50 protein-coding genes, 1 tRNA gene and 3 rRNA genes (2 of these 54 running past the window's edge) are annotated in these 57,671 nt (G+C 68.7%); 13 read left to right on the top strand and 41 right to left on the bottom strand.

All coding sequences use genetic code 11. The features are described 5' to 3' along the window. Positions 1-192 carry the 3' end of an ABC transporter permease gene (locus tag E4K62_RS06625; protein ID WP_205805891.1) on the top strand. It extends 1,467 nt beyond the left edge of the window, so only the last 192 of its 1,659 coding nucleotides appear in the window; the start codon falls outside the window, past its left edge; it ends in the stop codon at positions 190-192. A 20-nt stretch (positions 193-212) separates the two neighbouring features. On the opposite strand, the gene E4K62_RS06620 is transcribed toward E4K62_RS06625, so the two are convergent. The 5 genes from E4K62_RS06620 to E4K62_RS06600 all read right to left on the bottom strand — a co-directional run bounded on the left by E4K62_RS06620 (position 213) and on the right by E4K62_RS06600 (position 6,481). Beyond that, entirely contained in the window at positions 213-1,397 is a 1,185-nt protein-coding gene (locus E4K62_RS06620; RefSeq protein ID WP_167747750.1) for a glycoside hydrolase 5 family protein, read from the bottom strand. Continuing rightward, a complete protein-coding gene (locus E4K62_RS06615) occupies positions 1,387-3,441 on the bottom strand; it encodes a beta-galactosidase (protein WP_135065172.1) in 2,055 nt (684 codons plus the stop codon). The genes E4K62_RS06620 and E4K62_RS06615 overlap by 11 nt, the downstream gene beginning before the upstream one ends. 3 nt (positions 3,442-3,444) lie before the next feature. Beyond that, positions 3,445-4,284: a carbohydrate ABC transporter permease gene (locus E4K62_RS06610; RefSeq protein ID WP_135065169.1), complete on the bottom strand. Its 840-nt coding sequence runs from the start codon at positions 4,282-4,284 to the stop codon at positions 3,445-3,447. Next, positions 4,284-5,120 carry a carbohydrate ABC transporter permease gene (locus tag E4K62_RS06605; protein WP_135065166.1) on the bottom strand — a complete coding sequence of 279 codons (837 nt, stop codon included), beginning with the start codon at positions 5,118-5,120 and terminating at the stop codon, positions 4,284-4,286. The genes E4K62_RS06610 and E4K62_RS06605 overlap by 1 nt, the downstream gene beginning before the upstream one ends. A gap of 77 nt (positions 5,121-5,197) precedes the next feature. Beyond that, entirely contained in the window at positions 5,198-6,481 is a 1,284-nt protein-coding gene (locus E4K62_RS06600; RefSeq protein ID WP_167747749.1) for an ABC transporter substrate-binding protein, read from the bottom strand. 248 nt (positions 6,482-6,729) lie between these two features. On the opposite strand from E4K62_RS06600, the gene E4K62_RS06595 reads away from it, so the two are divergent. After that, complete coding sequence (locus tag E4K62_RS06595; protein ID WP_167747748.1) at positions 6,730-7,665, top strand: acetylxylan esterase; 936 nt, start codon at positions 6,730-6,732, stop codon at positions 7,663-7,665. Positions 7,666-7,687: 22 nt separating this feature from the next. On the opposite strand, the gene E4K62_RS06590 is transcribed toward E4K62_RS06595, so the two are convergent. Further along, positions 7,688-8,725: a LacI family DNA-binding transcriptional regulator gene (locus tag E4K62_RS06590; RefSeq protein WP_135065157.1), complete on the bottom strand. Its 1,038-nt coding sequence runs from the start codon at positions 8,723-8,725 to the stop codon at positions 7,688-7,690. Between the two features lie 20 nt (positions 8,726-8,745). Next, on the bottom strand, positions 8,746-9,777 hold the full coding sequence (locus E4K62_RS06585) for a LacI family DNA-binding transcriptional regulator (protein ID WP_135065154.1): 1,032 nt from the start codon (positions 9,775-9,777) through the stop codon (positions 8,746-8,748). A gap of 106 nt (positions 9,778-9,883) precedes the next feature. Between E4K62_RS06585 and E4K62_RS06580 the strand changes: the two genes are divergently transcribed. Then, a complete protein-coding gene (locus E4K62_RS06580; RefSeq protein WP_167747747.1) occupies positions 9,884-10,609 on the top strand; it encodes a helix-turn-helix domain-containing protein in 726 nt (241 codons plus the stop codon). Beyond that, positions 10,548-12,965 carry an FAD-dependent oxidoreductase gene (locus E4K62_RS06575; RefSeq protein WP_240742842.1) on the top strand — a complete coding sequence of 806 codons (2,418 nt, stop codon included), beginning with the start codon at positions 10,548-10,550 and terminating at the stop codon, positions 12,963-12,965. The genes E4K62_RS06580 and E4K62_RS06575 overlap by 62 nt, the downstream gene beginning before the upstream one ends. Positions 12,966-13,033: 68 nt before the next feature. Here the strand turns inward: E4K62_RS06575 and E4K62_RS06570 are convergent, their stop codons facing one another. After that, a complete protein-coding gene (locus E4K62_RS06570; protein ID WP_135065149.1) occupies positions 13,034-15,340 on the bottom strand; it encodes an Ig-like domain repeat protein in 2,307 nt (768 codons plus the stop codon). A gap of 238 nt (positions 15,341-15,578) precedes the next feature. Further along, positions 15,579-16,250 carry an SDR family oxidoreductase gene (locus tag E4K62_RS06565; RefSeq protein WP_135065146.1) on the bottom strand — a complete coding sequence of 224 codons (672 nt, stop codon included), beginning with the start codon at positions 16,248-16,250 and terminating at the stop codon, positions 15,579-15,581. A gap of 92 nt (positions 16,251-16,342) precedes the next feature. On the opposite strand from E4K62_RS06565, the gene E4K62_RS06560 reads away from it, so the two are divergent. Beyond that, positions 16,343-17,275, top strand: coding sequence for an AraC family transcriptional regulator (locus E4K62_RS06560; protein ID WP_135065143.1), 933 nt, complete (start codon positions 16,343-16,345; stop codon positions 17,273-17,275). 145 nt (positions 17,276-17,420) lie between these two features. Here the strand turns inward: E4K62_RS06560 and E4K62_RS06555 are convergent, their stop codons facing one another. Genes E4K62_RS06555 through E4K62_RS06545 form a run of 3 tightly spaced genes read right to left on the bottom strand, consistent with a single transcriptional unit; the run spans position 17,421 to position 18,457 of the window. Then, the gene (locus E4K62_RS06555; RefSeq protein ID WP_135065140.1) at positions 17,421-17,783 is read right to left on the bottom strand and encodes a toxin-antitoxin system YwqK family antitoxin; all 363 of its coding nucleotides are present in this window, start codon (positions 17,781-17,783) and stop codon (positions 17,421-17,423) included. Next, on the bottom strand, positions 17,780-18,169 hold the full coding sequence (locus E4K62_RS06550; RefSeq protein WP_135065137.1) for a VOC family protein: 390 nt from the start codon (positions 18,167-18,169) through the stop codon (positions 17,780-17,782). Before E4K62_RS06550 ends, E4K62_RS06555 begins: the two co-directional genes overlap by 4 nt. A 6-nt stretch (positions 18,170-18,175) precedes the next feature. Continuing rightward, positions 18,176-18,457 (bottom strand): metalloregulator ArsR/SmtB family transcription factor, encoded by a 282-nt coding sequence (locus tag E4K62_RS06545; protein ID WP_135065134.1) that lies wholly within the window; start codon positions 18,455-18,457, stop codon positions 18,176-18,178. 621 nt (positions 18,458-19,078) lie between these two features. Here E4K62_RS06545 and E4K62_RS06535 point away from each other — a divergent pair. Next, entirely contained in the window at positions 19,079-19,306 is a 228-nt protein-coding gene (locus tag E4K62_RS06535) for a DUF2283 domain-containing protein (protein ID WP_135065131.1), read from the top strand. Between the two features lie 474 nt (positions 19,307-19,780). Here the strand turns inward: E4K62_RS06535 and E4K62_RS06530 are convergent, their stop codons facing one another. Beyond that, the gene (locus tag E4K62_RS06530) at positions 19,781-20,821 is read right to left on the bottom strand and encodes a carbon-nitrogen hydrolase family protein (RefSeq protein ID WP_135065128.1); all 1,041 of its coding nucleotides are present in this window, start codon (positions 20,819-20,821) and stop codon (positions 19,781-19,783) included. Between the two features lie 89 nt (positions 20,822-20,910). On the opposite strand from E4K62_RS06530, the gene E4K62_RS06525 reads away from it, so the two are divergent. The 3 genes from E4K62_RS06525 to E4K62_RS06515 all read left to right on the top strand — a co-directional run bounded on the left by E4K62_RS06525 (position 20,911) and on the right by E4K62_RS06515 (position 23,153). Further along, positions 20,911-21,852, top strand: coding sequence for an AraC-like ligand-binding domain-containing protein (locus tag E4K62_RS06525; RefSeq protein ID WP_135065125.1), 942 nt, complete (start codon positions 20,911-20,913; stop codon positions 21,850-21,852). Positions 21,853-22,036: 184 nt separating this feature from the next. Further along, positions 22,037-22,621, top strand: a complete 585-nt coding sequence (locus E4K62_RS06520; protein WP_135065122.1) for a hypothetical protein — start codon at positions 22,037-22,039, stop codon at positions 22,619-22,621. Further along, a complete protein-coding gene (locus E4K62_RS06515; RefSeq protein ID WP_240742841.1) occupies positions 22,614-23,153 on the top strand; it encodes an RNA polymerase sigma factor in 540 nt (179 codons plus the stop codon). The genes E4K62_RS06520 and E4K62_RS06515 overlap by 8 nt, the downstream gene beginning before the upstream one ends. Positions 23,154-23,610: 457 nt before the next feature. On the opposite strand, the gene E4K62_RS06510 is transcribed toward E4K62_RS06515, so the two are convergent. After that, a tRNA-Pro gene (locus E4K62_RS06510) sits at positions 23,611-23,684 on the bottom strand. Between the two features lie 160 nt (positions 23,685-23,844). Here E4K62_RS06510 and E4K62_RS06505 point away from each other — a divergent pair. Both E4K62_RS06505 and E4K62_RS06500 read left to right on the top strand, forming a co-directional pair. Next, positions 23,845-25,296: an HNH endonuclease gene (locus E4K62_RS06505; RefSeq protein ID WP_135065119.1), complete on the top strand. Its 1,452-nt coding sequence runs from the start codon at positions 23,845-23,847 to the stop codon at positions 25,294-25,296. 44 nt (positions 25,297-25,340) lie between these two features. After that, positions 25,341-25,922, top strand: a complete 582-nt coding sequence (locus E4K62_RS06500; protein WP_135065116.1) for a GNAT family N-acetyltransferase — start codon at positions 25,341-25,343, stop codon at positions 25,920-25,922. On the opposite strand, the gene E4K62_RS06495 is transcribed toward E4K62_RS06500, so the two are convergent. Then, positions 25,906-27,081 carry a low temperature requirement protein A gene (locus E4K62_RS06495; protein WP_187270361.1) on the bottom strand — a complete coding sequence of 392 codons (1,176 nt, stop codon included), beginning with the start codon at positions 27,079-27,081 and terminating at the stop codon, positions 25,906-25,908. The genes E4K62_RS06500 and E4K62_RS06495 overlap by 17 nt on opposite strands. Positions 27,082-27,131: 50 nt before the next feature. Between E4K62_RS06495 and E4K62_RS06490 the strand changes: the two genes are divergently transcribed. Next, a complete protein-coding gene (locus tag E4K62_RS06490) occupies positions 27,132-27,812 on the top strand; it encodes a lysoplasmalogenase family protein (protein WP_240742840.1) in 681 nt (226 codons plus the stop codon). Beyond that, positions 27,809-28,177 carry an RNA-binding S4 domain-containing protein gene (locus tag E4K62_RS06485; protein ID WP_240742839.1) on the top strand — a complete coding sequence of 123 codons (369 nt, stop codon included), beginning with the start codon at positions 27,809-27,811 and terminating at the stop codon, positions 28,175-28,177. Before E4K62_RS06490 ends, E4K62_RS06485 begins: the two co-directional genes overlap by 4 nt. A gap of 3 nt (positions 28,178-28,180) precedes the next feature. Here the strand turns inward: E4K62_RS06485 and E4K62_RS06480 are convergent, their stop codons facing one another. From E4K62_RS06480 to argH, 26 genes are all read right to left on the bottom strand, one after another. Next, on the bottom strand, positions 28,181-29,086 hold the full coding sequence (locus E4K62_RS06480) for an NUDIX domain-containing protein (protein WP_135065110.1): 906 nt from the start codon (positions 29,084-29,086) through the stop codon (positions 28,181-28,183). A 30-nt stretch (positions 29,087-29,116) separates the two neighbouring features. After that, a complete protein-coding gene (gene der / locus E4K62_RS06475) occupies positions 29,117-30,589 on the bottom strand; it encodes a ribosome biogenesis GTPase Der (RefSeq protein WP_374108111.1) in 1,473 nt (490 codons plus the stop codon). A 43-nt stretch (positions 30,590-30,632) separates the two neighbouring features. Continuing rightward, positions 30,633-31,352 (bottom strand): (d)CMP kinase, encoded by a 720-nt coding sequence (gene cmk, locus E4K62_RS06470; RefSeq protein WP_205805889.1) that lies wholly within the window; start codon positions 31,350-31,352, stop codon positions 30,633-30,635. Next, the gene (locus E4K62_RS06465; RefSeq protein WP_135065100.1) at positions 31,345-32,475 is read right to left on the bottom strand and encodes a prephenate dehydrogenase; all 1,131 of its coding nucleotides are present in this window, start codon (positions 32,473-32,475) and stop codon (positions 31,345-31,347) included. Before E4K62_RS06465 ends, cmk begins: the two co-directional genes overlap by 8 nt. Beyond that, on the bottom strand, positions 32,472-33,239 hold the full coding sequence (locus tag E4K62_RS06460; protein WP_135065097.1) for a pseudouridine synthase: 768 nt from the start codon (positions 33,237-33,239) through the stop codon (positions 32,472-32,474). Before E4K62_RS06460 ends, E4K62_RS06465 begins: the two co-directional genes overlap by 4 nt. Next, positions 33,236-33,817, bottom strand: coding sequence for an SMC-Scp complex subunit ScpB (scpB, locus tag E4K62_RS06455; protein ID WP_135065094.1), 582 nt, complete (start codon positions 33,815-33,817; stop codon positions 33,236-33,238). Before scpB ends, E4K62_RS06460 begins: the two co-directional genes overlap by 4 nt. After that, positions 33,807-34,613 carry a segregation and condensation protein A gene (locus tag E4K62_RS06450; RefSeq protein ID WP_240742838.1) on the bottom strand — a complete coding sequence of 269 codons (807 nt, stop codon included), beginning with the start codon at positions 34,611-34,613 and terminating at the stop codon, positions 33,807-33,809. Before E4K62_RS06450 ends, scpB begins: the two co-directional genes overlap by 11 nt. Further along, entirely contained in the window at positions 34,597-35,511 is a 915-nt protein-coding gene (locus tag E4K62_RS06445; protein ID WP_135065088.1) for a ParA family protein, read from the bottom strand. Before E4K62_RS06445 ends, E4K62_RS06450 begins: the two co-directional genes overlap by 17 nt. A gap of 61 nt (positions 35,512-35,572) precedes the next feature. Continuing rightward, positions 35,573-36,496 (bottom strand): site-specific tyrosine recombinase XerD, encoded by a 924-nt coding sequence (gene xerD / locus E4K62_RS06440; protein ID WP_135065085.1) that lies wholly within the window; start codon positions 36,494-36,496, stop codon positions 35,573-35,575. 1 nt (position 36,497) lies between these two features. Then, the gene (locus E4K62_RS06435; protein WP_135065082.1) at positions 36,498-37,091 is read right to left on the bottom strand and encodes an NUDIX domain-containing protein; all 594 of its coding nucleotides are present in this window, start codon (positions 37,089-37,091) and stop codon (positions 36,498-36,500) included. 1 nt (position 37,092) lies between these two features. Further along, on the bottom strand, positions 37,093-38,781 hold the full coding sequence (locus E4K62_RS06430) for a CTP synthase (protein ID WP_135071016.1): 1,689 nt from the start codon (positions 38,779-38,781) through the stop codon (positions 37,093-37,095). A gap of 94 nt (positions 38,782-38,875) precedes the next feature. Then, positions 38,876-41,701 (bottom strand): DUF2207 domain-containing protein, encoded by a 2,826-nt coding sequence (locus tag E4K62_RS06425; protein WP_135065079.1) that lies wholly within the window; start codon positions 41,699-41,701, stop codon positions 38,876-38,878. Continuing rightward, entirely contained in the window at positions 41,698-43,389 is a 1,692-nt protein-coding gene (recN, locus tag E4K62_RS06420) for a DNA repair protein RecN (RefSeq protein ID WP_135065076.1), read from the bottom strand. The genes E4K62_RS06425 and recN overlap by 4 nt, the downstream gene beginning before the upstream one ends. Further along, a complete protein-coding gene (locus tag E4K62_RS06415) occupies positions 43,386-44,306 on the bottom strand; it encodes an NAD kinase (protein WP_135065073.1) in 921 nt (306 codons plus the stop codon). The genes recN and E4K62_RS06415 overlap by 4 nt, the downstream gene beginning before the upstream one ends. Then, positions 44,303-45,103, bottom strand: a complete 801-nt coding sequence (locus E4K62_RS06410) for a TlyA family RNA methyltransferase (protein ID WP_135065070.1) — start codon at positions 45,101-45,103, stop codon at positions 44,303-44,305. Before E4K62_RS06410 ends, E4K62_RS06415 begins: the two co-directional genes overlap by 4 nt. Then, positions 45,100-45,273: a hypothetical protein gene (locus tag E4K62_RS18660; RefSeq protein WP_167747746.1), complete on the bottom strand. Its 174-nt coding sequence runs from the start codon at positions 45,271-45,273 to the stop codon at positions 45,100-45,102. Before E4K62_RS18660 ends, E4K62_RS06410 begins: the two co-directional genes overlap by 4 nt. Before the next feature lie 17 nt (positions 45,274-45,290). After that, positions 45,291-46,331 carry an HAD-IIA family hydrolase gene (locus E4K62_RS06405; RefSeq protein WP_135065067.1) on the bottom strand — a complete coding sequence of 347 codons (1,041 nt, stop codon included), beginning with the start codon at positions 46,329-46,331 and terminating at the stop codon, positions 45,291-45,293. Further along, positions 46,328-47,062, bottom strand: a complete 735-nt coding sequence (locus E4K62_RS06400; RefSeq protein WP_240742837.1) for a tetratricopeptide repeat protein — start codon at positions 47,060-47,062, stop codon at positions 46,328-46,330. Before E4K62_RS06400 ends, E4K62_RS06405 begins: the two co-directional genes overlap by 4 nt. 562 nt (positions 47,063-47,624) lie before the next feature. Then, positions 47,625-47,741, bottom strand: a 5S ribosomal RNA gene (gene rrf / locus E4K62_RS06395). 105 nt (positions 47,742-47,846) lie between these two features. Beyond that, positions 47,847-50,953 (bottom strand): 23S ribosomal RNA (locus tag E4K62_RS06390). Between the two features lie 411 nt (positions 50,954-51,364). Continuing rightward, positions 51,365-52,887: ribosomal RNA gene (locus tag E4K62_RS06385) — 16S ribosomal RNA — on the bottom strand. The 16S, 23S and 5S rRNA genes sit together here, the layout of an rRNA operon. Before the next feature lie 534 nt (positions 52,888-53,421). Beyond that, positions 53,422-54,222 (bottom strand): DUF4184 family protein, encoded by an 801-nt coding sequence (locus E4K62_RS06380; protein ID WP_135065063.1) that lies wholly within the window; start codon positions 54,220-54,222, stop codon positions 53,422-53,424. A gap of 9 nt (positions 54,223-54,231) precedes the next feature. After that, positions 54,232-55,545: a tyrosine--tRNA ligase gene (tyrS, locus tag E4K62_RS06375; protein ID WP_135065060.1), complete on the bottom strand. Its 1,314-nt coding sequence runs from the start codon at positions 55,543-55,545 to the stop codon at positions 54,232-54,234. Positions 55,546-55,550: 5 nt separating this feature from the next. Continuing rightward, on the bottom strand, positions 55,551-56,255 hold the full coding sequence (locus E4K62_RS06370) for a hypothetical protein (protein WP_135065057.1): 705 nt from the start codon (positions 56,253-56,255) through the stop codon (positions 55,551-55,553). After that, complete coding sequence (locus E4K62_RS06365) at positions 56,252-56,902, bottom strand: SatD family protein (RefSeq protein ID WP_135065054.1); 651 nt, start codon at positions 56,900-56,902, stop codon at positions 56,252-56,254. Before E4K62_RS06365 ends, E4K62_RS06370 begins: the two co-directional genes overlap by 4 nt. Before the next feature lie 47 nt (positions 56,903-56,949). Continuing rightward, positions 56,950-57,671, bottom strand: the 3' portion of a protein-coding gene (argH, locus tag E4K62_RS06360) for an argininosuccinate lyase (RefSeq protein ID WP_135065051.1). It continues 709 nt past the right edge of the window; 722 of the gene's 1,431 nt are visible here — the last part of the coding sequence; its start codon lies beyond the right edge, outside the window; its stop codon occupies positions 56,950-56,952.

Below are 57,671 nucleotides of genomic sequence, written 5' to 3'. Positions count from 1 at the left end.
ATCGACACGTTCTTCGGCGTCCTCCTAAACCTCCCCGACGCACTCAGGGCGCTGTCGCCGTTCTGGTGGATCCGCGAGTATCCCGCGACGCCGCTCAACCCGGCGCACCTGATCGGCCTGGGAACGGCAGCGCTTGCACTGATCGTGGTCGCCGTCGCGGGCTTCCGCCGACGTGACCTCTCCGCGGGCTGAGTGAAACGCGGGCGACCCGGTCAAACCTGCGAGACCCGGCTCGACCGGACGATCGCGGTCTTCTCGCACACGATGACGGGATCCTCGCCGCGAGCAACGAGATCGAAATAGCCGTCCGCGAAGGCGAGGTCCGGCACCTGACCCTCCGGCAGCACGAGCTCCGGCCGGGGACGGGCGAAGTCGCCTGGGTCGCGCGCCGCACCGCGGCGATGCGCCGCGATCACCTCCGCGAGCGCGGCGCCCACGGGCTTGACCTGATTGTCCACGGTCAGCAGGCCGAGGTCGTACTCGAGCTCGTCGAAGCCCGTGAGTGAACGGTCGATGTCGTGGGAGCACCACCAGGTGACACCCCACGGCTTCGCGATCAGGGCGTTCCGCAGCAGCGCGGCCGCGAATTCGGGCAGCGCGTCGTCCGGAACCCACTCCGTGGAGACGCCGATCTCCTGCAACCACACCGGCCGGCCGACCGGCCGACCGTACGCCCGGCCCAGTTCGATCAGGTACCGGGCAAGGTGGAGCGTCCCCGTGCCGTCCCTGCCATAGCGTTCGAGCGCACCCGTGAAGTAGACCCACGAATGGATGCTCGTCACCGCACCCGCTTCCCCGAGGTGCTCACGGCTGAACGGCGCGTCATCGCGCAGCCACGGCATATGGTCGACGCCGATCGTGTGCAGTCCGCCCGGCATCACACGCTCGGAGTGCTCAAGCAGCATGTTTGCCCACGCGTCGCCCTCGCTCCGCGTCACATCGTTCCCGCGGTACGACGCGAGCGCGTTGGGCTCGTTGCCGATGTCGATCCCGAGGACGTTCCGGTGGCCCTCGACTGCGCCGGCCACCGCCGTGATCAAGCGCCGCTCAGCGTCGAGCGCCTCGGGGTCGGTGAACAGATTCGTCGACTCGCGCTGCCACAGTGGACGGAAGAAGGTGCCGGACATCCACCCGTTGAGCACGCAGATGACGACATCGAGACCGCACTCGGCGGCCATCTCCACGACTTCGGTCAATCGCGTGAGCATCGTGGGGCTCACGAATGTGCGGTTGGGCTGGAAGTACGTCCACAGGCACTGCAGTCGGATGTGGTCGAGCCCGAGCCCGGCGATCGCCTCCAGGTCGCGCCGGATCGAGGCGGCGTCCCAGTCGATCCAGCCGTACAGCCAGGCCTTCGAGGGCGTGTAGTTGGCTCCGAACCGGCAGTCAACCGACATGTCGTTCTCCTTCGTGCCCGTCATCCGCGGCGAGGGCGATGATGCGGACGTCCCGGGGCGCGACGCGGATTCGGCCGTCCGCCGGATCGGTGACATGAGCGGAGGTGACGTCGACCGTGCGCTCAAGGTCGCCGTGATTGAGGAGGAACAGGTATCGCCCACGACGGACCGCCTCGATTCCAGGCGGCAGGTCGGGCAGCGTCGGGCCGATCCCGGCATCGGCCGCGAGCCGGCCGGCCGTGGCGATCAGCGACGCCTCATCCAGTGAGGCAGCGAGGTACGTCGCGCGTCCCGCGCCGTGTGCGCGACTCGTGATGACCGGGGCGGCCTCGAGATCGCCGCCGATGAACGTCGCGACGGCTTCCGCTCGCGGTTCGAGGTCGAGGAGCTGCACGTGTTCCGCGAAGCGCGCGTAGGCCAGTTCGCCCTCACCGTCACGGCGCACGAGCCGGCCGGGGTGAGGCGAGCCGACCGCCGCGGAGATCCGGGCCGCACCCGGAGCGGGGGACGGGATCTCAGCGAGCGGCCAGTGCTCGAGCACCCGGACCCCGAAGAGTTCGCTGAGCGGTCCCGGGTACCCGCTCAGATGCACGCCGAGGGTGTCATCGACCACACCCGTGAGATGGGTGCCGACCACATGACCGCCCGCCGCGACGAACGCGGAGATGCGCTGCGCCGTCGACTCGGAGACGAGGAAGTGGCTCGGGAGCACCAGGAGACGATAGGTGTCGAGGTCCGAGTCGACCGAGACGAAGTCGGTGGCGATGCCGAGTTCGAAGAACGCCGCGTGCCATCGGCGCAGCTCGCCGTCCGGTGCGTCGGCGTCCGGGCCGTGCACCTCGCGCCGGGCCCACAGGCTGTTCCAGTCCAGCATGATGGCCACGCCGGCATCCACGCGGTCGCGGACTGCGGTCTCGATCGTCGCGAGATCGCCGCCGAGCCCGACGACCTCGGCCCAGCGCCGCCCGACCGGCCCCGCGTGGCCGACCATGCCCGAGTGGAACGTCTCGGCGCCACGAATCGAGGCCCGCCACTGGAACTGGCAGATGCCCTGAGCGCCGCGCGCGACCGCCTGCATCGACCACAGCCGGAACTGCCCCGGGCGTTTGGGCGTGTTGACGTCTCGCCACTGCACCGCGCCGACGGCCTGTTCGAGGATGATCAGCTCCTTGCCCTCGGCCAGCGAGCGCATGAGGTCGATGTGGAGCGCGTTATCGCGCGCACCGCACGGATCGTTGGGGTCGGGATAGGTGTCGTCGGTGACGAGATCCTCCGCACGCGCCCATTTCCAGTAATCGAGACCGTGGAACAGCCCCATGAAGTTGGTCATGACCTGAGCGTGCGGAGCAACCGCCTTGATCAGGTCGCGCTCGGCGGTGAACTGGCCGAGCAGCAGATCGGATCGGAACCGATTCCAGTCGAGGTACTGTGCCGGGTTGCCGAAGTCGGAGGTGGCCCCGGGCGGCTGGATCTGGTCCCAACTTCCGAATCGAAGGGACCAGAAGGCCGTGCCCCACGCGTCATTGAGCGCATCCAGCTCCCCGTATCTGCGGCGCAGCCAACCCACGAACTGCGTGCGGCACCGGCCGCAGAAACATGCCGCGGCGCCGCCGAACTCGTTCCCCGAATGCCACATGACCACCGTGGGGTTCAGCGCGTACCGCCGAGCGAGTTCGGCCGTCAAACGCCGCGACGCGCTCCGGTAGACCGCCGAGCTCGGGCAATGATGCCCGCGGGTGCCACCGGACCTGCGTCGGCCGTACTCGTCGATCGACGCCAGCTCCGGATCCAGATCACCGAGCCACGCCGGCGTCGACGCGCTCGCCGTCGCGAGGTCCACCGCGATTCCCGCCTCGCCGAGGCGGTCGATCAGGTCGTCGAGCCACTCGAACCGGTACTCGCCCGGAGCCGGCTCGATGATCGCCCAGGCGAAAACGCCCAGGGTGACGAGGTTCACCCCGGCCTCGCGCATGAGGCGGAGATCCTCATCGATCGTCGCAGCATCCCACTGTTCGGGGTTGTAGTCGCAGCCGTACCAGATCATGTGTCAGCCCTTCACAGATCCGAGCGTCAGGCCCGTCCGCAGGAACCGTTGCATCAGGAAGAAACCGATGACCAGCGGGATGACCGTGAGCAGTGAGCCGGCCAGGATCAGGTTGTACGTCGCCGCGCCTTTGTCGGCCTGCCACGCGTACAGCCCGAGCGTCACCGGATAGAGACTCCGGTCGGAGAGCATGATGAGCGGGAGCATGAACCCGTTCCAGGCACCGACGAAGCTGAACAGACCGACGGTGGCCAGCGCCGGAGCCATGATCCGCCCGGTGATCTGCCCGAAGATGCGGAGTTCGCCGGCTCCGTCCATCCGCGCGGACTCGATGATCTCGTCCGGCACAGCGCCTTCCGCGTACACCCGGCACAGGTACACCCCGAACGGGCTGATGATCGAGGGGATGATGATCGACCAGATCGTGTTGGTGGCACCGACGGACGCCGCCACCAGATAGAGGGGCACGGTGAGCAGGGCGCCGGGGATGAGCAGTCCCGCGACGACGCCGCCGAAGATGAGCTTGTCTCCCGGGAAGCGGAACTTCGCGAGCGCATAACCGCACGCGCCCGACGTGATGGTGGCACCGATCGCCGCGGCCAATCCGTAGCCGACGGAGTTCCCGAACCAGATCGGGTACAGGCCTCCGTCGCGTGCGAAGACGGCCTGGATGTTCTCGATGAGGTTCATCTCCGCGAACCAGAAGCCGTTCGAGGAGAACAGGTCGGCGTTCGATTTCGTCGCCGAGACCAGGAGCCACCACACGGGGAACAGGAAGTAGACGGCCGTAAGCACCAGCACCCCGTTGACGATGAGCCGGCTGCTCCATGCGGGCCTGTGCATCAGGACTCACTTCCTCGGGTGGACAGCTTGCGGTAGACGATGGCGAGGATGCCGGCGATGATCGCGATCAGCACGGAGATGGCCGAACCGCGCTCGAAATTGTTGGCAGCGAACGTCGCGTTGTACGCGAGCATCATCGGTGTCCATTCGGCGCCGATAGCGGTGGTGATGGTTCGCAACACCACCGGCTCGTTGAAGAGCTGGATGGAGCCGATGGTCGACAGCAATGCCGTCAGCGCGATCGGACCCCGGATCAACGGTGCCTTGATCCGCATCGCCAGAACCCAGCCGTTGGCGCCATCGATCTGCGCTGCCTCGATCACCTCCTTCGGGATCGACTGCAGTGCGGCTGTGTAGATGATCACGTTGTACCCGGCCCACGACCAGATGGCGATGTTCGCGATCGAGAACAGCACGGTCGGAGCTCCCAGCAGATCGATGTCCCACCCCCAGGACTGAACCAGCTGGATGACCGGGCTCAGCTGAGGAACATAGAGGTACGCCCACAGGAGCGACGCCACGATGCCGGGAATCGCGTAAGGGAGGAAGCTCGAGAGCCGGAAGACCCCACGGCCCCTCGCCGCACGGGAGTCGATGAGGAGCGCGATCGCCATCGCGACCACGAGCATCACGGGGATCTGGATGAGCCCGTAACCGAAGACCCGGAGGATGCCCTCCCAGAAGACCGGTGAGGTCACGACATCCACGTAGTTCGCGAGGCCGACGAAGACGTCCGTAGGCGGGCCGATCCCGATTCCCGACGTCTGTTTGCGGAACACGCTGCGAACGAGCGAGTAGCCGAGCGGGATCAAGTAGACCACCAGGAAGAGGATCACGAACGGTCCGACCAGGACCGTCAATGCGAGCGGGGGGCGGGACCGCCGCGAGGCGGTCCCGCCCGGGGTGCGGCGTGTCACGGCTCGGTGACCGAGATGCCCAGAGCCTTCATCGACTCGATCTGCTGCGCCTCGAGCGTCGCGAGCAGATCGCTGAGCGTGCCCGAGCCGTCCTTGAACGCGGACATGGAGTCGCCCAGCACGGTCATGCCCTCCGTCCACGTGGGCGAGTACCGCCACGGGCGCATCGCGAGTGCGTACTCGGCGAGTTCCTGGTTGATCTCCGCTCCACCGAAGAACGTCTTGACCTCGTCGGGCGTCGACATCTCGTCCGTCTTCATCGCGGGGAAGCTCTTCAGGCTCAGGATCGCGTCCATGTCGGTGGTCAGCCAGTTCGCGAACTGCATGGCCTCGTCAGGGTGCTCGCAGCCCTTGATGGCCAACTGCGCGCCGCCACCATTGGAGGACGAGGCGACGTCGCCTTCGGTCCAGTTCGGCATCGGGGCGATGGCCCATTCGCCGGCCCCACCGCTGACGTTCGCGGCCAGCAGTGGCGCCTGCCATGCGCCGCCGATGACGGCGAGCTGGCGACCTTCGCTCAGGTCGTTGTAGAACGTCGGGTCCCAGCGGTTCGTCATGTTGAGGAGGCCCTCGTCACGCAGTCGCTGCCAGTAGTCCGCGACCTCCTCGGACTCGGGATTGGTGATATCCACGCTCCATGCGTCATCCGAGATCTCGAACCACGGGTCCGACTTCTGCCCGACCAGGGAGATGAAGTCGGTGTGCGAGTCGCCACCGAGCCCGATCAGGTACGTACCGGGTGCCTTGGTGGAGACATCGCGCGCCGCCTGCTCGAACTGCTCCCACGTCGCGGGGACATCGATGCCGAGCTCGGCGAACTTGTCGGCGCGGTAGTACATGGCCATTGGGCCGCTGCCGGACGGAACGCCGTAGGTGGCCCCGGCGTAGTTGACCAGCTCCCATGTGCTCTCGAGGTAGTCGGACTCGTAGCCGGCGACTTCGTCGGTGACTTCGGTGAGCGCGTCAGCTACGAGCAGTGACGGGATGTAGTCATAGGGCATGAGCATGAGGCACGGCGCGTCTCCGGACTGGAGCGCGGCCATGAGCTTCGCGAACTGCTCGCCCCAGGAGCCGTCCGAGGTCGACAGAGCGACCTGGATATCGGGGTTCGCCTCGTTCCACTCCTCGACGAGGACATCCGTCCCCTGCAGCCCAGACCAGTATTCGATCGTCACCGGGCCCTCCGCCGCGGGCTCTGCAGTCGTGCCGCATGCCCCGAGCAGTCCCGTCGCCGCGATCACCGCGGGTATTGCGGCCCAGCGCCTCTTGTGCCTTCTCATGTGCTCTCCTCCTGGTCCTGCACGCGTCTTCGCGTGCTGCAAAACGGAGACGCGATGCGGATCGGGGAACCCCGGCTGCCGCGCGCGCCTTTGGTCGCGGCGAGGCATCCGCGGCGCTCGGCGCCAGGACAATATCGTCGCTGGGAACTGCAACTGGTACGGCAGTGAGGTTACACGGTTTACCAGATCCTCGCAATGTGCGATCGTTTCACCATCGACCGCCTCGCTCGTGGGCCAGGATGGGTGCCATGGATCCGACCTACGGGTACACGATCGACAGCCTCCTCGCCATCCGACCCCCCAACGCCCCCGCGGACTTCGCGCAGTACTGGGGCGCCCGATATGCGCAGGCCCGCGACATCCGCCCGATGCCGGTCATTCGCCCGAGCGCACAGCCCGCTCCGCCGGCAACGCGCTTGTACGACGTCGAGTTCTCGACCACGGACGGGCTGCGCCTCGGCGGCTGGCTCACCCTCCCCGCAGACGGGCGGGTCGAGCGCGGCCTGGTCGTCAGCCACGGATACGGCGGACGGCTCGAGCCCGAGCGCGTCGCGCCCGTCGAGCACGCTGCCGTGCTGTATGCCTGCGCCAGAGGGATGGGGGCCCGAAGCCTCACCGACGGCATCCCGGCGGTCGCCGAGCGGCACGTCCTCCACGGGATCGCCGATCGCGAGACCTACGTGCACGGAGGGTGCGCGGCCGACGTGTGGTGCTCGGTGAGCGCGCTGACCGAACTCGTCCCGGCCGTCGCCGGCCGCGTCGCGTATGTGGGCGGAAGCTTCGGGGGCGGAATCGGCGCCCTCGCGCTCCCCTGGGAGGATCGAATCTCGGCCGCATGCCTGTCGATCCCGAGCTTCGGCCATCACCCGGTGCGCGTCACGCTGCCGTGCACGGGCAGCGGCGAGTCGGTCCGTCGCCACGTCGAAGCGCACCCGGAGGCGATGGACGTCCTGCAATACTTCGACGCGGCCACCGCCGCGACGATGATCACCGTCCCCACTCACGTCGCACCTGCCCTCGCCGATCCTGCCGTCCCGCCGCCAGGACAGTTCGCCATCGCGAACGGCCTCGGCGGCGAGCGAGAGGTTTTCGTGCGCGCCACGGGGCACATGGACCACCCCGGCGCGCCGGAGGAGGCCGAGGCGCTGCGAGCATCCCAGCGCGACTTCCTCGCTCGGACCTGATCGCCGGAGCACCCCGGCCCTGTCAGCGCTGCGGACCGATTCCGTAGGACGCCCGCTGCACGAAGCGCGCAGGCAGAGTCCGCCGGACGGGCCCGACCGTTTCGGCCTCGAGGCCCGCCAGGAGCATCCGCCCCGCGATCTCGCCGAGCTCGACGTAGTCGCACGCGATCGTAGCCAACGGCGGCGACAGGTACGGGGCGAGCGGAATGCCATCGAACCCGAACACCGCGACCTGCTCCCCCACCCGCAGCCCCGCCTCCGCAATGGTGCGCATGCCGGCCGCCGCCATGACGTCGTTGGCGTAGAACACCGCCGTCGGCGGTTCGTCCACGGCGAGGATCTCGCGCGTCGCGTCTTCGGCACCCGACTCGGTGAACCCCCCCACCGCGAGCAGATCGGAGCGCAGCCCATGCCGCTCGAGGACGCCTGCCCAGATGTCTCGGCGCCGCCGCGCATGTTCCAGCGCGGGATCCCCCATGACGTGTCCGATGCGGATATGGCCCCGAGCGATCCAGCCGTCGAGCGCATGGCGAATCGAGTCGTCGGAGTCGTGGAAGACGGCGGGAATCTCGACCCCCGGCGGCGGATCGCCGATCACGATCGCCGAGGCGCCGAGTTCGTCCAACAAGGCGAACCGCGGATCGGCGTCGCGGAGATCCGCCACGATGAAGGCGTCGACGCTGCGTTCGGCTCGCCAATCCCGGTAGCAGAGCTCTTCCTCCGTCTCATCCGAGACGAAGCGGATCGTCAGGGCGTACGCCTGCTCCGAGAGCACCCGCTCCAATCCCGCAAGGAACAGCGGAAAGAACGGGTCCGCCCCGAGAAGATCCGGCTCGCGCCTGAGTATGAACCCGATCGTGTGCGCCGGAGAACCCTTGATCGCGCGGGCGGCGGTGTTGGGTCGCCAGCCGAGCTGATCCGCCGCTTCCATGATGCGGTCGACCGTGCTGGAGCGCAGGCGGTAACCGCCGTTGAACGCCCGCGACACGGCGTTCCTCGACACGCCCGCGAGGTCTGCGACATCCTGCGCCGTCACCCGGCGACGTCTGGGGGTCGACATGATTCTCGGCGCACCCGCCGTCACTCGGCCCGCAGCTCGTATGACGCACGCGGGAGGAAGCGCCCGGCCAGCGTCGTCACGGGCGGGACGGATCCATCCGTTGAGAGCAGGGTCATCAGCTCACCGCCGACGACGTCGCCGAGCTCGTCGAAGTCGCAGACGATGGTCGCGAGCGGTGGTGAGAGATACTGCGCCAGCGGGATTCCGTCGAATCCGGCGACGGCGATGTCTCCACCCACTGTGCGACCCGCGTCCGCGAGCACCCCCATGCCTGCGGCTGCCATGATGTCGTTCGCGTAGAAGATCGCAGTCGGCGGTTCGGCAGCGGCCAGAAGAGCGCGGGTCGCCACCTTCGCACCGTCTTCCGTGAACCAGCCGGTCTCGAACAGGTCGGAGCCGAGCCCGTGCGTGGCCAGGGCGTCGGCCCAGATCGCACGCCGGCGCAGCGTGTGCCGCAGGTTGGGGTCGCCTGTGACGTGCGCGATCCGGGTGTGACCGCGCTGGACCCACCCGTCGACGAGCTCGCGGATCGAGGCGTCGGTGGTGTGATAGACGGCCGGCTGAGAAACCGCACGCCCGGGGTCACCGACGATGACGCCCGGCAGATCGAGCTCGTCGAGCAGCGCGAACCGCGGGTCGCCGTCGCGCAGGTCGGAGACGATGACGCCGTCCACGCGGCTCTCCGCGACCCAATCGCGGTAGCAGCGGGTCTCCTCCTCCTCACTCGTGACGAACCGGATCGTGATGCCGTACGCGTGAGCGGAGAGCACTCGCTCGACACCCGCGAGGAAGAGCGGGAAGAACGGGTCGGAACCGAGCAGCGCGGGGTCGCGGCGGACCACGAACCCGATCGTCCTCGCCGGGGCGCCCTGGATGGCACGCGCAGCCGCGTTGGGCCGCCAGCCCAGTTGCTCCGCGGCGTCATGAATGCGCTTCACCGTGCTCTCGGGCAGCCGGGAGGCGCCGTTGAACGAACGCGAGACGGCCCCTTTCGAGACTCCCGCGAGAGCGGCGACGTCGTTGATGGTGACCCGTCGGCGACGCTCTGACATACGCCGAGGGTACTACCGCCCACCGTCGGCGCCGGGTCGCCTCGGCACACGTACCGCGGACGGGATGAGCTTGGCCATATTGCGCTCAACGCAATATGCTCACGGTGTGCTGGAATCCGGACTCGACATCCTGCGAATCGTCGCCGAGGCGGACCACCCCCTCACGGCCACCTCGATCGCGCAGCGTGTCGGCCTGCACGTGTCCTCGGTCTCGCGCACGCTCGGCGTGCTCGTTCGGCACGGATATCTCCGCAAGCCGACCTACCACTCGTTCGCTGCGGATCTCGGCCTCCTCGCGCTTGCCGGACGGTCGGCGTCGTCACTGACGGAGATCACCGCGACTCTCGCGCCGGTCGAACGGCTCGCCGGCGACACCGGACTCCAGGCCACCCTCGCCGCCCTGCACCACGACGAGGTGCTGTACCTGCACCAGTCCCAGCACGGACGGACGACATCCGCAGTGGCGGGTGGCTACCCGCTGCACCTGTCGGTCGTCGGGCTCCGCCTGCTCCTCGATCTGCCGGCGCCACGGGCCGTCGAGGTGCTGTCGATGGCGGCGCGCCGCTACGGGTGGGACCGACCTACGCCGGGGACGCCCGCCGACCCCGAGAGCTGCCTCACCCGCGCGCGGGCCCAGATTCAGGATGGCGTCCTCCGGATCGACGCCTGGGGCGATCCCTCCGTGCTGGCCGCAGCGGTCGCCGTCACAGTGCCGGGGCGCGCGCCACTCGCCCTCGCCCTCGTGGGTCCGCGTCCGCCGGGGGACGCCGATGCATTCGTCCGCGAGCACCTCGCACGCGGCGCCGAACACCTCCGCAGTGCCCTCATCTAGGAGAACCATCGTGCTGAGAGAACAGTCATTCGACCTCGTGGTGGCCGGCGGCGGTATGGCGGGTGTGTGCGCCGCGATCGCCGCCGCCCGGGAGGGCCTGCGCACATGCCTGGTCCACGAGCGTCCGGTGCTCGGCGGCGTTGCCTCGAGCGAGATGCGGGTGACCGTCCACGGCGCAGGACACAATCACTCGTTCGCACGCGAGACCGGGATCATCGCCGAGCTGCTGAGCGAGGAACGGCGCCGCAATCACGAGCCGATCAACGAGAACGGCTGGACCAACTCGGTGTTCGACCAGGTGCTCTACGACTTCTGCATACGGGAACCGAACCTGACGCTGCATCTGAACACCAGCGTCATCGGAGTCGAGCTCGAGGGCGCCGACGAGGTCGATCGTGCACCCCACACCGAGAAGGGCTACTACGAGCGCGAGGCCTGCGCGCCCAGCCGCCGGCTGACCGCCCTCCGTGCCCGCACCCTGTCGGCCGAGGTCGATCTCCGGCTCGCCGCCGACCTGTTCATCGATTGCACCGGCGATGCGTTCATCGCCGACCGGGCCGGCTGCGGCTGGCGGATGGGCAGCGAATCCCGCGCGGAGCACGGCGAGGCTCACGCTCCCGAGCAGCCCAGCACCGCCACGATGGGCAACTCGATCCACATCCGGGCCAAGGACGTCGGCAGGCCCGCGCCGTTCACGCCACCCGAGTGGGCAGTGCGACTGGATGACCCGTCGTACTTCTACGAGCAGGGCCGCGTGCCCAACGACCCGCACGGCGGGTTCTGGTGGATCGAGATCGGGATGCCGTGGCACACGATCTTCGACAACGAGACCATCAGGCACGAGCTCACCCGGTATGCGCTGGGCGTGTGGGACTGGATGAAGAACCGGGATCCCGAAATGAGGGAGCGCTGCCGCGACTTCGCGCTGGACTTCGTCGGCCAGGTGCCCGGCAAGCGCGAGAGCCGACGCGTGTTCGGCCGCCACTGGCTGACCGAGCAGGAGGTCCAGGCGCACACGCCGTTCCCCGATGCGGTCTGCTACGGCGGCTGGGGCATCGATCTGCACACGCCGGGCGGACTGCTCGCGGAGACTTCGGAACCGTCGGCGGCCGAGCGCTACCAGGAGGATTCCGAGTACGCGAGCAAGATCTATGTGCGCCCCTATGGCATTCCCTTGCGCAGTCTGATGGCGCGCGATGTCGACAATCTGCTGCTGGCGGGACGCTGCATCAGCGTGACCCGGGCCGCTCTCGGCTCCGTGCGGGTGATGGCGACGACGGCATCGATGGGGCAGGCCGCAGGCGTGGCCGCCGCGGTGATGACTCAGCGCGGCATCACGCTTCCGGAGTTGGCGGCGGAGGCCGCGGAGGGCGGCCCGGCCGTGCGCGAGGTCCAGCAGCGCCTGCTGCGCGGCGGCGCGTTCATCCCGGGCGTCCGCAATCACGACGACTCCGACCGCGCGCGCTCGGCCACCGCCTCGGCGTCGTCCCGGCAGCTCATGCACGGCCTGTCGCCGACCGACCCCGCGCCGTTCGAACAGCTTGCGAACCTCCCCGAGGAGGGGGCGTACGGGCTCGAGGGGGAGGTCGCGCAGCTGCTCTGGTTCGATGGCCGGCTCAATACCGTGTCGCTCTGCCTCGACAACACCGCCGACGCCGACCTGCGCCTCCCGTTGCGCCTGGTCCGCGTGGGCCACGTGTGGGACAACCGGAAGGGCGGCGACAGCGTGCTCGCCGAGGGTTCGGTCGGTGTCGTCCCCGGCACCGCGCGATGGGCGCACTGGCGGGTGGATCTCGCCGACCTCGCGCCCGGCTGGGTGCGCATCGAGACGGCAGCGCCCGCACCCGGGCTCCGCTGGCGCTACGCCAGAGGCGTCATGCCCGGACATTTCGCGAGCCGCAGCCTCTCGCCCACCCGGCTACGCGATCTGCATGCCTCCTTCGCCTACCGCGCCGCCCCGGCTCAGGACGCCTTCGCACCCGCCGAGGTGCTGTCCGGGGTCACCCGGCCGACGACCAGCACGGCCACGTGGCGGAGCGATCCCGGCGCCGGACTGCCGCAATGGCTGGAGCTCGCCTGGGAGGACGCGCAGCCGATCGAGCGCGTCGAGGTCACCTTCCCGGGCTCACTGCTTCGTGACGTCCACAGCACTCCACCGTTCTACGTCGAGCCGCAGACCGCCAAGGACTACGTGATCGAGGTCGAAGGCGTCGAGGCCGTTCGGGTCGAGGGGAATACGCAGTGGCGGCGCGTCCACCGGCTCGAGACCGCGGCGAAGGCTCGCAGCATCCGGCTGATCGTCCTGGCGACGAATGGCGATCCGGCCGCGTCCATCGCGGAGATCCGCTGCTACTGACGTCGGGAAACGGCTGCGCCGCGCCCCCGGATGGGCGCGGCGCAGTCGTGGCCATGCGGCGGCGGTGATCAGGTGAGCGTGAACACGACCGTCTGACTGTTTCCCGCGACGTCGAAGAGAACCAGCGAGTTGACCCCCGCGATCGCGCCGAACACACCCGGCTCGATGAAGTTCAGGTCTGACCACGCATCGTCCGACAGGTCCTTGACGGTTCCGTTGAGTTCGATGCGATCGATCTTCCCCGCGTCATGGAGTTTGAAGCTCACCAGGTCGTAGCCATCGCCGGCCTGCACGGTGAATCGGTCGCCGTTCTTGACCACCGCCGTGGGCGGTGTCGAGTCGACCACGAGATCGAACGTCCCCGTCCGGGAGACGTTCCCGGCGGCGTCATGAGCGTTGAACTTGACGGTGTATTCGCCGTCAGGCACCGTGACCGAGGCCGTGTGTGTTGCCGACACCGCACCGTCGACGGCTGACTGCGTGCTCCGCACGAGGGTTCCGGCACGGTAGACGTTCGCCACGATCCTGCTCAGCCCCTGATCGTCGGAGGCATCGACGCGGAGGTCGATACTTCGCAGCGGTCCCGCCGAGCTCGGCGTCACGAGCGTCGCCTCCGGACGCACCTCATCCGGTGCGGACGGCCCCTCGTCCCACGCCCGGACATAGTCGACGGCGAGCACGCTCGGGGCTTTCGGATCCCGCGCGTTCGACGCCGCGAGGTTGAGGATGAGGTACTGACGATCGGTCGTCCCGAGGTAGTGCGTCGCCAGGTGGACCCCGTCGTAGTAGAAGTCGATGTTGCCATCCGTACGCCAGTGCGCACCGTAGACATGCCAGGCGTCCGGTGCGACGTCGAGGCACGCGCGTTCATCGATGTCGGGTCCGTGCACGCTCGCGCAGGCCTGGCCGGCCAGGCCCTCCATCACGTCGATCTCGCCCGTATGCGGCCAGTTGTGGCTCTCACCGTTGAGCCAGAACGCCGGCCAGTTGGCGATGCCGTGCGGGGCCTGCTCGGTGCGCATGCGCGCCTCGACGAAACTTCCCGGGCCGACGGCGAACTTCTTCCAGCTCTGGATCATCGCCCCCGCGTAGTCGTATTCGAACGAGGTGCCGCGGCGCTCGCACTCGGTCGCGCGCTCGACGAAGTGCAGCTCGAGTGAACCGTCCTGGATCCGGATGTTGTCCGGGTCGTAGCACTGGATCTCCGTGCCGACGTTGACAGGCGTCGTCATCTCGCCGTCCACGCCGTCGACCCACCCGCGGTTCCAGACGCTCGCGTCCAGCGCCGGCGCGTCGAAGCCGTCGTCCAGCAGCACCGAGGTCATGGCTCCAGCCACCTCGGGCGGCGCAAGCGGATGCGGCTCACCGGCCCCGCCGCCGGGCGGGCACTCGAGGGGGGTCACGTCGAAGACCCACTCGGTCTGCGCACCGGGCGTCAGCGAATATCCGAGCGCTGCTTCGGCTGTGACCGTGAGCTCATTCCCGGTGCGTGCCTGCGTGTACGAGACGCCGTCGAGCTCGGGGATCACGATCACCGGTTCGATGCCGCACGCCGAGGCCTGCCGGACCGGCGGTGCGGGCATGACGCCGCGCACCGTGTCCCATGCCCGCACGTAATCGACCGCGAACGTGCTCGGCGCGACCACACGATTCGGCCAGGCTGCGACGTTCAGGATCGGATACATCGGATCGGTGGTGCCGAGCGCGAAGCTCGCGGTCGGCATGCCGTCGTAGTAGATGTCGACCGTGCCATCGACCTTCCAGTGCGCGCCGACCGTGTGCCAGGCGTCCAGCTCGAGCGCCGCACACCGCTTCTCGCTGGCGCCGTCGGCCCGCGTGACCGAGGCGCACGCGCCGCCCGGTTCGCCCTTCAGGAGTACCACGGTGCCGTTGCTCGGCCAGTTCAGGCTGCGTCCCTGCATCCAGACGGTCGGCTCGTTCTCGATCGCCCCCGTAGTGCCTGGTAGATAGACGCGGGCCTCGAGGAAGCTGCCCGGCCGAACGGTGAACTTGCCGTAGGAGTTGATCATTCCCCCGGCATAGGCGCGCTCGACGCCGCCGCAGGTCAGATTCTCCTCCGTGAGGTCGAGCGCGACCTCACCGCCGCTGACGGTGACGTTGTCGGGGTCGTAGCACTGCGCCTGCCCGGCGTTCACCGGAGCGGTCACGTCCGCGCCGTTGCCGAACCATCCCTTCGTCCATACCGTCGAGTCCAACGCGACCCCGTCGAAGTCGTCGTCGAGCAGCACGCCCGTCACCTGGTCGGCGATCGCCGGCGGTGCGCTCGGCACCGGCGGAGCGCCCGGCTCCTCCCCCGAGGCGGGTGTCGCGCTCAGTGTCGCAGCAACCACGGCACATGCCGCGAACGCGGTCAACAGGGGTCGTTGGCGTCTCATCCGGGACGATTCCTCTCGCGTCATTGCGCGGCGGGACCGCTTATGAGCCCACCGGAACGGAGCACGACATCCAGCGTTCCTCGCGTTATTCCGCCTGAGGTCTGCCACCGTACGCGAGCAGGTTAACCGGTTTACCAGACCGTCGTCAACGGTGCCGTCAACAGTGACGGCCGGCCCTCCGATGGCGATCACCCCGCGCAGGAAGTGCGCGACCGTCTCAGGCGGCGAGGGCGGCCTTGGCGTCGACGGTGTCCTGATCGGCGAGAACCTCCGGCGCGCCCGCCTGGAGCCCGTCGAGCGCCGCGGTGACCACGTCGGCCGGGTCGTTCTTGGGGATGTCCCAGCCGGCCATCATGTCTGTCTCGGTGGCGCTCAGATAGAGGCCGGTGACCTGGGTGCCCTGCCCGACCAGTTCCAGGCGCACGCCGTTGGTCATGCTCCACGAGGCGGCCTTCGACGCCGAGTAAGCATTGGCGCCGGCGACCGAGAGCCAGGACAGGCGCGAGTTCACGTTGAGGATGCCGCCGCCCCCGTTTCGGGCCAGAACCGGTGCGAACGCGCGGATCATCGCGAGGGGGCCGAAGAAGTTCGTCTCGAACTCGTTCCTGATCGCGGCGAGCTCCCCGGTGACGAGATCGGTTCCGGTGGAGACACCGGCGTTGTTGATCAGGAGGGTCAGGTCGGTGGCGACGGCGGCCACGTCTGCCACCGACGCGGGGTCGGTGACGTCCAGCGCGAGCGGGACCGCCCCCGGCACATCGATGGTCTCTGGGTTCCTCGCGGTGGCGTACACCTTCGAGGCCCCTCTCTCCAGCAGGTGCTGGACGAAATGCCGGCCGATGCCGCGGTTGCTGCCTGTGACGAGTGCCACGCTTCCTTCAATGTTCACGCGACTAACGTAGGACGCGTCCTCGCGCCTCTCAATGCCAAAACTGCTCATATCGATATCTGTAACGCTCAACTGGGATACGCTCAGGCACCATGGACGCCCTATCGGGACTCATCGACACTCAAGGGGTGCGGGGAGTGCTCGGCGCACGCATCGCCGCCGGGGAGGACTGGGGCTGGTGGTCGGCGGAGACACCGGGGGCAGCCTTCCACGCCGTGACAGCGGGCACCGTGTGGATCGCTCCGGAGGGCGGCGATCCGGTGCAGCTGCTGCCCGGCGAACTGCTCCTGCTTCCGAGCGGCGGTGCACACGCCCTGGCGAGCGATCCGGACACGCTCGCCCGTACGTCGCCGCAACGCTCCGACGACCCCTTGGTCGCTGGGGACGGGACCGTTCGGATGGGGCGGGGTTCGGCGCGGACGCATATCCTCTGCGCGCATTACGCCCACGATCCCGTCACCTCCGCCCCACTCCTCGCGGCGCTCCCGCCGGTCCTGCTGCTTCGCGGGCAGGGCGAGGACGAGGGGCTCGCCGAGACGGTCAGGCTGGTGGGGCGGGAACTGGCCGCACCGCGACCGGGGAGCCCGGTCGTCCTGGCCCGCCTCATCGACGTGCTGCTCGTACAGGCGTTGCGCGCGTGGTTGGCCCGTGAGGACGACAGCGCTGCTTCCCCGCTGCACGCCGTCCGCGACCCCGCGGTCAGCGCGGCGATGGCGTTGATAGACGCCGCCCCGGGCGACGCATGGACGGTCACGAGGCTCGCCAGAGAGTCCGCTGTGTCGCGAGCGACGCTCGCGCGCCGCTTCCCTGCGATCCTCGGCGAAACGCCGGCCGCGTACCTCACCCGCCGCCGGCTCGATCTCGCCGCACGCCGACTTCGCGACACCGACGACACCCTCGAAGTGATCGCTCAGCACGTCGGCTACACGTCTGTCTATGCGTTCAGTCGTGCGTTCCGCCGCCAACAAGGCGTCCCGCCCGGCCGGTTCCGCGTTGCCGCACGCGCCGGCACCATCGCCTCCTGAGCTCTCCGTGTTCTCGCGTTCGGTACCGTGACAGGCTTCGGCTACCGAGAGGACGGGCTCACCGCTCGATGTGCAGCCTCTTACCGACCGGTCGACCCCTCGATAGCCCGCGGCCACGTGCGGAAGCTGATCAAGGAGCCTGAGCTCACGACGCGGGGGGTCGCGATGCGCGGAGCTTCTTGCCCCGGTCCCAGTGCGTCGTGTCAAGCGGGGCCCCGTCGGTGTTCCATCGCTCCCAGAGACCGTGTTTCTCGTCGTCGAGGAAGCCTCCGCGTTGGAGTAGACCGCCGGTCGCGCGGTACCAGACCCAGCTCCCTTGCAGCTTTCCGCGTTGGTACTCGCCCTCCGATCGGAGGGACCCGTTTGTGAAGTAGTGACGCCAGACGCCGTGGCGTTTCCCTTCGACGTACGCGCCGGTGTTGATCCCGCCGTGTGGGTCACTCTCCGACCACCATCCCGTCCTGCGGCCCTCGTCATCGAGCGCGTTGGGGGCGGAGTCGGCGCTCATGCGGGGCTCGTGAGCTGGATCAGATTGCCACAGGTGTCGTCCAGCACCGCCGTGACGACAGGCCCCATCGTCGTCGGCGTCTGCCGGAAGGTGACGCCCCGCGCACGGAGCCCCTCATGGACAGCTGCGACGTCGTCGACCGCGAAGGAGGTGAAAGGGATGCCGTCCTCAACCAACGCCTGCTTGTACGCTTTCGCGGCCGGGTGGGCGTCTGGCTCCAGCAGCAGCTCGACGCCCTCAGGTTCCTGCGCTCCGACGACCGTGAGCCACCGGTACTCCCCCAGCGAGACGTCCGTCTTGGCGACGAAGCCCAGCACATCGGTGTAGAAAGCGAGCGCTTTGGTCTGGTCATCGACCAGCACGCTCGCGACGTTGATCCTGGGCATGGCTGATCACTCCTCGAGTCTGGGTAGTGGCCAGCGGTCGACGATCGACCGCAGCGGTTCAGTATTCAGATGGTGGATCTTCGTGCGCCCCTCCCTGCGCGAGCGGACCAGATCGGCTTCCTCCAGCACGGTCAGGTGCTGCGAGATGGCCTGCCGCGTCGACGTCCTGCCGTGCCGCATTGCCAGACGCGAGCAGATTTCGAACAGCGACTGCCCGTCGCGGTCGGTCAGCTCGTCCAGGATGATCCGCCGAGTCGGGTCGGACAACGCTTTGAAGACATCACCCACACCGGAACTATAGGCAACTCTTTACTTGCATGTCTATGGTCCACCTCGCACGTCGCCCTCAGGACTTGCGATCCGGCGGCATCGCCGTGGACGCCGTGGCTCCGGTGTCACCAACCTCCGGCTGCCGCGGAATCGTGCAGCTGAGCGAAGACAGGCCCAACGCGCTTCTGGAGATGCTCTGGATCCGCGAGGCCCACAATCTCTGCCCCGACGGTGTAGATCTCCCGCCTCTGCTGGTCGACACGCCCGCGGGCCCGATTGAACGAGTTGCCTCCACAGCGGAACGGAGCGAGTGGGAGCGGGCATGGCCGAAGTTGTGGCCACAGGTGGTGGGTCCGCGCCTGGCATGCCGGGCTGACCAAGATCGTGGCTATTCCCTGCGAGGGCGAATACTCACGCAGGATCAGTCCCAACGCATTGCTGATGACTGGCGCCGCTCGCAACGATAGCGCCGCCTACCAACGGCCTCTCGACTCGCTCCGTTGACGACTGAACGGACCCCCTCCGCGCTCGCCAAACGCGGGCACCCAGGTACGCATCTCGCGCGAAGCGCGGAGTGCGACCGGCCGCCGGCCCCGTCCGGCTTGCGCGCGCCTGGCTCGTGATTCGCTACGTCGACACATGACCGAGCGCCGCTTCACCATCGATCCTTCGGTTGATGCTGCCTACCTGCCGGTCGCGCCCTTGATCGACGCGGGCGAATCCGTAGAGAACGTCGTCATCGAGCGCTCAAACGGGACGATCGTCCTGGATCTCGATGCAGAGGGCCGCCTGCTCGGTGTTGAGATCCTCGGCGCATCGGCGCTCCTTACGCCCCTCACGCTGGCGGACGCCGAGGTGCTCTCATAGCGACCGGCGAGGAAGCGCAATAGCTGCGAGCCAACAGTTGTGGAGGAGATCCGTCGACCGCCCGCACGCCGCAATCCGTTCCGCGCTCCGAGCCGTACCCTAAGCGACCGCTCCGATGCGCCGGCGAAGGTACTGGGACCGCCCACTCCTCAACGCGCCAGCCGACGGGGAGGCGGTCACCGACTTTCGATAACAAGCGCCGCGCCGCTGATACGCGGCCCCAACGTCAGTCGTAGGCGCGGTGCATGTGCCGGCCGTCGTCGCCCGGTAGACGTCGAAGACGAACGACTCCCCCGCCGGCTCGGTGGCTTGGAAGCGCCAGCCGTGAGCACGGCGTGCACGGTAGCGGTCATCGCCCGGATAGGGATCCGAAGTCGTGCGTAGAGACGGCTCACCCCCGGCACGGTTGACTGTGGGTCCCAACAGAGCGGGTGAGCCGCAATGGTTTCGTCTACGGCCCACCGGTGGTGAGTCCTATCGGACCGTCGCGGTCTCCACGGTTGAACTCGCCGTCTGCGTCTCGGAGCTGACGGGCTGCGATTGCGGCACGCTGTTGTCGATGTACTCGACCGGGGGACGGGGCGTGCGGTCGACGATGAGTCGGGTGACGTCGGCGCGGGCATAGTGCCCGGCCGGATCCGCTGCCATCTTGGACACCGGAATCAGGGAGAGGTCGATGTCGGCATAGACGATGCCCTCCTCATCCTCGGGGATCGGAGCGGTGAGCCGGCTGCCGTCGGGTCCGTAGATGCGGCTCGAGCCGCCGCCACCACCGCCGAGCAGCGCTCGCTGCTCGTCCGTCTTCGCGAAGAGCTCCAATCCGGCCGGTCCAGTAACAGTGGTGGCTGCCAGAACGAAAGCTCCACCTTCGACGGCGTACACCTGGCTGGCGGCCATGTTGACTTCTTCACCGAGCGCGTAGGCGCCGCCGCGGTAGAGGCAGAACGACGGCCACGAAGCGACGTGCACCTGCTCTCCCAGTCCGTACATGGCGTACTTGGTCAGCGGTTGCAGGTGCTCCCAGCAGTTCAGCGCGCCCAACCTGCCGATGCCCTCGACGTCATGGACGGCGATGTTGCTCCCGTCCCCCTCCCCGAAGAGCGCTCGCTCCACGTGCGTGGGCTTCAGTTTCCGGCGCGTCGCGATCGTGGAACCGTCGGCGCCGAAGATGAATTGGGCCATGTACAGCGACCCCTTGTCACGCTCGCTCGCTCCCATCACGACGGTGATGCCGTGCTTACCGGCGGCGTCCGCGAGGCGCTGAAAGTTCTCATCCCCGATGGCGATCGAGTTCTCGTGGTAGCCCGGAACGAACGCCATGCCGGCCGACTGAGGGCCGAGCCAGAGAAAGTGCGGGTAACCCGGAATCCATGTCTCAGGAAACGCAACGAGTTTGGCGCCATTGGTGGCCGCTTCCCTGATGAGGCTGATGGCCTTGTCGACGCCAGCGGCGACATCGAGCCACGCCGGTTCCGCCTGAATTGCTGCGGCCTTGAACGGTTCTACCTTGGACATCGCCACTCCTCTGGGAGACACTTGCTTCCAGATCAACGTACGAGAGTCGATCCCGACCGCCTTGACTGTGGATCTCACGATGCTTGACGATGCGTCTCAACTTGGGAATGGCGATGGCACCGACCCCACGAGAACAGGTGGATCTGCGGACTTGGCGAGAGCGTCTGAGCGAGTCCTTCGTTCGGCTGGATGTCCTGTCGCTGCGCTCGGATGATTATCTGCGCACGCGGATGTCCACCGCCGTGAACGGCTGGGTCCGGGCGAGCACCGTCGATGTGCGAGGCGAGCCTCACGTGGTACGTCGAAGCCGGGCACGCACCACGGACGATGGCGGGGCACTTCTCGTTTCCGTGCAGCTGGGAGGCACCTGCGTCGTTCGTCAGGGTGGCCGCGAGGCCTTCCTCGAACCGGGCGACATCGCTGTCTACTGTTCAAGCGAGCCGTACGATCTTGCGTTTCCAGGTGGGACCCATCGACAGGCGGTGTTGCAAGTCCCACTCGCCGACACGGTCGCCATGAGGTCGCTACTGGGCAAGACCGCCGTGCGCGTGCCCGGGTCGCACGGGCTCGGTCGCGCGGTCGGCCCCCTCATCACAGCGATCCCGCGCGCTATCGAAAACTCGAACGCCGTCGAGGCTGAGCGGCTGACGCTGTCCGGGTTAGATCTGCTGGCGCTCTCCCTATCCTCTGGCGATCGGATCTCCCGGTCGGCAGAACTGCTTGATAGGGCGCGCGCATTCATCGCGATGAACGCGGACGATCCCTCGCTGACCCCACCCTCCATCGCCGTCGGCGTGCATCTATCTCTCGCGCACCTGCACCGGGTATTCCAGCAATCCGACAACAGCGTCGCCGAGACCGTCAAGAACATCCGACTCGAGCGTGCGGCCGCCGACCTCAGAGATGAGGGCCTCCGCGAATGGACGATCGCGGAGATCGCGGAACGTCGCGGCTTCGCGGACGCCTCCTCGTTCTCTCGCGCTTTCGCCTCGAGATTCGGCATGCCACCTATCCGCTGGCGGAATGGGTAACCGCTCAGGCCGACGAATACGGTCAGGACCCACAATGCCGCCGAATCTGCCGTCTCCCCCTAGCAGTGCACAGGCGAGGCGGTTTGTCCGTATTCCGATCGGTGAGCGACACCTACCTAGGCGAGGTAGCTGACGATTCTGATGATCGCGTTAAGTTGTGGTCGATGGCGGACATGTACGAGTCATGGAGCAGATGACGCTGGATGACCTCCTTGCTCGATCGGGATCGCTGACTGAGCAGTCGACGCGGGTCGACGCGCTTGCAGCCGAGATGGCGCGGGAGATCACGACCGAGGTGCGACGACCGTGGTGGCGGCCGCGGTCAGCCGTGGCGACGGTGACTCTTGCAGGTGTCCTCATCGTCGGCGCTGGCGCCGCGGTGGCGGTGCCGTTACTCAACGACTGGTGGATGTGGGTGCCGTCCGATGACTTGTCATTCCGGTCCGAGCCGATCGCCGTCGACGGGGCGGTTGTGACGTGTGAAACCCAGTTGCGAGCACTCGCCGACGGGAAGACAGCGGGTGATGACTCCATCGAACGTCTCCAAGCAGCACGGGCCTGGCTCCGCTCGGTAGATCTTGCCTCGTTCGCCGATGAGGCGCGCGAAATACGAGAGATCGGAGGAGTCGGTAACGGTCCACCGGAACTTGCTGACAGCATGGCGTTGGCCATCGCGATCGGGCTCGAGATGCAAGAGCGCGGGCTGACCGGCGGCGGCGTGAAACTCGACAGCTCCACGAACTGCCCGCCGGAGGTGTTCGATGAGTGATTCGGGTACGCCGGAACCGGGGTCTTCGGAATGGCTGCGGATGATCGCTCCGGAGCTGCTGGCCTTTTTCCGTCGCCGCGTTCGTGTCGACGAAGACGCAGCCGACCTGCTGTCGGAGTGCCTTCTTACCGCGTGGCGTCGGCGTGCGGCGATACCGGTTGGTGATGAGCAGGCGCGAATGTGGGTGTACGGGGTCGCTGGCAACACGGTGAGGAACTGGGCGCGCAGCAACCAGCGCCACCACCGACTCGCTGACCGCCTGCGACAACAGCTGCGGATCGCAAGCGTGCCACCTCAGCTTGACGAAGTCCGCGCCGCAATCAGCCGCCTCCCAACCGATCAAGCCGAACTGATCCGACTTGTGCACTGGGAAGGGTTCAGCGTGATCGACGCGGCGACAGTTCTTGGCGTCAGCGAATCCACCGCGCGAGGCCGGTACCAGCGCGCACGCCACACACTCAGCGACGACCCGACACTCAACGCATTGCGACCCGCCGCCGCAAAAGCAGACCCATTACGCGACGCCCGATAGGTCCGGTCGGTCAGTAGGCGCCTCCCCGCTCAATGGCGCGTCCGCTCTGAAGCGGATTCTCACTCGGGCGGCGCGGCCCTCGTTTAGGACTGCGAAGGTGAAAGCCAGCCCAAGCAGAGGCCCAAACCAGCGATGAAGGCCGGGGCCAAGCAGTGATACGACAACGGTACGGCTCTCACCACCGGACCGCCACGCATCCCAGCCGGCACCTCAGGGCCCGCAGGCGGATCGATCAGACCCCCAAACTTCGAGGGTCAGGTGTCTACGGCGCCCATACTCAGTAGGTGCGCCCGATGCCGCTCCACCGTTCCGATGCAACCGGATGGGAGTCGAGCTAGTCGACGCTCAGCGCCGCGATACGGCGCTGAGCGGATAAGAAGATGGCATTTGCGATCACGTGGTCACGTCTCACCAACTAAGAAGTCCCGGGAACCCTCAGGTTCCCGGGACTTACCGGTCGGGATGACAGGATTTGAACCTGCGACCCCTTGACCCCCAGTCAAGTGCGCTACCAAGCTGCGCCACATCCCGGTCCGTTGCCCGCAAGCGGACAACTCCACCATCCTACCCGCTCCGCAGACCTCCCGCGAACGCGCGCGGCCGCGTCCTCCCCATGGCGGGCGGCCCGAGAGTTCTCCACAACCCTCCTCGACATTCGAACGAATGTCCGAGGTTCGTGGTTCCATGAAGTATGACGAACCCGGTGGACGCCCTCCTCGACACACTGACCGCGCTGCGGTCGGCGTGGGTCGAGGCGAGCGGTTCCGGCGCGGATGAGCGCGGCATGTCGGCGGCGGCGCTGCTCGACATCAATCAGCGCATCGCGGGAGCGCGTCGCCTGCTCGACGGTGTGCACGCGCGCGTGGCCGCCGAGATGTCGGCGCGGTCGCGACCGGAATTCGGCTCCGACGGGCTGGCCAGACAGGCGGGGTTCCGCTCCCCCGCCAAGCTCATCGCCGCCGCCACGGGCGGCCACACCGGCGACGCCGTGCGCCTCATCCAGGTCGGCGAAGCGACCCGCGAACGCACGCTCTTCTCGGGCGAAGCGGCACCCGCACGCCACCCGCACATCGCCCGCGCCCTGCACGACGGAATGGTCAGTGTCGCCGCGGCGTCCGCGATCAGCGCGATGCTCGACCGCGTCGCCGTCCGCGTCGACGCCGACACACGAGCGGATGCAGAGACCGCACTCGTCCGGCAGGCACCGCTGCTGTCCCTCGACGAACTGCACGCGGTCCTGCGTCGCGCGGAGGCGCACCTCGACCCCGATGGCCTCGAGCCCGTGGTGGGAGAACTGCACGGGCAGCGGTCGCTGAAGATCCAGCAGGACGCCACCGGAATGACCGTCCTCACCGCCCGCCTGGATGCGGAGACCGCCGCCCCTATCGTGGCCGCCATCGACGCGATCGTCACCACTCAGCTCCGCACCTCGCGCGGACACAACACCGCGTCGGGTCTGACCGTCGACGACCCAGCCGGCGATGCAGCCGATGATGCGCCGGCCACGAACGGCGGTCCGGTGGCTCCCGAGACCCGCTCTCTTCCGCAGATGCGCGCCGACGCGCTCGCGGCGATCTGCCGGCACGCCTCCGGCTGCGACCAGAACACTCTGCCGAAGCCGTCCACCGCGGTCGTTGTGCGCATGGATCTCAGCCAGCTGCGCGAGGGCGCGGGTGTGGCGACGATCGACGGCATCGAGCAGCCCATCGACGCCGGCACCGCCCGCAGGATGGCCGCCGCGGCCGACCTCATCCCCTGCGTCCTCGGAACCGCGAGCGAGGTCCTCGACTTCGGCCGTGCCCGCCGCCACTTCAGCGCCGCGCAGCGACTCGCACTCGTCGAACGCGACGGCGGATGCGCGTTCTGCCATCTGCCCCCCGCCTTCGCCGAAGCCCACCACATCCGCTGGTGGCAGCGCGACGGCGGAACCACCGATCTGGCCAACGGCATCCTGCTGTGCACCTCGTGCCACCACCGGGTGCACGCGGACAACTGGGAGATCCGCATCGAGGCCCCACCCGGCGCGCCACCCTCGGCGGGCACGGTCTGGTTCATCCCACCGTCCCATGTCGACCCGCACCGCGCACCACGGCTCGGCGGACGACGACGCTTCGACCCGCTCGCCTACCACCTCGTCGCCTGATGCCCGATCTGGCGAGTGTCGGGACACCGGCCTATCGTTCCGGCATGAGCGTTCAGATCCTCCCCGCCACCGCCGACCGCTTCGACGACGCCGAGCATGCCCTCACCGGCGGCGGCGACGGCCCCTCCTGCCAATGCCAGTGGTGGACCCTGCGCAACGAACCGTTCCGCACGACCACGAAGGAGGAGAAGATCGAGATGCTCCGCGCAGAGCTTGCCACCGAGCCCTCCCCCGGTCTCATCGCCTACGTCGACGGCACCCCCGCCGGGTGGGTCCGCGTCGGCCCCCGTGTCCGGCAGGCCCGCATCGCCGCCACGCGCATGATCACGGCGAACTCCCCCGAACCGCTCGATGACCCCTCCGTCTGGGCGGTGACGTGCTTCGTCGTGCGCAAGGAGCACCGCGGCTCCGGGCTCATGGCCCGCCTCCTGGATGCAGCCGTCTCGCACGCGCGCGACGGCGGCGCCCGCGCGGTCGAGGCCTACCCCTTCGATCCGACGGTCAAGAAGCGCCCCGCCAACGAGCTGTACCACGGCGTGCTCCAGGTCTTCACGGACGCCGGATTCGACATCGTCGCCCAGCCCCGCCCCGACCGGGCGCTCGTATCGCTCACGCTCGACGCGTAGCGCCGCGCGCAGCATCCACCTCCAACGCGACCACGACACCCGTCATGACGAGCGCGGCCACCACGAACTCGCCCACCGCGAGGAGTCCCGCCAACGCCACGAGCACGCTCCCCGCCACCAGAACCACCGACACCCACCGCGCCACCCGGCGGCGCAGCAGCAGCGCCCACGCGCTCACGAGGAACACCGCCAGGGGTGCCGTGAGGGCCAGGCCGGCCGCCGCATCCGAGATCTCCGTATGCCCGGTGACCTCGTCGATCTCCACCTCCACGCCCGATGACACGGCGCCGACGGCCGCGAAGATCACGTAGTGCACGTACCCGAACGTGAAACCGCCCCGGAGCTCCCCGAGGCCGTCGTACTGCTCACGCGCGAAGTAGATCCACCAGATCGCGGCGGTGATGAACAAGCCCGACCCGGCCAGCCACAGCAGTTCGGCGACGTGCTCGCCTTCCGCGATCGCGTCGATGAGCGCATTCGCCGAGGCCAGCAGGCTCTCGCCCAGCAGCAGGAGGGTGAACAGGCCGAACCGCTCGGCGATGTGGTGCGGATGCCACTGCGTCCGCCCCCGCAATTCCGCCCACACCGGCACCGCGAGTTCGGCGATCACGAGCAGCCCGAAGGTCCACGCCGGCGCCTCATCGCCCAGCACCGCCGCGCGAGCCACCCACAGCACCTGCACCGCGCCGATCCCCGCCGCCATCCGCACCGCCGTCGGACGCGACGCGGAATCGGATGCGGCGACCCGCAGCCACTGCGCCACCATCGCCAGCCGCATCACGACATAGCCCAAGGTGATCACGGTGTAATCGGAGAGCAGCATGGCGTCGCGGACACCGGCGGCCAGTACCAGCACGCCGCCCATCTGCACGATCGCCAGCGTGCGGTACAGCCAGTCGTCGGTATCGAACGCCGACGCGAACCACGTGAAGTTCATCCACGCCCACCACACCGCGAAGAACACCATGAGGTAGGTCAGCACCCCCGCCCCGATCCGTCCTTCGCTGATGAGGTCGTGCAGCGTGCTCGAGGCCTGCGATACCGCCACCACGAAGACGAGGTCGAACAGCAGCTCCAGGGGCGAGGCCACCCGATGGGACTGGAGCGCATCGCGCGCCGTCATCCGTCGCAGGCCGAAACGTGCCGCCGCATCCGTCATGCGTCCGATTATGGGCCGCGGGTGCGCGGCGGCGCCCCTACGATGAGCGGATGACCACCGCACCGATGCAGGCCCGCCCGGCGACGCGGACGGCGATCGGCGGATTCGTTCCCTACGCCCTGATCTCCGTGGTCCACGTCGGCGCCCTCGCTGTCGACGCCTCCGCGATCGCCGGCCCCACCAAGCTCCTGCTCATGCCCGCCTTGGCCCTCGCGGTGCTGTGGGCGGCGCGCCCGCTCCGCGCCGGACGGACGCTCGTCCTCCTGCTCGCGGCCATCGGCATGTCGTGGCTGGGCGACGGCGCGGCGACGTTCTTCCCGTTCCTGCCCGAACTCCCCGTCATGCTCGCGTGCTTCGGGCTCGCGCACCTCGCCTACATCTGGCTCTTCGCCCGCGAGCTCCCCGCCCGGCGCCTGCCCCGCTGGACGGCGGTCTACCTCGTGTGGTGGGTCGTCCTGCTGGCCGTGCTGTGGCCCCACCTCGGCGCGCTCACCGTCGCCGTCGCCCTGTACGGCATCGTGCTGGCCGGCACCGCGGCCACGGCCGCCCGCACCACCCGCATGATCACGTGGGGGGCGGTGTTCTTCCTCACCTCCGACACCCTGCTGGCCTTCCGCATCTTCGTCCCGGACGCCCTGCCGGAATGGACGGGCGCCCTCGTCATGCTCACCTACACCCTCGGCCAGGGCCTCATCGCCGCCGGCGTCGTCCGCGCGCGGAGGATCTCGTGACGGCCGGCTCCGTCCGCCTGGACTCGTGGCTGTGGGCGATCCGCGTGTACAAGACCCGGTCGGCGGCGACCACCGCGTGTCGCGCCGGTCACGTCCGCGTCAACGGCGAACGCGCGAAAGCGGCGCAGCAGGTCAAGCCCGGCGATGAGCTGCGCGTGCGGATCGCCGGGTTCGACCGCATCCTGGTGGTGCGGGAACCGATAGCGAAGCGCGTGGGAGCGCCGCAGGCGGCGCTGGCCGTGGACGACCGCACGCCGCCGGCTCCACCGCGCGAGAGCATCCCCGCGTTCGCGCAGCGCGACCGCGGTGCCGGCCGCCCCACCAAGCGCGAGCGCCGCGAGATCGACCGCCTCCGCGGTCAGTGAGGCTCAGGGCAGCCGCTCGAGCAGCCAGCCCGCACCGTGCACGGCCGCACCCACGGCGAGGACGCGGTCGGCGAGTCCCCGATCGCTCGTGATGACCGTCACCTGCTCCCCCGCCTCCACCGCGCGCGCGGCCTGAGCGGCGATCTCGTCGTCACCGGAGGCGGGAGCCTCGACCACCTCGACGGAGCGGGATGCCGCGGCCGCCGCATCCCGCGCCCGCCCCTCCAGCACGACCACGACGCGCGGGAACCACGTGTGCTCGTCGAGGGAGAGCACCGCTCCGGGAACCCCGCCCGCCAGCCATCGCTCGACCCGGTCCATCAGACGTCCCGCCGCCCCCGCCCGGTCGCGCCACCAGCCGTCCGGCACCGACCCCACCACGTTCGCCGCGTCCACGATGATCGTGGGGCGCACCGGCAGGAGCGTCCGGAGGCGCCCCCACGCTCCCGCGAACCCGGGGTGCAGCGGGTAATCGTCGACGGCATCGACCGGCACCCACGACAGCTCCACGCTCTCGGGGTCGCTGATCACCGGCTCGAACGGCTGCACGACGTCGGCGACCACGGTGGCGTACGACCAGAAGCCGAGGTCGAGGACGCTGACGAGGCGAGCGCGCACCGCACCGTCGGGGACGCCGGCCTCCTCCGCGGCCTCGCGCATCGCGCCGCCCACGGCCGACTCGTCCTCGTGGCGGGCACCGCCGGGCAGGCCCCACGTGCCGCCGAAGTGGCTCCATGCCACGCGGTGCTGCAGCAGCACCCCGCGGCGCGGGTCCCATGCGAGCAGTCCCGCGGCGCCGAATCGGCCCCAGTACCGCTCCCCCGTGGGCGCGACCACCCACGCGTCGCCGGGATCCCGCGGCCCCGACGGGCGTCGCGGTTCTCCGGGTCGGGGCGGCTCGGTCGTCACCTCTTCAGCCTGTCACACGCCCCGCTGCGCTCAGCGCTGCCGGCGCTCCCGGATGCGCATGTTCAGCACGATGGGCGTGCCCTCGAAGCCGTAGATCTCGCGCAGGCGGCGCTGGATGAAGCGGCGGTAACCGGGATCGAGGAACCCGGTCGTGAAGAGGACGAAGGTGGGCGGCCGCGTGGACGCCTGCGTACCGAACAGGATGCGCGGCTGCTTGCCGCCGCGCAGCGGATGCGGGTGCTCGGCGACGAGCTCGGAGAGGAAGGCGTTGAACTTGCCCGTCGGGATGCGCTGGTCCCACGACGCCAGCGCTGTCTCCAGCGCGGGCACGAGCTTCTCGAGGTGACGACCGGTGCGCGCGGAGATGTTCACTCGGGGCGCCCATGCGACGTGGGCGAGATCCTGTTCGATCTCCCGCTCGAGGTAGCGCCGGCGATCCTGGTTCTCCAGCTCGGGCGTCGTGAGCAGGTCCCACTTGTTGAACGCGAGCACCAGGGCGCGACCGGACTCGAGCACGAGGTCGATGATCCGCACGTCCTGCTCGCTCAGCGGCTGCGACACATCCAGCACGACGACGGCGACTTCGGCCTTCTCCAGCGCGGTCGAGGTGCGCAGCGACGCATAGAAGTCCGCGCCCTGCTGCAGGTGCACGCGCCGGCGGATGCCCGCCGTGTCGACGAGGCGCCACAGGCGCCCGCCGAGTTCGACGACCTCGTCCACCGGGTCGCGCGTGGTTCCCGCCAGTTCGTTGACGACCACGCGCTCCTCGCCGGCCGCCTTGTTCAGCAGCGACGACTTGCCGACGTTGGGGCGGCCGAGGATCGCGACGCGGCGCGGGCCGCCGATCTCGAACTTCGCCACCGCCGAGACCTCGGGGAGCACCTTCATGACCGCATCCAGCAGGTCGGCGACGCCGCGCCCGTGGATGGCCGAGACAGGGTACGGCTCGCCCAGGCCCAGGTTCCACAGCGCGGCGGCCTCGGGCTCCTGCCGCGCGTCGTCGATCTTGTTGGCCACGAGGAAGACGGGCTTGCCGCTGCGGCGCAGGAGCTTCACGACGTGCTCGTCGGTGGAGGTGGCCCCCACTCGTGCGTCGACGACGAACAGCACGACGTCGGCGAGGTCGATCGCGATCTCCGCCTGCAGGGCGACCGAACGGTCGATTCCGCGGGCGTCCGGTTCCCATCCGCCGGTGTCGACGAGCGAGAAGCGGCGGTCCATCCACTCTGCCTTGTAGGTCACGCGGTCGCGCGTGACACCGGGGGTGTCTTCCACGACGGCCTCACGCCGGCCGAGGATGCGGTTGACCAGCGCCGACTTGCCGACGTTGGGGCGACCCACGATCGCCACGACGGGAAGGGCGGGAAGGTACTCGATCCCGTCGCCGTCCTCGGCGAGACCGGCGAGGAGCTCGGCGTCCTCCTCATCCAGGTCGAAGTCTTCCAGGCTCGCCCGGAGAGCCGCGGCGCGCTGGTCGGCGAGGGCCTCGTCCAGCTCGTCCATCTTCTCGGCGAGCTGGTCTGGCCCGCCTTCGTACTCGTCTTCGTCAACGCCCATCGAGGGCTCCAATCGTGCGTTCGACGACGGCGAGAACCGCGTCGACGGTGTGGGGGAAATCCAGGTCGGTCGAATCGACGACCTGCACGCCGGGGGCGGCGGTGAGGAAGTCGACGACGGTGGAGTCGGATGCGTCGCGGCGGTGCAGCGCGGCCGCGACGGCGGCGGCGTCCTGTGTGGTCACTTCGGCGCTGCGTCGCGCGGCGCGGACCTCGGGAGCGGCGGTCAGCAGGATGCGGACGGGTGCGTCGGGAGCGACGACCGTCGTGATGTCGCGTCCCTCCACGACCACGCCCGGCAGTCCCGACTCAGCCACGAGCCCGCGGAACAGCGCGTTGACGCCGTGGCGCACGGCCGGGATGCGCGCCACGCCGCTGACGGCGTCGGTCACGCGCGACTCCCGGATCGCGGCGGTCACGTCGTGCCCGCCCACGCGCACCCAGTACGCGTCCGGGTCGAGCGAGATCGCGAAGTCGAAGTCGCCGAACACGTCCAGCACGGCCGAGGCGTCGGAGGTGTCGGCGCCGTGCTCGAGGGTGTGCCACGCCAGCGCGCGGTAGGCGGCGCCGGTGTCGAGGTAGCCGAAGCCCAGTCGACGGGCGACCTCCTTCGACACGCTGGACTTGCCGCTGCCGGCCGGGCCGTCCACGGCGATGATCGTCGGGCCGGCGGTCATGGTGGACTCCGTCGTCGATGTGGACTCAGTCATTGGTGCTCGCAATCCGCCAGCCGCGCGCGGTCAGGCCTTCGGTTGCCGGGCGGACGGCGTCGGGGACGACGCTGATCTCGGCGAGACCGAACTGCGCGCCGGGCGAGTGCTCCAGGCGCAGGTCCTCGACGTTGACGCCCAGGTCCCCGAGCTCCCCGAACAGGCGCCCCAGCTGGCCGGGGGTGTCGTCGATCATCACCACGAACGAGTCGAAGCGGCGGTTCTGCCCGTGCTTGCCCGGCAGACGCTCGACGCCGTCGTTGCCGCGGCGGATGGTGTCGGCCACCGCGCGGCGTGCGCCCGGGGCATCCGGGGCGCGCAGCGCCGCCGCCACGGCCGAGAGGTCGGCGGCGAGCGCGTCGAGCACGTCGACGACCGGCTGCGCGTTGGCGCCGAGGATCTGCACCCACAGCTCGGGGGCGGAGGCGGCGATGCGCGTCGTGTCGCGCACGCCCTGTCCGGCCAGGCCCAGCGCCCCGTCGGGGGCGTCCACGAAGCGTCCGGCCAGCAGGCTCGCGACCAGCTGCGGCACGTGCGAGACGAGCGCGACGGAGCGGTCGTGCTCCTCCGGCGACATCTCCAGCGGGACGGCGCCCAGATCCAGGGCGAGGCCCTCCACCAGGGCGAGGTCGTCCGCCGGCGTTTCGCCGTCGCGGCACACGACCCAGGGGCGACCGATGAACAGGTCGGCGCGCGCGGAGATGGCGCCGCCGCGTTCGCGTCCGGCCAAGGGGTGCGAGCCGATGTAGTGCGTCAGGTCGATCCCGCGTGCGCGCAGCTCGTGGAGGGGCTGGAGCTTGACGCTCGCGACGTCGGTGACGACGACGCCGGGGTGGGCGGACAGCTCACGCGCGATGACGTCGGCGGTGACATCGGGAGGCACGGCCACGACGATGAGTGACGGGGCGTCGTCGGGCTGCGCCATGCGCCCCGCGCCGTAGTCCACGGCCAGCCGCAGCTGCGCGGGAGACGCGTCATCCAGCGCCACGTCGATGCCGCGGGCGGTGAGGGCGTGGCCGATGCTGGAGCCCAGGAGCCCGGCTCCGACGATGCGGACCGTCCCTCGAACGCGCGGGGCCAGCGGTGCGGCCGCGCGCGCGGAAGAGTTCGTCGAATCGCTCACGGGGTGTCGTCCGGTGCGCCCTCGCCACGGGAGAGGGTCAACAGCGCACCGCGTTCCAGCTTAGTCAATTCGCGTGCCCGCCCGACCGGGAGGGTTCCCAGGTGCAGCGGACCGAACTGCCGGCGCACGAGCTCGACGACCGGATGCCCCACCTCGGCCATCATGCGGCGCACGATGCGATTGCGGCCGGAGTGCAGGGTCAGTTCCACGAGGCTCGAGTCGCCCGAGGCATCCAGCAGGCGCGCCTTGTCGGCGGCGATGGGTCCGTCCTCCAGTTCGATCCCGCGCGTCAGGCGTGCGATCGTCTGGGCCGTCACGCGCCCCTGGACCCGGGCGATGTACACCTTGGTGACCCCGAAGGACGGGTGTGCCAGGACATGCGCGAGGTCGCCGTCGTTGGTGAGCACGAGCAGCCCGCTGGTGTCGGCATCCAGCCGGCCGACGTTGTAGAGGCGCTCGTCCCACTCCGCGGTGAAGCGGCGCAGATCGGGACGGCCGCGCTCGTCCTTCATGGTGCTCACGACGCCGGTGGGCTTGTTGAGCATGACGTAGCGCTTGCCGGTGTCCAGCTGCACCGCCACGCCGTCCACGTCGATGAGGTCGGCATCCGGATCGACGCGGCTGCCGAGCTCGGTGACCACGACGCCGTTCACGCGAACGCGTCCCTCGACGATGAGCTGCTCGGACACGCGGCGCGAGGCCACGCCGGCGTTGGCGAGGGCCTTCTGCAGCCGGACCCCCTCGGTGCTGCGCGGTTCGCTCATCGCACGCCCTCCAGGTCGAAGCCCTCGGAGCCGTCATCCAGCAGCGGCGAGATGTGGGGCAGCTCGTCGAGGGAGTTGATGCCGAGGTTCACCAGCAGCGCGTCGGTGGTGCCGTAGTTGATCGCGCCGGTCTCGGGGTCGGTGGACACCTCCGTGATGAGGCCGCGCGAGAGCAGGGTCCGCACGACCGAGTCGACGTTGACGGCGCGGATGGAGGCCACCTGCCCGCGCGTGACGGGCTGCTTGTACGCGATGACGGCGAGGGTCTCCAGCGCTGCCTGCGACAGCCGCGACGGCGCCTGGGTGTTGACGAACTCCGACACGAGGTCGTCGTACTCGGCCCGCACGTAGATGCGCCACCCGCCGCCGACCTCGCGCAGCTCGAAGCCCCGTCGCGGCCCGCCGGTGCGGCCGTCGTAGTCGTCCACGAGCGCGTCGACCGCCTGGCGCACCGCGGCGACGGGCGCCCCCACCGCGGCGGCGAGGCTGACGAGGCTCTGCGGCTCGTCGACGACCATGAGGATCGCCTCCAATCGGCGCGCGACATCGCCCGTCGCGGTCGAAGGGTCATCGGTCATAATCGGCTCCCAGAGTCGCGAGGTTCTCCTCCGACCACCGTTCGGCGGTCCAGCGGAGCGTGAGTTCGCCGAGCGGTTCGACCTGCTCGAACGACAGTGCGGCGAGCCGGTACAGCTCGAGCACCGAGAGGAATCGGGCCACCACGACCCCCGTCTGCGTGACGCCGGCAACGAGGTCGCGGAACGTGAGCGCACCCGAGTCGCGCAGCAGCGTGACCACGACGGCCGCCTGCTCGCGGATGCTCACCAGCGGCGCGTGGAGGTGGTCCAGGCCCACGCGCGGGATCTCCTTGGGCGCGAAGGCGAGCAGGGCGAGCGCGGCGAAGTCGTCGGGGCTGAGGCTCCACACAAGCTCGGGAGCGGCGTTGCGGTACTTCTCGTCCAGCCGCACGGCGCGCACGTGCCGGCGGTCTTCGGACTGCAGGCGCTCGGAGAACCAGCCGGCCACCTCCTTGAACGCGCGGTACTGCAGAAGCCGGGCGAACAGCAGGTCGCGGGCCTCCAGGAGCGCGACGGATTCGGCGTCGACCAGTTCGCCCTGCGGCAGGAGGCCGGCGACCTTCATGTCCAGCAGCGTCGCTGCCACGACGAGGAACTCGGATGCCTCGTCCATCTGCGCGTCCGGTCCCATCGCCCGCAGGTAGGCGATGAACTCGTCGGTGACGGCGCTGAGGGCCACCTCCGTGATGTCGAGCTCCCGCTGGGAGATGAGGGTCAGGAGAAGGTCGAAGGGGCCGTCGAAGACCGGCAGCGAGACGCGGAACCCACCGTCCGTCGCGTCAGGCGACGGCGCCACGGGCGACCAGCTCCCGCGCGAGGCGCAGGTACGCCTGGGCGGCAGCGTGCTCGGGGGCGAACTCGGTGATCGGGACGCCCGAGACCGACGCATCCGGGAACTTCACGGTGCGCCCGATGACGGTCTCCAGCACGTCGTCGCCGAACGCCTCGACCACGCGCTCGAGCACTTCGCGCGAGTGCAGCGTCCGCGGGTCGTACATCGTGGCCAGCACGCCGTCGAGCGTGATGGCCGGGTTCAGGCGGTCGCGCACCTTGTCGATCGTCTCGATCAGCAGCGCGACGCCGCGCAGGGCGAAGAACTCGCACTCCAGCGGGATCACCACGCCGTGGCTCGCGGTGAGGGCGTTGACGGTGAGCAGGCCCAGCGACGGCTGGCAGTCGATGAGGATGACGTCGTACTCGGGCGCCACCTTGCGCAGCACGCGCGCGAGGATCGTCTCGCGCGCGACCTCGTTGACGAGGTGCACCTCGGCGGCGGACAGATCGATGTTGGCCGGGATGACGTCCAGGCCCTCGACCGAGGTGTGCACGATCGTCTCGTGCGGGTCGCGCTTGGTGTCCAGCAGCAGGTCGTAGATCGTCGGCGCGTCGTGGGTCTGGATGCCCAGGCCCGCCGAGAGCGCACCCTGCGGGTCGAAGTCGATCGCGAGCACCTTGCGGCCGTACCCGGCGAGGGCCGCGGCGAGGTTGATGGTCGTCGTGGTCTTGCCCACGCCGCCCTTCTGGTTGCACAGGGCGATGATGCGCGCGGGACCGTGGCCGTCGAGCTTCGGCGGGGTCGGGAATCCGTGGTAGGGACGACCGGTCGGGCCGAGGGTGACCTCGTCACCCCCTGCCGCGGCTTTCGCCTTGCCCTTCGTCGTGCTGCCCGCCACCGACTCTCCTGCCCTTGCCATTACGTGCACCGATTCTAGCCGGGGTGACCCCGCGCCACGGGATGCGCGCCGCATCCGTGGGTTACCGGGCGCGCGGATGCGACGTGGCGTACACGTCGCGCAGGGCGTCGACGCTGACGTGGGTGTAGATCTGCGTCGTGGACACCGACGCGTGCCCGAGCAGCTCCTGCACGACCCGTACGTCCGCGCCGCCCTGCAGGAGATGCGTCGCGAACGAATGGCGCAGGGTGTGCGGCGAGACGTGCGCGGTGAGGCTCGCACGCTCGGCCGCCTGCTGCAGCACGAGCCACGCGCTCTGCCGCGACAGGGGCGCACCGCGCATTCCGAGGAACAGGCGCGGGGTGGCCGGTCCGCGACGGGCGAGCTCGGGGCGCACGCGCGTCAGGTAGGCCTCCACCGCGCGCCGCGCGAACGACCCCACCGGGACGATGCGCTCCTTCGAACCCTTGCCGCGCACGCGCAGCACGTCGCCGTGCGCGAGGTCGTCGACGTCGAGCTGCACGATTTCCGACACGCGCGCGCCGGTGGCGTACAGCAGCTCCAGCAGCGCCCGGTCGCGGATGCCCGCCAGCTCGCCGGGCGCGGCATCCTCCGGCGCGGGTCCGGAGGCGTCGATCAGTTGCGACACCTGGTCGATCGTGAGCGCCTTCGGCAGGCGCCGCGCGGCCTTGGGCGGGCGCAGGCGCCCCGAGGGATCGTCGTCGGCGATGCCCTCGCGCGCGAGGAATCGATGCAGGCCCCGCACCGAGGACTGCAGGCGGGCGAGGCTGGATGCTGCCGGCGGGGGCTGCGCGGAGGCGCGCTCGGCGGCGAACTCCGACACCAGGGCGTCGGTCACCTCGTCGGTGTCGTCCACACCGTGGCCGGCGAGCCACTCGACGTAGCCGGCGAGGTCGCGCCGGTAGGCGGCCACGGTGTGCTCGGAGAGCCCGCGCTCGAGCGAACTGTGCCGCAGGTAGGCGTCGACCGCGCGCGGGAGGCGCACGTCACCGCCCCGCCGCGTCGCCCGCCTCGCGCCGCAGCACCTCGGCGGCGGCCAGGACGCTCGCCACGAGGATGCCGTTGGACACCCGCCCGGCCATGACGGCGTCGACGGCCTCGCGCAGCGGCACGCGGGCGAGCGTCATGTCCGCCTCCTCGTCGGCACGCGCGAACGCCTCGGGGGCGTCCGACAGGCCGCGCGCGAGGAACACGTGCACGACCTCGTCGTTGCCGCCGGGACTCGTGCGCAGCGACAGCAGGGGCTGCCAATGCTCGGCGACGAGGTCGACCTCCTCGGCCAGCTCGCGCCGGGCCGTCTCCAGCGGCGGCTCCCCCGCCACATCCAGGAGCCCGGCGGGGATCTCCCAGTCACGCAGGCGGAGGGGGTGACGATACTGCTGGATCAGGACGATCCGCTCCTCGTCGTCCAGCGCCACCACCGCCGCAGCCCCGGGATGCTCGACGTACTGCCGGACGATCTCGCCATCGCCGTAGCGCACGGTGTCGGAGCGGACGTTCCACACCGCTCCGCGGTAGACGACGTCGCTGGCGACGACGTCCGGCTCCACCGGCTCGTCGTGCAACTGGGCGGCGTCCACGTCAGGCCTGCTCGACGTCGAACAGCTCGCTCGCGCGGTGACGCTCGAGCGCCGCCCCGATGAGCCCGCGGAACAGCGGATGCGGCTCGGTGGGACGCGATCGCAGCTCCGGGTGGGCCTGCGTGGCGATGTAGTACGGATGCACGTCGCGCGGCAGCTCGACGTACTCGACGAGGCCGAGATCGGGGTTGGTCCCCGAGAACACCAAGCCCGCCTCGGACAGCTGGTCGCGGTACGCGTTGTTCACCTCGTAGCGGTGGCGGTGGCGCTCGGACACGCGGGCGGCACCGTACACCTCCTCCGCGATCGAGCCGGCGAGGAGGTCGGCCGGGTACAGACCCAGCCGCATCGTCCCGCCGAGGTCGCCGCGGTCGAGGATGTCGACCTGCTCGGCCATCGTCGCCACGATCGGGTTGCCCGTGTCGGGGTCGAACTCGCTCGAGGACGCGTCTTCGATGCCGGCGACGTGACGGGCGTATTCGATGACGATGCACTGCAGGCCCAGGCAGATGCCCAGGGTGGGGATCCCCTGCTCGCGTGCGAAGCGCAGCGCGCCCACCTTCCCCTCGATCCCCCGGATGCCGAAGCCACCGGGGATGACGATGCCGTCCAGTGCGCCGAGGGCCTTGGCCGCCCCCTCGGGCGTCTCGCACAGGTCGGAGGGGATCCACGTGATCTTCACGTGGGTCTCGTGGGCGAACCCGCCGGCCTTGAGGGCCTCGGTGACGGAGAGGTACGCGTCGGGCAGGTCGATGTACTTGCCCACCAGGCCGATCGTGACCTCGTGCTTGGGGTTGTGCACCGCCTCCAGCACCCGCTGCCAGCGCGACCAGTCCACCTCGGCGGCCTTGCCGATCCCCAGCGAACGCACGATGTAGTCGTCCAGGCCCTGCTCGTGCAGCATCGAGGGGATGTCGTAGATGCTGGGCACATCCACCGCGTTGACCACGGCGTCCTCATCCACATCGCACATGAGGGCGATCTTGCGCTTGTTCGACTCCGTCACCGGACGGTCGCTGCGCAGTACGAGCGCGTCGGGCTGGATGCCGATGGAGCGCAGCGTCGCGACGGAGTGCTGCGTGGGCTTGGTCTTCTGCTCTCCGGAAGCGCCCATGAACGGCACGAGCGACACGTGCACGAAGAACACGTTGTTCCGGCCCAGCTCGTGGCGGATCTGCCGAGCCGACTCGATGAACGGCTGCGACTCGATGTCACCGACCGTTCCGCCGATCTCGGTGATGATGACGTCCGGACGCGGCTCCTCGGTGGCCTGCAGCCGCATGCGGCGCTTGATCTCGTCGGTGATGTGCGGGATCACCTGGACGGTGTCGCCGAGGTACTCCCCGCGGCGCTCCCGGGCGATCACCTGCGAGTAGATCTGACCCGTGGTGACGTTGGCCGCCTGGCTGAGGTTGATGTCGAGGAATCGCTCGTAGTGGCCGATGTCGAGGTCGGTCTCTGCGCCGTCGTCGGTGACGAAGACCTCCCCGTGCTGGAACGGGTTCATCGTGCCGGGGTCGACGTTCAGGTAGGGGTCGAGCTTCTGCATCACCACGCGCAGCCCGCGGGCGGTGAGGAGGTTGCCGAGGCTGGCCGCCGTCAGGCCCTTCCCGAGAGACGAAACGACACCACCCGTCACGAAGATGTGCTTGGTGGTGTCGTTCACATGTCCCGCGTCTGAAGTCTGCATCACGGGCTTCGATCCTATCAGCCGGGTGTCGGGGTTCCGCTGCCGCGGCGCGCGCGGGAGCGGTTCCCTGCAGTCTGCCAGGAACCGCGCGTCCTCACGATCGCCGGCGCGTCGCGTAGTGGTTGGCGATGGCCAGCACGACGGCCGCCACCGCGGGAAGGCCGAGCAGCGGGAACAGCGGGTCGTCGTCCACGGAGTCGGCCGTGCGCCACACGAAGAGGATCGATCCGGCGAGAGCGAACCACGGCGGGATCCACCGCACGACTTCGCGCAGGAGTCCGGGCTCCGACACACGCCGCACTCCGCCCAGGCGCAGGATCAGTCCGAGCAGCGCGCACCCGGCGGCTCCCAGCAGCAGGACCAGCGGCACTGCGGTCGGCAGCGCGCGCGCGGCGCTGTCGAGCCACCACGACTCCTGTCCGACGTCGGCGAACGTGCCGGCGGGGAACACGAACCGGATGCCGACGTCCCGGCTCGCCTCGTAGGTCCATCGCCCGTCCGCGTCGGGCAGCAGTTCCCACCGGTACACGTCCTCACCGCCGGCGCCGCTGGTGACAGCCGGAAGCCCGGGGGCCTCGACATCCAGGTCTCCCTCCAGCACGCCGCTGTCCTCGTGCAGCTGCGCGCGAAGCTCGGCGGGCACCCGTACCGTCATCGCCACGCGTTCGATGTTCTGCTCCGGCCACGACCACGCGTCCCGCCAGCCCTCGTTCAGGGCGGTCCACTGCACGTGCTCGTACCACCGGCCGTCCTGCTGCACGGCGGCCGCCGCATCTGTCAGCCGATAGCGGATCTGAACGGTGTGCTCGCCGCCCCAATCCCGCGTGAGCTGGGTCTGCACGAAGGCCATGCCCTCCTCGCGCCGCTGCTCGTACGGCACGGGGTCGCCGTCGACGGTCACCTCGGTGACCTCCAGCCCCGTGTCGTGCCCGTGCACGACGTCGCGCCATTGGCGCATGACCTGGGGCAGGGTGTCGCGTTCCTCCTCGACGAAGACGGTGAGGGTCTCGGTGACCGTGACGGTCGCCTTGCCCGCCTCCGTCCGCTCCAGCCGCGCGTCGGCGGTGATCTCGCTCACGAGCCAGCCTCGCGATCCGGGGAGGTCACCCGAGTACGCGAGATCCTCCGGTGCCGACCGCTGCGACGGCGACGGGAGGGCAGCCGCCACCACGATCGCGCCGACGACGGCGAGCATCGCCGCCGCGCGCACGCCGAGGCGCGCGGCGGTGAAGAACCCGGCGCGCAGCCCCGGATCCCGGTGGCCGCGCTCGTCCAGCAGACGCCGCACGATTTCCCGCGCGCGCCGTGGCTTGGCGAACATGACGACGTAGGGCAGCAACTCGTCGCGCAGGGTGATGCGCTCGTCCATGCGGGTCTGCTCGAGGTAGAGCCGCAGACCCAGCAGGTGCTCTCGCGCGAGCGCGCCGGCGCGGGTCAGCGGCCGTGCCGACAGCGCGATGACGAGGATCACGAGGGCCAGCGCGATCGTGGCAGCCACGATCGCGAGGGGCCACCAGTAGACGCTGAGGATGACCTGGTAGGACAGCTGCCGCACGAGGCCGAACTGCACGAGCGTGAGGGCGAGCGTCGCCCCGATGAACACGTCGCGCACGATCCCGCGCGGAACCCGGCGCAACTTCCGGACGAACTGCTCGCGCCACGCCGGCGCGAAGAGGTAGGTCCGCCACTCCGGCCAGAGGTGCCCCGGCCGCCCCGTCCGCCACGCGATCCGGCCGATCCGCGTGATCGGCCGCTCGCCGATGCCGGCGTGCCCGTCACTGATCGCCTGGACCAGCGGGGCCGTGAGAACCTGCCGCATGAGACGGGAGGCCAGCGGCGCCGGCACGCGCGGGTCGGGTTCGTACTGCGGCACGAACCACGCGCGGCCGCGGGCGTCGTTCCACACCAGCGCGCGGGCGGCCAGCACGAACAACAGGCCCACGGCCAGCAGGAGCAGGGGAACGAACGGACCGACCACGAGCACCCAGTACAGCGGCGCCGGATCGGGCATCGTGAAGGTGCCCTCGGCGAAGCGCAGCGTGAACCAGATGTCCGTGTGCGGCGGCATGTTCTGATCCACCGTCACGACGTAGGTGACCGCATCGGCGGTCTCGCTGACGGGCGTGAGGGTCGTCGCGTCCGCCAGCAGCGTCCACGACATCGCCGCCCGCGGTGTGCGTTCGAGGGCGTCGTGCAGCTCCCTCGGCACGATGAGCGTCATCTCCACGCCGCGGATCCCCTGACCCCACGAGGGTCCGAGGATGTCCCACTCCAGCAGGTCCTGCAGGCGTCCGGTGGAGGCATCCTGTTCGGGGTAGGCGACGTCGGACAGGGTGTAGCGCACGACGAACTCATGCCGGCCGGTGAGGACGCTCCCGGTGTCCCAGGTCAGGGACGTGGCCGTGGCGCCCACGCGCGCGGCGACCTCGACCGGGTCTCCGTCGAACTCGCCGCCGGTCACCCGCGGGTGCAGGTCGTGCCCTTCGTAATGCGAGGCGATCGTGCGGGTGATGCCGGTCTCTTCCACCCCCTCGGGGAAGTCGGCCGTGATCTGCTCCTCGACGTGCACGAGGAGGCGGCCGTCGTCGGTGCGCTCGAGCTCGAATCTGGCGTCGACGTCGTGGGCGATCCAGTGCTCGGTCACTTCGCCCGCCGCCGAGGTGATGTCCTCCAACGAGAGCGGTTCGTTGATCACGGGGCCGGTCAGCAGCACCTGCCCCGCGGCGGCGACGAGGAGCCACACGAGGGCGTTCGTCAGGCGGACGCGACGCGAGCCCTTCGCGCGGGCGCGCGCCTCCAGGCGGAGCAGGAGGCCGCCCATGCCGCGGTACAGGCGCGTAGGCCGGCGCGTCTCGACCGGGACGGCTCCGTCGGGTGGCGGCTCGACGGTGAGGTCGATGCCGGGTGTCTCCGCGCTCACCGGGCCGTGCGCCCGGTGTCCAGCAGCTCGCGCGCGTGGGCCAGTGCGGCCTCCGAATCCGGCATGCCCGACAGCAGTCGTGCCATCTCCGCCTCCCGCTCCGCACCCTCCAGCCGGCGCACGCTCGACGCCGTCACCGCACCGTCCGTGCCTTTGACCACCGACAGGTGATTCCCCGCGAACGCCGCCACCTGGGCCAGGTGCGTCACGGCGATGACCTGCGAGTTCTCCGCCAGCCGGGCCAGGCGACGGCCCACCTCGATCGCGGCGGCACCGCCGATTCCTGCATCCACCTCGTCGAACACGAAGGTGGGGACAGGGTCCACGCCGGCCAGCACGACTTCCAGCGCGAGCATGACGCGGCTCAGCTCACCCCCGGAGGCCCCGCGGGCCACCGGTCGGGGTTCGGCGCCGGGGTGCGGAGCGAGCAGGATCGTGACGTCGTCGCGACCGCTGACGGAGGGCGTTCCCGGCATCACGGAGACGGTGAGGGTCGCATCGGGCAGCGCCAGCGCATGCAGCTCATGCGTGACGGCCTCCCCCAGACGCGCGGCCGCATCGGTGCGCGCGGCGGTGAGCACGTCGGCGGCGTCGTCGAGGCGCTCGGCTGCCGCAGTGCGCTCGGCCGCCAGACGCTCGATGCGGTCGGAGTCATCGTCCAGCTCGGCCAGCCGGGCCGATCCCGTCTCCAGCAGCTCCAGCGCGGCCTCCAGGCTCCCGTGGGCGCGCGACAGACCGGCCAGCACGGCGCGCCGCTCCTCCACCGCGGCCAGCTCATGGGGGCCGGTCTCGTCCAGGTCGGCGAGCTGGCCCGACAGGGCCGCGGCGACATCGGCGACGCGGTACCCCACCTCGGCGAGCTGCTCGGCGAGTTCGGCCAGTGCGGCATCGCCCACCCGCTCCAGGGCGCGGCGGGCCTCGGCCAGCAGCGTCGTCACATCCGGCGCGCCGGTTTCGGAGGAGAGCGCCTCGTGCGCCGTCACGACCGCCAGACGCACCTCCTCGACGTTGCTGAGGCGTTCGGCGCGAGCGGCCAGCTGCTGGTCCTCCCCCACCACCGGCGCGGCCGCCTCGATCTCGGCCAGACGGATGCGGAGGTCCTCCGCCTCGCGCGCGCGCTGGTCGCGATCGTTCTCGAGCATGGTCAGCTCGGCGTCGAGGGAACGCCACTCCTGGTACGCCCGGCCGTAGTCCGCCAGGGCGCGCGCGACCGCCGCGCCGCCGAAGCGGTCGAGGGCGTCGCGCTGGGCCGCAGCGGAGCGCAGCCGGAGCTGCTCGGACTGACCGTGCACGACCACGAGGTCATCGGCGAGGTCGGCGAGCACGCCGGCCGGCGCGGTGCGCCCGCCCACTGTGGCCCGGCCGCGGCCCTCGCTGGAGATGGTCCGGCCCAGGTACACCTCGGCGCGGCCGTCGCCGATCGGTTCCACCTCGCCCCCCGCCTCGCGGACGCGCTCGGCCACCGGCCCCTGCTCGGGCACGATCCACACACCCTCCACCGAGGCCTGGCCGGCTCCGGAGCGCACGGCGCCGGAATCGGCCCGCTGCCCCATGAGCAGCCCCAGGCCCGTGACCACCATCGTCTTGCCCGCACCGGTCTCGCCCGTGATCGCGGTGAACCCGGTGCCGATGGGCAGGGTCGCGTCGGCGATCACTCCGAGGTCGCGCAGGTGCATCTGCTCGATCACGCCGTCCCCCTGTCCGGGCCGCGCCAGCCTTCGACGGGCAGCCGGAACTTGCGCACGAGGCGGTCGGTGAACGCAGCCGGATGCAGTCGGGCGAGGCGCACCGGCACGCTGGAGCGACGCACCACGACCCGCGCACCGGGTGGAAGATCGTGCGAGCGGCGCCCGTCGCACCACAGCACGCCGCCGCCACTCGTGCGCTCGAGCACTTCGATCGCCACGGCAGCTCCCGGGTCGACCACGAGGGGCCGGGCGAACAGCGCGTGCGCCGACAGCGGCACGACGGCGATGGCCTCGACGTTCGGCCAGATGACCGGGCCGCCGGCGGAGAAGTTGTAGGCGGTGGATCCGGTCGGCGAGGCCACCACCACACCGTCGCATCCGAAGGACGACAGCGGGCGCCCGTCGATCTCCATCACCACTTCCAGCATGCGTTCGCGACTGGCCTTCTCGACGGTGGCCTCGTTGAGCGCCCACGTCTCGTACACGACCGTGTCGGTGGCGTCCTTCACCCGCACCGACAGCGCCAGGCGCTCCTCGACGCGGTAGTCGCGCGCGATGACGCGTCGCACCGCGTCGTCCATATCGTCGCGTTCGATCTCGGCAAGGAAGCCGACGTGCCCGAGGTTGATGCCGAGCACCGGCGCGGTGCCGCCACGCACCAGTTCGGCGGCGCGCAGGATCGTGCCGTCACCGCCGAGGACGATCGCCAGTTCGATGTCGGCCAGCGGCACGTCCACGGTCAGCGTGCCCACCCCCGACAGATCCAGCAGGTCTTCCAGCTCTGCGCGGTCCTCGACGGAGAGCACCGGACGGGCGCCGGCCGCACGCAGTTCGCTCACCACGTGCCGCGCCGCGTCGACGGTGTCGTCGCGACGGGAGTGCACGACCACCAGGATGCTGCGTTCGCTCGTGTTCATCGGGTACCGGCCACTTCGTTCACCGTGCCTGACCATTCTGACGGATCGCTCCCACCTGCCGTGGTCAGGTGCGCCACGATCTCGCGGTTGCCGTGCGTGCCGGGAACCGGCGATCCGATGAGCCCCGCCGTACGCAGTCCCACATCCCATGCCGCCCACAGGACGGTGTTCACGGCATCGGCCCGGAGCGCGGGGTCTGTGACCAGCCCGCCTTTCACCGCCGTGCGGCCGACTTCGAACTGCGGCTTGATCAGCAGCACGATGTCGGCGCCCGGGGAGGCGACGGCGGCGACGGCGGGCAGGACGTGCGTGAGGGAGATGAAGGAGAGGTCGCCGGTGACGACGGCGGGCGCCTCGGCGACGCCGGTCGCGGCGGCGAGGTTCGCCGCATCCATGTACCGCACGTTGTACCCCTCCACCGCGATGACGGCCGGATCGGCGGCCACCTGCGGCGCCAGCTGGCCGTGGCCCACGTCGACGGCGAGCACGGGAGCGGCGCCGCGTTCGCGGAGCACCTGCGTGAACCCGCCGGTGGAGGCGCCGAGGTCCAGCGCGACCCGGCCGGCCACATCGATTCCGAAGGCGTCCAGCCCCGCGATGAGCTTGTGCGCGGCTCGGCTGACGTACGAGTCGGCTGCGGCCACCTCGAGGTGAGCCTCGTCGGCGACGGGCGTCGAGGCCTTCACGACGGGACGCCCGTCCACGCTCACGACCCCCGCGGCGATGAGCTGCGCGGCGTGGGTGCGTGAGCGCGCCAAGCCGCGGGCGGCCAGGGCGGCGTCCAGGCGTGCGGTCATCCGCGCGACCCGCTGTCGGCGCCGGGACCGGACTCCAGGCGCCGAGCGAGTTCGTCGTGGAGGGCGGCGTAGGCGTCCGCACGGTCGGCCAGCGGCTGCGACTCGATCACGCGCAACCGGCTGATCAGCTCGTGCCCGGCATCGGTGGCGGTGTCATCGGGCTCGGGCATGCCGCTATCGTAACGACCTACACGCGCCAGAACGGGTCGGCATACACGCCTTCGGGCACACGGAACCCGAAGATCGCGCGTCCGGACGACCACACCGCCGCCGCCGCGGCGCGCACGAGGTCGATGTGGCGGTCGCCTTCGTCCACGACGCGCAAGTCGGGGCCGTCGATCTCCACGACCGAGCGACCGACGGTGGTGCGCTCGCCTCGGACCACCGTCTCGGGGTACGGCTCGAACAGTTCGCGCAGGTCGCTGACGATGAAGTCCGGACGCGCGTCGGGCGGGGCGGCCAGGAGGTGCTTGGGGCGGTCGATGCCGGTGAGCACGAGGGCGGAGCGGATACCCGCGCGCGAGGCCCCCTGGATGTCGGTGTCGAGCCGGTCTCCGATGAACAGCGGCGCGCTCGCTCCGAAGCGAGCCACCGCCTCGGCGAAGATCGGCGTCTCGGGCTTGCCGGCGACCGTGGCCAGGCGCCCCACGGCGGTGTGCACGGCCGACACGAGCGTGCCGTTACCCGGTGCGACCCCCCGCGCCTGCGGGATCGTCCAGTCGGTGTTGGTGGCGATCCAGGGGATCCCGCCTTCGCTCTCCGGAGTCTGCAGCGCGTACGCGGCCTCGGCCAGCTGCATCCAGCCGACCTCGGGCGCGAAGCCCTGCACGACGGCGGCCGGGGCATCGTCGGCGCTGCGCGTGACGGTGTACCCGGCCTTCTCCACCTCCACGACCAGACCCTCGCCGCCCACGACGAGGATCGTCGCCGGAGGCGGCACGATGCCCCGCAGGAGGCGCATCGCCGCCTGCGGGCTCGTGACGACTTCGTCGGGGCGCACGGTGAGCCCCAGCTCGGTCAGATGGGCGGCGACGGCCGCGTCGGTGCGTGAGGCGTTGTTGGTGATGTAGCCGAGCCGGCGGCCTTCCCGTGCGGCACGGTTGAGGCTCTCCACGGCGTGCGGGATGGCGCCCGGGCCGGCGTACACGACGCCGTCGAGGTCGGCGAGGACCACGTCCACTCCGGCCAGGGGTGCGTCGCCCAGCGCCGGCTTACGGCGCCCGATCACCGTCCCTGCTCCCCGGCATCCTCCGCAGCCGGCTCACCGCCGTCGTCGTCCTCGTCGACGTCTTCGACGACGATCACTTCACGGTCGGCGACGCCGGTGGCCGCGTCCAGCGCGTCCTCGGCGATCTGAGCGCGGGCGTACCACTGGGCCGCCTCCTCGTCGCGGCCGAGTTCTTCCAGGACGGTCGCGCGCGCGGCGAACAGGCCGGGGCTCCACTCGAACGCGCGGTCGGGATCGAGTTCGGGGATGTCGAGTTCGCGCAGCGCCTGGTCGGGCTGCCCGAGGTCCAGGCGCGCGCCCGACATCGCGATCGCCAGCTGCACGCGCACCGGCACCGGCAGGGTCGAGCGGTCGACCGAGCGGCCGACCTCGAGGGCGCGATCCGGGCGCCCCACTCCCCGTTCGCTGTCGACGATCAGCGGCAGCTGGTCATCGCGACCGGAGATGCGGCGGTAGGTGCGCAGTTCCCGGAGCGCCAGGGCGAAGTCACCGACCGCGTACGCGGTGATGGCCGCGGTCTCCCGCACCACCGCGACGCGACCGGCGCGACGGGTGGCGGCGAGGGCGTGCTGGTGGGCCAGCGCCGGGTCCTCGTCGATGAGCCGGGCGGCCATCGCGAGGTGGCGGGCGACGTGCTCGGCGTTCTCCTTGCTCAGCGTCTTCAGCTCGTTGCGGGCCGGCGCCGCCAGATCGCGCGCCGTGATCTCCTCGGGCAGCGGCGGCTCGGCCACGCGCGCGCGACGGTCGTCACTGGTCGGGATCGGCCGGGGCGGCCGCCGGTCGTCACCGCGGCGCGGTGCTTCGCCGCGGCGCGGTGCGGGTGTGCGGCTGGCACCGAAGTCGCGCCGCCGGTCGCCCTCGCCCGAGGGGCGGAACGGACGATCACTCGAGCCGCGGTTGGGCCGCTCCCCGGCGGGGCGGAACGGACGATCACCGGACCCGCGATTCGGCCGCTCCCCGGCGGGGCGGAACGGACGATCACCGGAAGCACGATTCGGCCGCTCCCCCGAGGGGCGATACGGACGATCGCCGGACGCACGATTCGGCCGCTCGCCCGACGGGCGGGGGCGTCGCTCGCCACCGGTGCGATCCGACGAGCGCGGACCATCCTGACGCGGGCGCGAACGGCCCTGGGATCCTCGGTCGTCGCCGCGGCCACGCGCGTCGCGCGCTTTGCGATCGTCGCGTTCGTCGCGATCGTCCGTCGCCACTGGTCACTCCTACTCGTCACCCGAAAAAGGTCTGTAAACGCGAAATGGCCACCCAGCGTTGGGTGGCCATTTCTCGGAAGAAGTCCGGCGGTGTCCTACTCTCCCACAGGGTCCCCCCTGCAGTACCATCGGCGCTGTGAGGCTTAGCTTCCGGGTTCGGAATGTAACCGGGCGTTTCCCTCACGCTATGGCCGCCGAAACACTATTGATGTTTCAGTCGTACACAAACGTATGTCTATGTTGTGTTTTGTTCCCGACCGTACATCGGGAACCACTCAGTGGACGCAAGCACCAAAAACGGTGTGTTATCAAGTCATCGGCTTATTAGTACCGGTCAGCTTCACGTGTTGCCACGCTTCCACATCCGGCCTATCAACCCAGTAGTCTGGCTGGGAGCCTCTCGCCCGAAGGCATGGAAGTCTCATCTTGAGGCCGGCTTCCCGCTTAGATGCTTTCAGCGGTTATCCATCCCGAACGTAGCTAATCAGCGGTGCTCCTGGCGGAACAACTGACACACCAGAGGTTCGTCCAACCCGGTCCTCTCGTACTAGGGTCAGATCCTCTCAAACTTCCTACGCGCGCAGCGGATAGGGACCGAACTGTCTCACGACGTTCTAAACCCAGCTCGCGTACCGCTTTAATGGGCGAACAGCCCAACCCTTGGGACCTACTCCAGCCCCAGGATGCGACGAGCCGACATCGAGGTGCCAAACCATGCCGTCGATATGGACTCTTGGGCAAGATCAGCCTGTTATCCCCGAGGTACCTTTTATCCGTTGAGCGACAGCGCTTCCACAAGCCACTGCCGGATCACTAGTCCCGACTTTCGTCCCTGCTCGACCTGTCAGTCTCACAGTCAAGCTCCCTTGTGCACTTACACTCGCCACCTGATTGCCAACCAGGTTGAGGGAACCTTTGGGCGCCTCCGTTACTTTTTGGGAGGCAACCGCCCCAGTTAAACTACCCACCAGGCACTGTCCCTGAACCGGATTACGGTTCTAAGTTAGATATCCAGAGTGACCAGAGTGGTATTTCAACAATGACTCCACATGAACTGGCGTCCATGCTTCACAGTCTCCCACCTATCCTACACAAGCCACACCGAACACCAATACCAAGCTGTAGTAAAGGTCACGGGGTCTTTCCGTCCTGCTGCGCGTAACGAGCATCTTTACTCGTAATGCAATTTCGCCGAGTTCGCGGTTGAGACAGTTGGGAAGTCGTTACGCCATTCGTGCAGGTCGGAACTTACCCGACAAGGAATTTCGCTACCTTAGGATGGTTATAGTTACCACCGCCGTTTACTGGGGCTTAAATTCTCAGCTTCGCCTTGCGGCTAACCGGTCCTCTTAACCTTCCAGCACCGGGCAGGCGTCAGTCCGTATACATCGTCTTGCGACTTGGCACGGACCTGTGTTTTTAGTAAACAGTCGCTACCCACTAGTCTCTGCGGCCTCCAAACGCTTTCGGAGCAAGTCCTAATACGCCGAAGGCCCCCCTTCTCCCGAAGTTACGGGGGCATTTTGCCGAGTTCCTTAACCACGATTCTCTCGATCTCCTTGGTATTCTCTACCTGACCACCTGAGTCGGTTTGGGGTACGGGCAGCTAGAACCTCGCGTCGATGCTTTTCTTGGCAGCATAGGATCACCCACTTTTCATCCGCATCGTGTCTCAGCCTGTATGAACGGCGGATTTGCCTACCGTTCGGCCTACGCACTTGCACCAGGACAACCATCGCCTGGCTTGGGCTACCTTCCTGCGTCACACCTGTTAATACGCTAACCGCACCAGCATGGGGTCGAGCGTTCGCCAAGACGGCTTCACCCCGAAGGGATCCATCCATTCCTGGTTAGGACTCTTAGCACCACTGGATTAGCTTGGGCGGTTCTTCGCCGGTACGGGAATATCAACCCGTTGTCCATCGACTACGCCTGTCGGCCTCGCCTTAGGTCCCGACTTACCCAGGGAAGATTAGCTTGACCCTGGAACCCTTGGTCTTTCGGAGGACATGTTTCTCACATGTCTTTCGCTACTCATGCCTGCATTCTCACTCGTGTGGCCTCCACGGCTGGTTCACACCGCCGCTTCGCTGGCCACACGACGCTCTCCTACCCATCAACACGGCTGGACCACGAAGGCCTACCAATAATGTCAATGCCACAACTTCGGTGGCGTGCTTGAGCCCCGTTACATTGTCGGCGCGGAATCACTTGACCAGTGAGCTATTACGCACTCTTTCAAGGGTGGCTGCTTCTAAGCCAACCTCCTGGTTGTCTAAGCAACTCCACATCCTTTCCCACTTAGCACGCGCTTAGGGACCTTAGTTGGTGGTCTGGGTTGTTTCCCTCTCGACTATGAAGCTTATCCCCCACAGTCTCACTGCTGCGCTCTCACTTACCGGCATTCGGAGTTTGGCTGACGTCAGTAACCTTTTGGGGCCCATCGGCCATCCAGTAGCTCTACCTCCGGCAAGAAACACGCAACGCTGCACCTAAATGCATTTCGGAGAGAACCAGCTATCACGAAGTTTGATTGGCCTTTCACCCCTATCCACAGCTCATCCCCTCAGTTTTCAACCTAAGTGGGTTCGGTCCTCCACGACGTCTTACCGTCGCTTCAACCTGGCCATGGATAGATCACTTCGCTTCGGGTCTAGGACACGCGACTGAATCGCCCTATTCAGACTCGCTTTCGCTACGGCTACCCCACTCGGGTTAACCTCGCCACGTATCGCTAACTCGCAGGCTCATTCTTCAAAAGGCACGCTGTCACAGCTGCTAAGGCTGCTCCAACGGTTTGTAAGCAAACGGTTTCAGGTACTATTTCACTCCCCTCCCGGGGTACTTTTCACCTTTCCCTCACGGTACTTGTCCGCTATCGGTCATCTGGGAGTATTTAGGCTTATCAGGTGGTCCTGACAGATTCACACGGGATTTCTCGGGCCCCGTGCTACTTGGGATACTCTTCGCGTCAAGAGAGGCATTTCGACTACGGGGTTCGCACCCTCTATGACCGGCCTTTCAAGACCGTTCGTCTATACCTTCTTGTAACGCCGACAGATCGGCAGAACTGTCTGAAAAGTCCCACAACCCCGAATACGCAACTCCTGCCGGATATCACACGTACTCGGTTTAGCCTGTTCCGGTTTCGCTCGCCACTACTAACGGAATCGCGGTTGCTTTCTCTTCCTGTGGGTACTGAGATGTTTCACTTCCCCACGTTCCCTCTACCCGCCCTATATATTCAGGCGGGAGTCACTGGGTCGGCACGCCGCCCAGCGGGGTTTCCCCATTCGGAAATCCTCGGATCGAAGTGTGCTTATCCACTCCCCGAGGCTTATCGCAGATTGCTACGTCCTTCTTCGGCTCCAGATGCCAAGGCATCCACCGTTTGCTCTTAAAGACTTGAAATCACATGAGTTTTATCAAGAATCGGTCCGGACAAAGTCCGGCTCGAAATTGACTAATGATCTTTAAGATCATCTATGAGAACTGACCGAAGTCAGTTCAAAGATGCTCGCGTCCACTGTGTAGTTCTCAAAGTACGGGCGGTACCCTCCCCCGCCACCGCAACCGCGGCAACAGAAAAAGGTCCAGAGGTTCAGCCACGACCCCCGAAAGGGTCGCACCCGGTCCCTCAGGACCCAACAGCGTGCATGTGCCGGCAGACCACCAGGCTCCTTTCCAGCCACCGAAGTGACGTACTCAGAACCGGGAGACCCGATCGGCACCTTCTCAAATGTTCCACCCATGAGCTACCAGCAGAAACATTCGTTCTGATCTGGCGCCTGGACACCCCGAAGAGTGCCAGATGCTCCTTAGAAAGGAGGTGATCCAGCCGCACCTTCCGGTACGGCTACCTTGTTACGACTTAGTCCTAATTACCGATCCCACCTTCGACAGCTCCCTCCACAAGGGTTGGGCCACCGGCTTCAGGTGTTACCGACTTTCATGACTTGACGGGCGGTGTGTACAAGACCCGGGAACGTATTCACCGCAGCGTTGCTGATCTGCGATTACTAGCGACTCCGACTTCATGAGGTCGAGTTGCAGACCTCAATCCGAACTGGGACCGGCTTTTTGGGATTCGCTCCACCTTACGGTATTGCAGCCCTTTGTACCGGCCATTGTAGCATGCGTGAAGCCCAAGACATAAGGGGCATGATGATTTGACGTCATCCCCACCTTCCTCCGAGTTGACCCCGGCAGTATCCCATGAGTTCCCACCATTACGTGCTGGCAACATAGAACGAGGGTTGCGCTCGTTGCGGGACTTAACCCAACATCTCACGACACGAGCTGACGACAACCATGCACCACCTGTTTACGAGTGTCCAAAGAGTTCCGTATTTCTACGGCGTTCTCGTATATGTCAAGCCTTGGTAAGGTTCTTCGCGTTGCATCGAATTAATCCGCATGCTCCGCCGCTTGTGCGGGTCCCCGTCAATTCCTTTGAGTTTTAGCCTTGCGGCCGTACTCCCCAGGCGGGGAACTTAATGCGTTAGCTGCGTCACGGAGACCGTGGAATGGCCCCCACAACTAGTTCCCAACGTTTACGGGGTGGACTACCAGGGTATCTAAGCCTGTTTGCTCCCCACCCTTTCGCTCCTCAGCGTCAGTTACGGCCCAGAGATCTGCCTTCGCCATCGGTGTTCCTCCTGATATCTGCGCATTCCACCGCTACACCAGGAATTCCAATCTCCCCTACCGCACTCTAGTCTGCCCGTACCCACTGCAGGCCCGAGGTTGAGCCTCGGGTTTTCACAGCAGACGCGACAAACCGCCTACGAGCTCTTTACGCCCAATAATTCCGGATAACGCTTGCGCCCTACGTATTACCGCGGCTGCTGGCACGTAGTTAGCCGGCGCTTTTTCTGCAGGTACCGTCACTTTCGCTTCTTCCCTGCTAAAAGAGGTTTACAACCCGAAGGCCGTCATCCCTCACGCGGCGTTGCTGCATCAGGCTTTCGCCCATTGTGCAATATTCCCCACTGCTGCCTCCCGTAGGAGTCTGGGCCGTGTCTCAGTCCCAGTGTGGCCGGTCACCCTCTCAGGCCGGCTACCCGTCGACGCCTTGGTGAGCCATTACCTCACCAACTAGCTGATAGGCCGCGAGCCCATCCCAGACCGAAAAATCTTTCCAGCTGCTGACCATGCGATCGCAGCTCGTATCCGGTATTAGCAGCTGTTTCCAACTGTTATCCCAGAGTCCGGGGCAGGTTGCTCACGTGTTACTCACCCGTTCGCCACTGATCCAGAGAGCAAGCTCTCCTTCACCGTTCGACTTGCATGTGTTAAGCACGCCGCCAGCGTTCATCCTGAGCCAGGATCAAACTCTCCGTAAAAGAATTTTGCTGCGAGAAGACCGGAATAGGTCAACCCGAGCGAGCTTGATCTGACGATCGGATGCCATTACTGACATATCCGTTTAATCTCAAAAGAATCTCACCGGCCAGCAAAGCTGACCGCGAGGTTTTTTGGCATTTGACAAGTGCACGCTGTTGAGTTCTCAAGGATCGGATGCTCCTGCTACTCAGCCTTCCAGCCTCGCCCGCAGGGCAACTGCTCTATCTTACCCCCACACCAACAGGCCGTCGCCGACGCTTCGTGCGTTCCGAACGGAACCGAAACCTCGATGGCGAGCCTCGCGGTGGGGGGAACCCCAATCCTAGACCCGAAGGTCGTCACACTCAAGTGAGTGCGAGGTTTTGGGGGTGGTTCTCCGCTTGAGAGGAAGCGGGGCCTTCCGGCCTCTCCGCTCTCCCCTGTGGGGCGAACAAGTAAGACATTACGCGGGATCCACGGACTCGGCAAATCGCGTGCATCCCTGGCGTGTCGCGCGTGTTTCCGCGGGACCTCGCCGCCGCGTGCGCCACGGGTCAGCGCGGGTGCGCGGCGCGGCGCAGGCCGATGACAACGGCGCAGAGGGCGGCGGTGGCCAGGCCCCACACCGCACACGCGGGCGGAAGCACGCGGTACGCCAGGTGCGCGGCCGTGAAGTCGGCATCCAGGGGCCCCAGCGCCGCCAGCGCGACGAGCCACGTGCCGATCAGCACGGCCGGCAGCGACACCCACCACCCCATGCGCACCACCGCGGGCAGGATGCGCTCGACCGGCTCCGGCCGCCGGCGCGACATCCACACGAGCGACCACACCGCGAGGATCCCCAGGCCCAGGATGCTGGAACCGTGCTGCAGCCAGGTGTACCCGGGAAGCGGCCCCCACCGTTCGGCCAGGATGGGCAGGAGGTCCACTCCCCCGCGGCCGGCATGCGTGAACAGGTCCCACCCGACGTGGGTGAGGACGCCGAGCGCGAGCGAGAGCACGACGAGCCCGAGCGCCGGCCACGACACGCCGCGCGCGCCGAGGCCCAGGGTCTCCCGCAGACCGGACGCCGCCGAGCCGTCCCAGCTCCGCGGCAGCCGTGCGGCGATCGGGCGCGGGGTCAGCTCCTGCACCGCAGGGCGCAGCAGCATCCGCCAGATCAGCAGCAGGACGAGGGCGAGCGCGACGGTTCCCGGCAGCCACGTGAGATCGTGGGTCACTCCGTAGCCGGGGACTCCGACCCGGACGAACAGGGGCAGGTCGGGAGTCATCGCCCCGACGGCGACCGCAGCGGGAACCAGCGGGGTGCGCACGAACGCCAGCGCCACGACGGCGTGGCTGGGCGTGAGTGGCATCGGGCGGGGTCAGTCCAGGAACACGCCGGCGAGGGTCTTCTTGCCCCGTCGCAGCACCGACACGCCCCCGGGGAGGGTCCCCGCCACGACCGCGTCCTCGGCCGTGACCCGCGCACCGTCCAGCGACACGCCGCCCTGTCCGATCGCGCGTCGCGCCTCACTGGCGCTGGCGACCAGGCCCGTGGCCTGCAGCGCTTCCACGACGGTTGTCCCCCGCGCCACGCGTGCGTGCGGCAGCTCCTCCAGCGCGCTGCGGAGCGTGGCGGCATCCAGAGTCGCGAGATCGCCCTGCCCGAAGAGGGCGTCGGATGCCGCGGCAACGGCCGCTGCCGCGTGCTCGCCGTGGACGAAGACGGTGACCTCCCTCGCGAGGCGCCGCTGCGCGGCCCGGCGGAAGGGTTCGTCCTGGACGAGCCGCTCGTACTCGGCGATCTCCTCTTGCGTGAGGAACGTGAAGACCTTCAGTCGCGTGATGACGTCGGCGTCGAGGGTGTTGAGCCAGAACTGGTAGAACGCGTACGGGCTGCACATCTGCGGATCCAGCCAGATCGCGTTGCCCTCGCTCTTGCCGAACTTCGATCCGTCCGCGTTCGTCATGAGCGGCGTGCCGAGGGCATGAACGGAGGCGCCCTCGACCCGGTGGATCAGGTCGACCCCGCTGGTGAGGTTTCCCCACTGATCGCTGCCGCCGGTCTGCAGCACGCAGCCGTAGGCGCGGAAGAGCTCGAGGTAGTCCAGGCCCTGCAGGATCTGGTAGCTGAACTCGGTGTAGCTGATGCCGGCCTCGGAGTTCAGCCGCGCCGCGACGGCGTCCTTCTTCAGCATCGTGCCGACGCGGTAGTGCTTGCCGATCTCGCGCAGGAAGTCGATCGCGCTCATCGGCGCGGTCCAGTCGAGGTTGTTGACGATGCGCGCGGCACTGTCCCCCTCGAAGCTGAGGAACCGCTCGACCTGGGTCCGCAGCGACCCGACCCACTCCGAGACGGTCTCCTTCGTGTTCAGCGTGCGCTCCGCGGAGGGGCGCGGGTCGCCGATCAGACCGGTCGAGCCCCCGACGAGGCCGAGCGGGCGGTGCCCGGCGAGCTGCAGGCGCCGCATCGTGAGCAGCTGGACGAGGTTGCCCAGGTGCAGGCTCGGGGCGGTCGGATCGAAGCCGCAGTAGAAGACGATCGGGGGTCCACCCAGCAGATCGCGCAGCGACTCGGCATCCGTGGACACGTGCACGAGACCGCGCCACACCAGTTCGTCCCACACGTTGTGGAACGTCGGGTCGTTGGCGGGAGCGAGCGCGCTCACGGCGCTGTCGGTGGAGGAGCTGGGCACGCGCTTCAGGTTATCAGCGGGGCGGCGCCCCACCACACGAGCGCCGCCGCGGCGAGCGCGCACGCCCAGCTCGCGAGGCTCCCGACCAGGAAGTACTCCGCCCGGTCGCCGGACTCGCCGTCGCGGGAGATCTCGGGGAAGCGCACGATCCCCTTCGCGGCGAGGACGGCGGCCAACAGCGTGTACGCGCCGGCAAGGGTCAGGGCGAAGACGAGCACGCGTTCGAGCGGCCCGATGAGCCGACCGCCCTTCAGGCCCGAGCCGGTGGGCACGACCACCGCCTCCTGCCGGAGCGCCGAGCGCACGATGATGTTGCCCGACTCCAGAAGGAACAGCGTCGCACCGGCCACCGCGACGATCGTGTCCACCGAGACCGGGCCGAAGGGCGCCACCGGTTGCCACGCCTCCCCGAGCGGTCCGGCCTGCCCGCGCGGGCCGAGCGCGAGCACCGCGCCGGCGCACACGACGGCGAGGACGGCCGCCGCCCACATGCCGGACCGGCGGGCGCCGTCCGGCGCGACGAGTGCGACCCACAACGCCGCGGCGAGGGCTGCTCCGATCGCGGCGGGGACGGCGTCCACCGCCGAGGCACCCACGAGCAGCACGACGGCGGCGATGACGTACGCGATCACCCGCCGCCGGCCGGGGAGGAACTGCCGGAGCAGGTCGACGCCCCCGATGGCGAGCAGGACGAGCCCGGCGACGATCATGGCCTGCTCCCGTCGGTGAGGATCGCGAAGCCCTCGAGGATCGCCCCGGCCCCGGCTCCGGCGAGCGCCTGGGACACGGCGGACTGCGTGATCCCCTCCGCTTCGGCGAGCGCGCGCTGGGTGCGCCCGATGCAGCGCCCGTACACGAGTCGTCGCGTGCGCTCGCTCATGGCGCCCACGAGCTGGTCCCGGGCGAGCAGGTAGGCGTTGGCGAAGGCGACACGGGAGCGCACATCGTCATTGTCCGCCCCCTCGGCGACATCGACCCATGTGCGCGCGCTCGGCGCGGCGCGCTGCTGCAGGGCGTGGACCCGCTCGATCGCGGCGCGTGCGGCCCACCATCCGGGCCCGTCGGTGAGTTCGTCGGCGGTGGAGGGGAGGGGCTCGATGTCGCCGAGACCGATCCCGAAGCGGCACTCGAGACCGTCGGGGAGCGCGAGCTGCAGCAGCAGGAGCGCCTTCAGCGCGGCCGTCAGGTCGGGGTATACGCCCTGGAGCTCATCGCCTACTGTCGGCGTCAGGGCCCGCTCGGCGAACGGCTGCTCGCCCTCCACGCGCGCGATCGTCTCCTCGAGCGCGATCTGCGCGGCGGCCCGGTCGCTCAGGCGACGGGAGCCGACGATGTCGGCGATGACCACGGTGGACATTGCATAAGCATACCGCTGATTATTCGAAAATATCAGTCCTCGACTTATCAGAGGCCCAGGGCGTGCGCCACGGCCTGGGCGCGCACCACCAGTTCGCGCCGCTGCTCGCTCACGCGCTCCGGTGCCGTGCCGCCGGCCCCCGAACGGCTGGCGACGGAACCGGCGACCGTGAGCACGTCGCGCACCTCGGGCGTGAGCGCGGGCGACACCTCGGCGAGCAGCTCGTCGGGCGCCTCCTCCAGGCCGATGCCGCGCGCCTCACACGCGCGCACGAGGGAGCCGGAGATCTCGTGCGCGTCACGGAAGGGCACGCCCCGACGCACGAGCCAGTCAGCCACGTCCGTCGCGAGGGAGAACCCCTCCGGGGCGAGCTCGGCCATGCGGGCGGTGTCGAAGCGCAGCGTGGCGATCATCCCGGCGAAGGCGGGAAGCACCAGCTCCAGGGTGCGGACGCTGTCGAAGACCGGCTCCTTGTCCTCCTGGAGGTCGCGGTTGTATGCCAGGGGCAGACCCTTGAGGGTCGCCAGCAGTCCGGTGAGGTTGCCGATCAGCCGGCCCGCCTTGCCGCGGGCGAGCTCGGCGATGTCGGGGTTCTTCTTCTGCGGCATGATGCTCGAGCCGGTCGAATACGCGTCGTCGAGGGTGACGAAGCCGAATTCCCGGGTGTTCCAGATGATCACGTCCTCGGCGAAGCGCGAGAGATCGACCGCGATCATGGCGGTGACGAACGCGAACTCCGCCACGACGTCACGGGATGCGGTGCCGTCCA

This window comes from Microbacterium wangchenii (genome assembly GCF_004564355.1).
GTDB lineage: Bacteria > Actinomycetota > Actinomycetes > Actinomycetales > Microbacteriaceae > Microbacterium > Microbacterium wangchenii.
The sequence above is the reverse complement of the archived record's forward strand: the minus strand, read 5'-3'. Positions and strand labels throughout refer to the sequence as shown.

Bases quoted from the DNA above. Each gene is read 5' to 3' on its own strand.
- E4K62_RS06430 (WP_135071016.1), bottom strand. From the start codon at position 38,781: ATGCAGACTTCAGACGCGGGACATGTGAACGACACCACCAAGCACATC.
- E4K62_RS06555 (WP_135065140.1), bottom strand. From the start codon at position 17,783: ATGAGCGCCGACTCCGCCCCCAACGCGCTCGATGACGAGGGCCGCAGG.
- E4K62_RS06500 (WP_135065116.1), top strand. From the start codon at position 25,341: ATGAGCGTTCAGATCCTCCCCGCCACCGCCGACCGCTTCGACGACGCC.
- E4K62_RS06460 (WP_135065097.1), bottom strand. From the start codon at position 33,239: ATGAGCGAACCGCGCAGCACCGAGGGGGTCCGGCTGCAGAAGGCCCTC.
- E4K62_RS06610 (WP_135065169.1), bottom strand. From the start codon at position 4,284: ATGCACAGGCCCGCATGGAGCAGCCGGCTCATCGTCAACGGGGTGCTG.
- E4K62_RS06550 (WP_135065137.1), bottom strand. From the start codon at position 18,169: ATGCCCAGGATCAACGTCGCGAGCGTGCTGGTCGATGACCAGACCAAA.
- E4K62_RS06415 (WP_135065073.1), bottom strand. From the start codon at position 44,306: ATGAACACGAGCGAACGCAGCATCCTGGTGGTCGTGCACTCCCGTCGC.
- E4K62_RS06595 (WP_167747748.1), top strand. From the start codon at position 6,730: ATGGATCCGACCTACGGGTACACGATCGACAGCCTCCTCGCCATCCGA.
- der (WP_374108111.1), bottom strand. From the start codon at position 30,589: ATGGACGAGCTGGACGAGGCCCTCGCCGACCAGCGCGCCGCGGCTCTC.
- E4K62_RS06560 (WP_135065143.1), top strand. From the start codon at position 16,343: ATGGACGCCCTATCGGGACTCATCGACACTCAAGGGGTGCGGGGAGTG.
- E4K62_RS06365 (WP_135065054.1), bottom strand. From the start codon at position 56,902: ATGTCCACCGTGGTCATCGCCGACATCGTCGGCTCCCGTCGCCTGAGC.
- E4K62_RS06380 (WP_135065063.1), bottom strand. From the start codon at position 54,222: ATGCCACTCACGCCCAGCCACGCCGTCGTGGCGCTGGCGTTCGTGCGC.
- E4K62_RS06585 (WP_135065154.1), bottom strand. From the start codon at position 9,777: ATGTCAGAGCGTCGCCGACGGGTCACCATCAACGACGTCGCCGCTCTC.
- E4K62_RS06615 (WP_135065172.1), bottom strand. From the start codon at position 3,441: ATGATCTGGTACGGCTGCGACTACAACCCCGAACAGTGGGATGCTGCG.
- E4K62_RS06495 (WP_187270361.1), bottom strand. From the start codon at position 27,081: ATGACGGATGCGGCGGCACGTTTCGGCCTGCGACGGATGACGGCGCGC.
- E4K62_RS06505 (WP_135065119.1), top strand. From the start codon at position 23,845: ATGACGAACCCGGTGGACGCCCTCCTCGACACACTGACCGCGCTGCGG.
- cmk (WP_205805889.1), bottom strand. From the start codon at position 31,352: ATGACTGAGTCCACATCGACGACGGAGTCCACCATGACCGCCGGCCCG.
- E4K62_RS06575 (WP_240742842.1), top strand. From the start codon at position 10,548: ATGCATTCGTCCGCGAGCACCTCGCACGCGGCGCCGAACACCTCCGCA.
- E4K62_RS06515 (WP_240742841.1), top strand. From the start codon at position 22,614: ATGAGTGATTCGGGTACGCCGGAACCGGGGTCTTCGGAATGGCTGCGG.
- E4K62_RS06590 (WP_135065157.1), bottom strand. From the start codon at position 8,725: ATGTCGACCCCCAGACGTCGCCGGGTGACGGCGCAGGATGTCGCAGAC.
- E4K62_RS18660 (WP_167747746.1), bottom strand. From the start codon at position 45,273: ATGCCCGAGCCCGATGACACCGCCACCGATGCCGGGCACGAGCTGATC.
- E4K62_RS06600 (WP_167747749.1), bottom strand. From the start codon at position 6,481: ATGAGAAGGCACAAGAGGCGCTGGGCCGCAATACCCGCGGTGATCGCG.
- scpB (WP_135065094.1), bottom strand. From the start codon at position 33,817: ATGACCGATGACCCTTCGACCGCGACGGGCGATGTCGCGCGCCGATTG.
- E4K62_RS06520 (WP_135065122.1), top strand. From the start codon at position 22,037: ATGGAGCAGATGACGCTGGATGACCTCCTTGCTCGATCGGGATCGCTG.
- E4K62_RS06370 (WP_135065057.1), bottom strand. From the start codon at position 56,255: ATGATCGTCGCCGGGCTCGTCCTGCTCGCCATCGGGGGCGTCGACCTG.
- E4K62_RS06535 (WP_135065131.1), top strand. From the start codon at position 19,079: ATGACCGAGCGCCGCTTCACCATCGATCCTTCGGTTGATGCTGCCTAC.
- E4K62_RS06445 (WP_135065088.1), bottom strand. From the start codon at position 35,511: ATGGCAAGGGCAGGAGAGTCGGTGGCGGGCAGCACGACGAAGGGCAAG.
- E4K62_RS06525 (WP_135065125.1), top strand. From the start codon at position 20,911: ATGCGTCTCAACTTGGGAATGGCGATGGCACCGACCCCACGAGAACAG.
- E4K62_RS06410 (WP_135065070.1), bottom strand. From the start codon at position 45,103: ATGACCGCACGCCTGGACGCCGCCCTGGCCGCCCGCGGCTTGGCGCGC.
- E4K62_RS06530 (WP_135065128.1), bottom strand. From the start codon at position 20,821: ATGTCCAAGGTAGAACCGTTCAAGGCCGCAGCAATTCAGGCGGAACCG.
- E4K62_RS06620 (WP_167747750.1), bottom strand. From the start codon at position 1,397: ATGTCGGTTGACTGCCGGTTCGGAGCCAACTACACGCCCTCGAAGGCC.
- E4K62_RS06490 (WP_240742840.1), top strand. From the start codon at position 27,132: ATGACCACCGCACCGATGCAGGCCCGCCCGGCGACGCGGACGGCGATC.